At 37.6% G+C, this 41,062-nt stretch carries 41 protein-coding genes; 11 read left to right on the top strand and 30 right to left on the bottom strand.

Annotation, left to right across the window (positions count from 1 at the left end; all coding sequences use genetic code 11):
- Window positions 1–394: 394 nt before the first annotated feature.
- Window positions 395–1,021, bottom strand: coding sequence for a response regulator (locus J0N78_RS23870; RefSeq protein WP_247747516.1), 627 nt, complete (start codon window positions 1,019–1,021; stop codon window positions 395–397).
- 33 nt (window positions 1,022–1,054) lie between these two features.
- Entirely contained in the window at window positions 1,055–2,410 is a 1,356-nt protein-coding gene (locus J0N78_RS23865) for a sensor histidine kinase (RefSeq protein ID WP_209125589.1), read from the bottom strand.
- Between the two features lie 233 nt (window positions 2,411–2,643).
- Between J0N78_RS23865 and J0N78_RS23860 the strand changes: the two genes are divergently transcribed.
- Window positions 2,644–2,793: a hypothetical protein gene (locus tag J0N78_RS23860; RefSeq protein WP_209125588.1), complete on the top strand. Its 150-nt coding sequence runs from the start codon at window positions 2,644–2,646 to the stop codon at window positions 2,791–2,793.
- A gap of 414 nt (window positions 2,794–3,207) precedes the next feature.
- Here J0N78_RS23860 and J0N78_RS23855 read toward each other — a convergent pair whose 3' ends face one another.
- From J0N78_RS23855 to J0N78_RS23845, 3 genes are all read right to left on the bottom strand, one after another.
- Complete coding sequence (locus tag J0N78_RS23855; RefSeq protein WP_209125587.1) at window positions 3,208–3,618, bottom strand: YugN-like family protein; 411 nt, start codon at window positions 3,616–3,618, stop codon at window positions 3,208–3,210.
- Between the two features lie 138 nt (window positions 3,619–3,756).
- Entirely contained in the window at window positions 3,757–5,109 is a 1,353-nt protein-coding gene (locus J0N78_RS23850; RefSeq protein ID WP_209125586.1) for a glucose-6-phosphate isomerase, read from the bottom strand.
- 73 nt (window positions 5,110–5,182) lie between these two features.
- Window positions 5,183–6,346 carry an iron-containing alcohol dehydrogenase gene (locus J0N78_RS23845; protein ID WP_209125585.1) on the bottom strand — a complete coding sequence of 388 codons (1,164 nt, stop codon included), beginning with the start codon at window positions 6,344–6,346 and terminating at the stop codon, window positions 5,183–5,185.
- A gap of 689 nt (window positions 6,347–7,035) precedes the next feature.
- On the opposite strand from J0N78_RS23845, the gene J0N78_RS23840 reads away from it, so the two are divergent.
- Entirely contained in the window at window positions 7,036–7,263 is a 228-nt protein-coding gene (locus J0N78_RS23840) for a DUF378 domain-containing protein (RefSeq protein WP_075387890.1), read from the top strand.
- A gap of 254 nt (window positions 7,264–7,517) precedes the next feature.
- Here J0N78_RS23840 and yugI read toward each other — a convergent pair whose 3' ends face one another.
- The 7 genes from yugI to J0N78_RS23805 all read right to left on the bottom strand — a co-directional run bounded on the left by yugI (window position 7,518) and on the right by J0N78_RS23805 (window position 13,467).
- Window positions 7,518–7,940: a S1 domain-containing post-transcriptional regulator GSP13 gene (gene yugI, locus J0N78_RS23835; protein WP_209125584.1), complete on the bottom strand. Its 423-nt coding sequence runs from the start codon at window positions 7,938–7,940 to the stop codon at window positions 7,518–7,520.
- Window positions 7,941–8,009: 69 nt separating this feature from the next.
- Complete coding sequence (locus tag J0N78_RS23830; RefSeq protein WP_209125583.1) at window positions 8,010–9,218, bottom strand: DEAD/DEAH box helicase; 1,209 nt, start codon at window positions 9,216–9,218, stop codon at window positions 8,010–8,012.
- A gap of 10 nt (window positions 9,219–9,228) precedes the next feature.
- Window positions 9,229–10,020 carry a hydroxyethylthiazole kinase gene (gene thiM, locus J0N78_RS23825; RefSeq protein WP_209125582.1) on the bottom strand — a complete coding sequence of 264 codons (792 nt, stop codon included), beginning with the start codon at window positions 10,018–10,020 and terminating at the stop codon, window positions 9,229–9,231.
- A 422-nt stretch (window positions 10,021–10,442) separates the two neighbouring features.
- On the bottom strand, window positions 10,443–11,621 hold the full coding sequence (locus J0N78_RS23820) for an aminotransferase (protein ID WP_209125581.1): 1,179 nt from the start codon (window positions 11,619–11,621) through the stop codon (window positions 10,443–10,445).
- Entirely contained in the window at window positions 11,621–12,121 is a 501-nt protein-coding gene (locus J0N78_RS23815) for an Lrp/AsnC family transcriptional regulator (RefSeq protein ID WP_209125596.1), read from the bottom strand. The genes J0N78_RS23820 and J0N78_RS23815 overlap by 1 nt, the downstream gene beginning before the upstream one ends.
- Before the next feature lie 302 nt (window positions 12,122–12,423).
- On the bottom strand, window positions 12,424–12,894 hold the full coding sequence (locus J0N78_RS23810; RefSeq protein WP_209125580.1) for an S-ribosylhomocysteine lyase: 471 nt from the start codon (window positions 12,892–12,894) through the stop codon (window positions 12,424–12,426).
- Between the two features lie 132 nt (window positions 12,895–13,026).
- Window positions 13,027–13,467 carry a hypothetical protein gene (locus tag J0N78_RS23805; RefSeq protein WP_209125579.1) on the bottom strand — a complete coding sequence of 147 codons (441 nt, stop codon included), beginning with the start codon at window positions 13,465–13,467 and terminating at the stop codon, window positions 13,027–13,029.
- A 170-nt stretch (window positions 13,468–13,637) separates the two neighbouring features.
- Here J0N78_RS23805 and J0N78_RS23800 point away from each other — a divergent pair, with 170 nt between their 5' ends.
- The 3 genes from J0N78_RS23800 to J0N78_RS23790 all read left to right on the top strand — a co-directional run bounded on the left by J0N78_RS23800 (window position 13,638) and on the right by J0N78_RS23790 (window position 16,641).
- Window positions 13,638–14,831, top strand: a complete 1,194-nt coding sequence (locus J0N78_RS23800) for an MFS transporter (RefSeq protein WP_209125595.1) — start codon at window positions 13,638–13,640, stop codon at window positions 14,829–14,831.
- 354 nt (window positions 14,832–15,185) lie between these two features.
- Window positions 15,186–16,028: a YihY/virulence factor BrkB family protein gene (locus J0N78_RS23795; protein ID WP_247747515.1), complete on the top strand. Its 843-nt coding sequence runs from the start codon at window positions 15,186–15,188 to the stop codon at window positions 16,026–16,028.
- Window positions 16,029–16,368: 340 nt separating this feature from the next.
- Window positions 16,369–16,641: an HU family DNA-binding protein gene (locus tag J0N78_RS23790; protein WP_209125577.1), complete on the top strand. Its 273-nt coding sequence runs from the start codon at window positions 16,369–16,371 to the stop codon at window positions 16,639–16,641.
- Window positions 16,642–17,143: 502 nt separating this feature from the next.
- On the opposite strand, the gene J0N78_RS23785 is transcribed toward J0N78_RS23790, so the two are convergent.
- The 9 genes from J0N78_RS23785 to nagA form a co-directional block, all read right to left on the bottom strand.
- Window positions 17,144–17,776, bottom strand: coding sequence for a hypothetical protein (locus J0N78_RS23785; protein WP_209125576.1), 633 nt, complete (start codon window positions 17,774–17,776; stop codon window positions 17,144–17,146).
- 111 nt (window positions 17,777–17,887) lie between these two features.
- Window positions 17,888–19,210 carry a Na+/H+ antiporter family protein gene (locus J0N78_RS23780; protein ID WP_209125575.1) on the bottom strand — a complete coding sequence of 441 codons (1,323 nt, stop codon included), beginning with the start codon at window positions 19,208–19,210 and terminating at the stop codon, window positions 17,888–17,890.
- A 374-nt stretch (window positions 19,211–19,584) separates the two neighbouring features.
- Window positions 19,585–20,640 (bottom strand): DctP family TRAP transporter solute-binding subunit, encoded by a 1,056-nt coding sequence (locus tag J0N78_RS23775; protein ID WP_209125574.1) that lies wholly within the window; start codon window positions 20,638–20,640, stop codon window positions 19,585–19,587.
- A 59-nt stretch (window positions 20,641–20,699) separates the two neighbouring features.
- Window positions 20,700–21,977, bottom strand: a complete 1,278-nt coding sequence (locus J0N78_RS23770; protein ID WP_209125573.1) for a TRAP transporter large permease — start codon at window positions 21,975–21,977, stop codon at window positions 20,700–20,702.
- Between the two features lie 52 nt (window positions 21,978–22,029).
- On the bottom strand, window positions 22,030–22,551 hold the full coding sequence (locus J0N78_RS23765) for a TRAP transporter small permease (RefSeq protein ID WP_209125572.1): 522 nt from the start codon (window positions 22,549–22,551) through the stop codon (window positions 22,030–22,032).
- A 293-nt stretch (window positions 22,552–22,844) separates the two neighbouring features.
- Window positions 22,845–23,579, bottom strand: coding sequence for an SIS domain-containing protein (locus J0N78_RS23760; RefSeq protein WP_209125571.1), 735 nt, complete (start codon window positions 23,577–23,579; stop codon window positions 22,845–22,847).
- A gap of 15 nt (window positions 23,580–23,594) precedes the next feature.
- Window positions 23,595–24,317 (bottom strand): GntR family transcriptional regulator, encoded by a 723-nt coding sequence (locus J0N78_RS23755; protein ID WP_209125570.1) that lies wholly within the window; start codon window positions 24,315–24,317, stop codon window positions 23,595–23,597.
- 13 nt (window positions 24,318–24,330) lie between these two features.
- Window positions 24,331–25,068 (bottom strand): glucosamine-6-phosphate deaminase, encoded by a 738-nt coding sequence (nagB, locus tag J0N78_RS23750; RefSeq protein WP_209125569.1) that lies wholly within the window; start codon window positions 25,066–25,068, stop codon window positions 24,331–24,333.
- Window positions 25,069–25,071: 3 nt separating this feature from the next.
- Window positions 25,072–26,262 carry an N-acetylglucosamine-6-phosphate deacetylase gene (gene nagA, locus J0N78_RS23745; RefSeq protein WP_209125568.1) on the bottom strand — a complete coding sequence of 397 codons (1,191 nt, stop codon included), beginning with the start codon at window positions 26,260–26,262 and terminating at the stop codon, window positions 25,072–25,074.
- A gap of 237 nt (window positions 26,263–26,499) precedes the next feature.
- On the opposite strand from nagA, the gene nagE reads away from it, so the two are divergent.
- Window positions 26,500–27,891, top strand: a complete 1,392-nt coding sequence (nagE, locus tag J0N78_RS23740; RefSeq protein ID WP_209125567.1) for an N-acetylglucosamine-specific PTS transporter subunit IIBC — start codon at window positions 26,500–26,502, stop codon at window positions 27,889–27,891.
- 476 nt (window positions 27,892–28,367) lie between these two features.
- Here the strand turns inward: nagE and J0N78_RS23735 are convergent, their stop codons facing one another.
- Window positions 28,368–29,876 (bottom strand): leucyl aminopeptidase, encoded by a 1,509-nt coding sequence (locus J0N78_RS23735; protein WP_307795000.1) that lies wholly within the window; start codon window positions 29,874–29,876, stop codon window positions 28,368–28,370.
- A 281-nt stretch (window positions 29,877–30,157) separates the two neighbouring features.
- Window positions 30,158–30,541, bottom strand: coding sequence for a DUF309 domain-containing protein (locus J0N78_RS23730; RefSeq protein ID WP_209125566.1), 384 nt, complete (start codon window positions 30,539–30,541; stop codon window positions 30,158–30,160).
- A gap of 148 nt (window positions 30,542–30,689) precedes the next feature.
- Here J0N78_RS23730 and J0N78_RS23725 point away from each other — a divergent pair, with 148 nt between their 5' ends.
- The gene (locus tag J0N78_RS23725; protein WP_209125565.1) at window positions 30,690–31,163 is read left to right on the top strand and encodes a divergent PAP2 family protein; all 474 of its coding nucleotides are present in this window, start codon (window positions 30,690–30,692) and stop codon (window positions 31,161–31,163) included.
- A gap of 251 nt (window positions 31,164–31,414) precedes the next feature.
- Window positions 31,415–32,227 (top strand): cobalamin-binding protein, encoded by an 813-nt coding sequence (locus tag J0N78_RS23720; RefSeq protein ID WP_209125564.1) that lies wholly within the window; start codon window positions 31,415–31,417, stop codon window positions 32,225–32,227.
- Window positions 32,228–32,450: 223 nt separating this feature from the next.
- Here J0N78_RS23720 and J0N78_RS23715 read toward each other — a convergent pair whose 3' ends face one another.
- The 4 genes from J0N78_RS23715 to J0N78_RS23700 all read right to left on the bottom strand — a co-directional run bounded on the left by J0N78_RS23715 (window position 32,451) and on the right by J0N78_RS23700 (window position 35,553).
- Window positions 32,451–33,137 carry a 3D domain-containing protein gene (locus J0N78_RS23715; protein WP_209125563.1) on the bottom strand — a complete coding sequence of 229 codons (687 nt, stop codon included), beginning with the start codon at window positions 33,135–33,137 and terminating at the stop codon, window positions 32,451–32,453.
- 173 nt (window positions 33,138–33,310) lie between these two features.
- Window positions 33,311–33,628, bottom strand: a complete 318-nt coding sequence (locus J0N78_RS23710; RefSeq protein WP_209125593.1) for a YuiB family protein — start codon at window positions 33,626–33,628, stop codon at window positions 33,311–33,313.
- Window positions 33,629–33,929: 301 nt separating this feature from the next.
- Window positions 33,930–34,085, bottom strand: coding sequence for a YuiA family protein (locus tag J0N78_RS23705; protein WP_209125562.1), 156 nt, complete (start codon window positions 34,083–34,085; stop codon window positions 33,930–33,932).
- Between the two features lie 268 nt (window positions 34,086–34,353).
- Complete coding sequence (locus J0N78_RS23700; protein WP_247747514.1) at window positions 34,354–35,553, bottom strand: NAD(P)/FAD-dependent oxidoreductase; 1,200 nt, start codon at window positions 35,551–35,553, stop codon at window positions 34,354–34,356.
- 423 nt (window positions 35,554–35,976) lie between these two features.
- Here J0N78_RS23700 and J0N78_RS23695 point away from each other — a divergent pair, with 423 nt between their 5' ends.
- Together J0N78_RS23695 and J0N78_RS23690 are read left to right on the top strand one after the other, a co-directional pair.
- Complete coding sequence (locus J0N78_RS23695) at window positions 35,977–36,969, top strand: NAD(P)/FAD-dependent oxidoreductase (protein WP_209125560.1); 993 nt, start codon at window positions 35,977–35,979, stop codon at window positions 36,967–36,969.
- 199 nt (window positions 36,970–37,168) lie between these two features.
- Window positions 37,169–37,828 carry a hypothetical protein gene (locus J0N78_RS23690; RefSeq protein ID WP_209125559.1) on the top strand — a complete coding sequence of 220 codons (660 nt, stop codon included), beginning with the start codon at window positions 37,169–37,171 and terminating at the stop codon, window positions 37,826–37,828.
- An 82-nt stretch (window positions 37,829–37,910) separates the two neighbouring features.
- Here J0N78_RS23690 and J0N78_RS23685 read toward each other — a convergent pair whose 3' ends face one another.
- From J0N78_RS23685 to J0N78_RS23675, 3 genes are all read right to left on the bottom strand, one after another.
- Window positions 37,911–38,297: a hypothetical protein gene (locus J0N78_RS23685; protein WP_209125558.1), complete on the bottom strand. Its 387-nt coding sequence runs from the start codon at window positions 38,295–38,297 to the stop codon at window positions 37,911–37,913.
- A 604-nt stretch (window positions 38,298–38,901) separates the two neighbouring features.
- On the bottom strand, window positions 38,902–39,255 hold the full coding sequence (locus J0N78_RS23680; protein ID WP_209125557.1) for a HesB/IscA family protein: 354 nt from the start codon (window positions 39,253–39,255) through the stop codon (window positions 38,902–38,904).
- 51 nt (window positions 39,256–39,306) lie between these two features.
- Window positions 39,307–39,513: an aspartyl-phosphate phosphatase Spo0E family protein gene (locus tag J0N78_RS23675; RefSeq protein WP_247747513.1), complete on the bottom strand. Its 207-nt coding sequence runs from the start codon at window positions 39,511–39,513 to the stop codon at window positions 39,307–39,309.
- 300 nt (window positions 39,514–39,813) lie between these two features.
- Between J0N78_RS23675 and mqnE the strand changes: the two genes are divergently transcribed.
- A complete protein-coding gene (mqnE, locus tag J0N78_RS23670; protein ID WP_209125591.1) occupies window positions 39,814–40,908 on the top strand; it encodes an aminofutalosine synthase MqnE in 1,095 nt (364 codons plus the stop codon).
- Window positions 40,909–41,062 lie beyond the last annotated feature (154 nt).

Below are 41,062 nucleotides of genomic sequence, written 5' to 3'. Positions count from 1 at the left end.
TTTCGTAATGTAGCTCTGTTTTGGTTTGGTTTTTTTCATTAAACAGCTTAGCCAAAATAATCTACGATATTACGAGTAAGGGGCTAGTTTCGTTCATGATAACTTATCGTAAGGAGGAGAGCGAAGTTCACTAGACGCTGGGCGCTGTAGCTAGACTAGAAAAGCGCAAGCGCCCGTTCAGCGGCGTATGGACTCGAGCACTCCGTATGAGATAAAGGAAACACGTGGAGCAGCAGCGAGCCGATGTTGACTTATCGTAAGGAGGAGAGCGAAGTTCACTAGACGCTGGGCGCTGTAGCTAGACATAAAAAAAGCAGGCGTTAAGCCTGCTTTACCTTCTAGTGAAACTTAGATTTATCCTTGTTCTTTGCCTATTGCGTTAGAATGACTTACATTAATTTGAAAGCCACTGATATAATTTTTTTGGCCTTCCTACTTTTTGATGGCTATCTTTTTGAATGACATTCCCAACCTCAAGAAGATACATGATGTAACGATAAACAGTAGGATAAGCGAGTCCAACCTCCTTAGAGATTTCATCGACTGGAGCAGGTTCGCGCTTGCCGCGAAGGTATTGTGTTATATGAGAAAGAGTCGATTTGCTAATACCTTTCGTGATAAAAATCTCTTCTTGATCTTCTTGAGTATTCGTTAAGTTAGCTAGCTTTAGATGGAGTTGTATTCTTGAAATGATATCTGGGGCCTTTACAGGTTTTAATGCAAAATCAGTAGCACCAGCCTGAATAAATTGATCCGCAACTTCTTGTCTTTCATCAACGGTCAAAACAAGAATCGGAATATATTGGTTTCGTTTCCTAATTTCTTTTACCGTTTTCAAACCATCCATTACTGGCATATGATAATCTACTAATATTAAAGCAGGTTCATATTGCTCAAGTAAAGTAAGTGCTTTCTTACCATTTTCTGCAATAATGGGTGTCCATCCAGCATGTTTGCAAATTTCACTTAACATATACTGAAGTGATGGATTATCATCTGCGATTATTATCTTCACTTTCATCCCCTCACCTTCATATTCATACTAATCCATCTGTTACATTACGTTTGCTTTTATTTCTGGCAATTTAACTTCATTTACTTTGATACAAAAGGTAGTTCCTTCTCCAACTTTACTATCTACAAAAAGTTCTGCACCATGAGTTTCGATAACACTACGAACAAAAGTTAAACCAATTCCGGGATTTAACTTCGTACTATAACCAGCTTCCCAAATTTTTTCAATTTCTCTCTTGGACATACCTTTCCCATTATCTTCAACCGTAATAAACACTTCCCCCTCGTAACAATATGTGCGTAAAACTACTCGTCCGTTTTGCTTTCCTTTTACTGCGTCAACAGCATTATCAATTAAGTTGACAATCGCTCGTGTGAAACGGATTTTATTAATATTTACTTCGATCCGACCATCTGCCTCCATAATAAAATGATAGTCAACGACTTTGTCCATTAACCGATTAGCCTGTGCGTAATCCATTAATTTTTCTAGCGAACACCAATTTCTGCGATGCTCATGTAAGATTTCTGAAACCATGCCACTTGTTGATTCGATGGCTTGCGAGATATAATCTGAATACTCTTTTATTTTAGGATTATTCGTTTTCATTTGAATTAAAGAATTTAATCCTTCAATCGTTGTTAGTGGCGTTTTCAAATCGTGTACTAAATGTAAAGCTTCTCGTCCAGATCGAGATTGAAGAGCCTCCATCTGTGCACGAGTCAACTCCTGGCTAATTATCCACTTTTGTTCTGAAACAACTAAATAAACGGATAATACAATAGAATTTACAACAAAAATAATACAAAGTAGGAGACCATAAAAATTAAGAGCTTGATCAAAGGATAACTCCAATGCAGTATTTTTTAATTCCATCGATGTTGGTCCACGGCCAAAACCGTACTCTGTTAAAAACGGAACTGTATTCAGCCACTGAAATCCAAAGAGAAATTGAGCTAAAATAAACGATTTTGTTACTGGTCTAATTCTTCCTTTTCCCAGTATATGTAATAATACAAGCGCTACTAATAAAGCTATCGGGGAACCACCAAAGTAAACACCAAAAGGGCTAATTATATTAATTATTGAATATGCAGTAGGAACCATAATAATAGGAATAGCTATTTTTAACCAAGGGCGGTTTAAGCGAGTTCCAATTTCATTCCCTAACAAAAATGCACCAATAATATGCGGTAATGCCCTTATCGAATTTAAAAAAACGAGTGCAATCGTTGACAACATCAATGTATTACCTGAACGATGTTCCCGTAAGTCATGAAGAAGACTAGTTAAGCCAACCTCATCATGTCCAATCCATAAAGGAGTAGATATTCCAAAAACTATTAAAAAAATACTAAACCAACAGCTTTTTGATTTTACTATATCATTAATCATTTTCGTTACACCCTTCTTAGTGCAAACCTACACTAAAACATTTATTTCTAAAGAAATTTTTAAAAAATGTAATAATTATTTAGTTTTTTTTCTATTTTAATATAAATAGTAGTTTAAATGTATAGGTATTTTAAGACTTCTTGTTCAATTATCTAACATTCATATTATCTTAGCCTCTTTTCAGCGAATAGATTTACAGAATAAGACAAAATCTAATGATGGAGGTGAAGGTCATGAGTGACTGGAACAAGCAGTCAGCTAGGAATAACCACGATCAGCAACCACATAAAGAGAAAAAAAATAAAGCAATTGCTGATGATATGGTGGAGATGGATGTTTTAGAAGAAGTGATGCAAGATGCCAAAGCAATTGACAAGAAGTAAATCAGTTATATGTATGCAAGGAAAACCACTACTTTTAAAAAAAATAAGTAGTGGTTTTCCTTTTTAAGTGGATTTTTATCAAATTTTTAGCTTTGAACGCCCATATTTAAACTCTAAAGTTAAAGCACTAGATGGTTATCACCGCCTTATTGTTCTAATTTTAAATTTATCAGATCTACCTTTAGGTTTATCGGTCTAACTTTAAATATATCGGTCTAATTCCATTTTTATCGGTCTAACTTTAAATATATCAGTCTAACTCCATTTATATCGGTTCTAACTTTAAATATATCGGTCTAATTCCATTTTTATCGGTCAAACGACAAAATTTGACACAGACTAACAATCTTTACACATTAATCAAACCATTTGATTAATACCTCTATTCGCGTGTTCGCGTCAAATATGCGCAAACTACTGAGGAAAAAACAACAGTGTAGCTTCGAGCTCTTGAACTAGATTTTGGCCGGTTGCAATGAACTTTTGCGGAACCTGGGCATCCTTATCTTCCGGTTCGGCAAATTGATTCATAAACGGGTTATATTCCATGACATTGTCATCCTGTGATTCTTGGAAAGCGTGGCTGAGAAGAAATGGTTTACCTAACTCCACTTTTACACCTTTTTGATCAAGTTCCCCGTCGACCGCCTTAAATGGAACACGTAAATACAAATAATTCTCTACAGTTGCGTCGATCTTATAGTCAAAATACCCGTGATCATAATCCCAATTACCACCAATGACATAGCCAAGCGGCTTCAATTTTTCTTCTAGGTGTTGAAGCTTGAATTGCTTATTTTCAACGGCAGAATTTAGTTCGATCATCCGGCTTCATCCTTTCTTTCACTTCACGTTGTTGTCTTTAGCATTCCCTGTTTCTATTAAAAAATGCCTCGGAACTCCATTGAGTCCACAAGGCATTTTAAAGTAAATAGGCGTAGTAAACACCATTCGGGCTTTTGCTTAGTCTTTTAACCGCTTTTCTAATTCAGCTTTTTCTGCTTCAAATCCAGGTTTGCCAAGTAGTGCAAACATGTTTTTCTTATACGCCTCTACACCTGGTTGGTCAAATGGATTGACACCTAGGATGTAGCCGCTGATCGCGCAAGCTTTTTCGAAAAAGTACACCATGTATCCAAAGTGATATTCATTCATCTCAGGAATATTTAAAATTAAGTTCGGTACGCCTCCATCTGTATGTGCGAGCATCGTTCCTTGGAATGCTTTTTTATTAACAAAGTCGATTGTTTCACCAGCTAGGTAATTTAAGCCGTCAAGGTCATTCGCTGCTTCTTCAATCGTAAGCTCTTCACGTACTTTTTCTACATTAATAATTGTTTCAAATAAGTCACGACGTCCGTCTTGAACGTATTGACCCATGGAGTGTAAATCCGTTGAAAAGTTAACCGATGCTGGGAAAATTCCTTTTTGATCTTTTCCTTCACTTTCACCGTATAGCTGCTTCCACCACTCCGAAACATATTGAAGAGATGGCTCGTAGTTGACCATCAACTCGATCGTTTTTCCTTTATTGTAAAGTACATTACGAATGGCTGCATACTGATACGACTCGTTTTCAGCTAGGTTCGGGTTACTATACGCCTCACGCGCATCTTGCGCTCCTTTCATCATCGCTTCAATATCGATACCTGCTGCCGCTAACGGAAGAAGTCCAACCGCTGTAAGTACAGAGAAACGACCTCCGACATCATCAGGGATAACAAACGTTTCGTAGCCTTCTTCTGTTGCAACTGTTTTTAATGCGCCTTTAGCTTTATCAGTCGTTGCATAAATTCGTTTTGTCGCTTCTTCTTTTCCATATTTCTTTTCTAAGTAATCGCGGAAAATACGGAATGCAATCGCAGGTTCTGTCGTTGTCCCTGATTTCGAAATGACATTAATAGAAACATCTTTCCCTTCAATAACCGTTAATAGATCTTTTACATACGTAGAACTAATATTATTCCCAACAAAAAACACTTGTGGCGTTTCACGCTTGCCTTTATCTAATACGTTATAAAAAGAATGCTGAAGAGCTTCAAGTGCTGCTCGAGCACCTAAATAAGATCCTCCGATACCAATAACTAAAAGCACATCAGAATCTGATTTGATTTTAGCTGCTGATTGCTGAATACGGGAGAACTCTTCTTTATCATAATTCACAGGAAGATCAATCCAGCCAATATAGTCACTTCCTGCTCCAGTGCCGTTATGTAATTGATGATGCGCAGTTTCAACTGCACCACTTAAATAGTCGACTTCATGCTGATTAAAAAATGGTGCTGCCTTTGAATAGTCAAAGCTTATTGTTTTCATTTAAAAATCCTCCTAATCAATTCTCCACTCTTTTTAATAGCTTTTCCACTACATGAAATGAGCATGCTCACTTTTACAGTGCAGCAGTTAAAATTTTAACTGTGTCTTCTTTATTTAATTTCTTAAATTTACCATAATCGCCAAACACTGTAGCAATTTCAGCCATTTCCTCGATACGGCTATTATCAATATCGTAATCCGCCAATCGTGATGGTGCGCCGATTCTCTTCCAGAATTGAGACAAGCGTTCAATACCTTCAAGCGCAATCGCTTCGTCTGTTTTCTCTTCTGGATTAACACCAAATACCCGTGTTGCTAATTGCACGTGACGGTTAAGGTTTTCTGACATGGCATATTTAATCCAATGTGGGAATAAAATTGCAAGTCCACCGCCATGTGGAATATCATACACTGCCGAAACTGCATGCTCCAGATTATGAGTTCCCCAATCTCCATGGGCTCCCATTTGTGTAATTCCATTTAACGCCATCGTACCACAATAAAGAATCGTTTCACGATACTCATAATTTTCTAAGTCCTCAACTAATTTAGGACCTACTTCCAAAACTGTCGTTAAAATCGACTCACAAATACGGTCTTGTAACGGAGTGTTCGGTGCTTGATGGAAATAAGCTTCAAGCACATGGCTCATCATATCAACAATCCCATAAATCGTTTGATCCTTTGGCACAGAAAACGTATGAACTGGATCGAGAATTGAAAATTTCGGGAACGAGAACGGACTCCCCCAGCCCACCTTCTGATTAATTTCCCAATTGGTAATAACAGAACCTGCATTCATTTCAGAACCTGTAGCGGCTAATGTTAAAACAGTACCTAATGGAAGTGCACCTGTTGGGCGAGCTTTTTTTGTAATGACATCCCAAATGTCACCATCAAATTTAGCACCAACGGCAATCGCTTTCGTCGCATCAATCACACTTCCGCCACCTACCGCCAACACAAAGTCAATGTTTTCTTTGCGGCATAAATCAATTCCCTTTTGAACGGTAGTAAGTCTTGGATTCGGCTCAACACCAGGTAATTCAGCAATATATGCATTGATTTTTTCAAGCTCACTTAAGACATTTTCATAAATGCCGTTTCGCTTAATACTCCCACCGCCATAAACAAGGAGGACACGATTTCCGTATCTTTTCACTTCTTTGCTCAGCTGTTCTAACTGTCCTTTACCAAAAATTAGTTTCGTCGGATTAACAAACGTAAATGATTGCATGTAAACACAACGCCCCTTTCCCCATTATTATCGTAGAGTTCGTGTTGAGTTGCAACAATTCTAGCTGCATCTGTATCATTTGATAATAATTAGATATTTACCAACGAATTCCTCTAAAATAAATATTAATTTTTATTAAGAAAAGCGGAAGCGCCCGTTCAGCGGCGTACGGACTGGACTGAACCGCAGGAGATAAAGGAAACACGGTGAGAGTAATCGAGCCGATGTTGACCTTATCGCACGGAGGTGAGGGAAGTCTCGCTAGTCGGTGGGCGCTGTAGCTAGACAATAAGAAAAGCGGAAGGTGTCTGCTTATCGGCGACAAGCGCTGGAGGGCCAGCAATTAGTGTCCTGACTTTTGGACACGTTTGATGGACCGAAGCGACCTCGAGCCGATGACACCTGCAGCTAGACAAGAAAAGCGGAAGCGCCCGTTTACCGGCGTACGGACTGGACTGAACCGCAGGAGATAAAGGAAACACGGTGAGAGTAATCGAGCCGATGTTGACCTTATCGTACGGAGGTGAGGGAAGTACTCGCTAGTCGGTGGGCGCTGTAGCTAGACCTCCGCGAAATTTCTAGTTCCATAAAGGAAAATAGTATAATGCATATTTCTACGTAAATTACCTCATCCTAAAAAGAGAGCACAATCTTTATCAGTGCTAATTCAATTAACGGAGGTGGATGTTATGAGTGGCATTCAGCGTACAGCTTTAGTATTAGCAATCATTGGAGCCATTAACTGGGGCTTAATTGGTTTCTTCCGATTTGACCTAGTGGCTGCAATTTTTGGTGGTCAGGCAGCTGGTTTCTCCCGCTTTATTTATGCACTTGTTGGTTTGGCTGGACTTTATTGTATTTCCATTCTCTTTAAGCCTGATGAAGAGCTGGAAAGAAGTCCTCAGCCTGAGCGTTAATATGTGAAAATAACTACAATCAATTTATTTTAAGAAAAGCGAAAGCGCCCGTTTACCGACGTACGGACTGGCCTCGGCCGCAGGAGATAAAGGAAACACGATGAACAATAGTGAGGCGATGTTGACTTATCGTACGGAGGTGAGGGAAGTCTTGCTAGTCGGTGGGCGCTGAAGCTAGACATCCTCGAAATTTCTTTCTTATTCTTAAAAAAGAAGAGAGACCTGTTCCGATCAGGTCTCTCCTTTCATTCCTATTAACGTTTTGAACGTTTGTTTAAATCTGCTTGAATTTCGTTCGATTGTTTTAACCAATCTTTTAGCTTGTCTTCAAGTGTATTAAATCCTTGAGTTGTGTTTTGCTTTTCTTGCTTTCTCGCGCCTTGAGGACGAGCTGGACGTGCAGGACGCTCTTTTTTTTCTGGACGCTCTGGTGCTGGTTGAGTTGCACGAATAGATAAAGAAATCTTTTTCGTGTTCTCATCGATTGATAAAACCTTTACTTTCACCTCATCTCCAACTGATAAAACTTCATTAATATCCTTAACGAAACCGTGCGCTACTTCAGAAATGTGAACGAGTCCTTGTGTGTTTTCATCTAATGCTACAAAGGCACCAAATGCTTTCACACCAGTCACCTTTCCTTCTACGATGCTTCCTACTTCTAAATTGGCTACCATACTAATACAACTCCTAACTATTTTTTAACCTTCTTAGTCTAACATATCTTTTGCATTAAATCAAAAAAATTACTTTTTAGCTGAGCGTTTTTCTGGTTTTGTACTGATTGGCTTTGCACCATTTTTATATGGAGCTTCCTTTAGTCTACTGTCTGTTAATTTTCCGTACTGATATTGCTTTTCTTGAAGCGTAATTCCAAAGGCTTGTGCCCACTTCTTTAATTTGCTTATTTCATGGCGGGTAATTAATGAGATCACGATTCCTTCTTTTCCCATTCGTCCCGTTCTTCCTGCGCGGTGTAAATACCCTTCCTTTTCTTCTGTAAGTTGTAAGTTTATGACATGCGTTACGTTTTGAATATCGATTCCCCTTGCTGCGACATCGGTTGCAACTAAAATATGAAGATCACCATTGCTAAACTTTTGCATAACATCAGCTCTTTGAAATTTATCTTGTTCACTTGAAAGCGCTCCAGCTTTAACACCGTGATACGTTAATTTTTCAACGGTTTCCTTCACTCGCTCTAAGCTATTGACAAACACCATTCCTCGAGTTATGTGTAAATTACGAATTATTCCTCTTAAATGGTCAATTTGCTGTCTTCGGTCACCAACAATGAACAGATGGTCAATCTTATGTTTTACTATTCCCTCATTTACAGAAAGGAAAACTGGATCTTTTACCTTTTCTGATAAGCGTTTGATAAGTTCGGGTGTAGCTGTTGCTGAAGCATAAATAAACTGGCAATTTCCGGGCATTTTCCGTTCCAGTTGAACGTAATCTTCATTGCTTTTTTTATCTAAAATTTGCCGATCAGCTTCATCAAATACGATCGCTTCAACTTGGTGGAGCTTTAATTTCGATTCTGCTAATTCTAAAATTCGCCTCGGAGTTCCGACCACAAGCTGTGGCTTTACTTTTTTTAATTTTTCTAGCTGACGTTTAATGTTTCCGCTGCCGATAAATGCTTCTACTTCAAAAGCTGTATCTTTTGTTAAATCCTTAACCTCTTGAAAAATTTGCATCGCTAACTCTTGTGTCGGTGCAATAATTAGCACTTGTAGCTCTTGTTTGGTTTCATCAAGCCTTTCTAGCAATGGAAGGACAAAGGCTAGTGTTTTTCCACTTCCTGTTTGCGAATGAAGCACGACATTTTTCCCTGCTAAAATGTCTGGAATGCCTTGTTCCTGAATTTTGGTTGGTGCATCTATTCCTTTATTCGTTAATACATTGACATAGGTTTCAGATATACCTAAGTTTGAGAATTGGTTACTCATTATTATCCCTCTATTCTATAATTGCAAGCTTCTTGTATTGTTCATATTGTTTGACAGACATTTGATGTAATACATTTAAAAATGCTTCTTGATATGTACCAATTCCTTTTTGACTCGCATTTTCATAAGCTATTTCTCCAGCAATTCCGTAAAAAGCCAATCCTTCAGTAAGAGCTTGAACTGGTTGCTCATTATTCGAAGCTAAAAATGCACCTAACACTGCACCTAGTAAACAGCCTGTCCCTACAACTTTTGTCATCCATGGATGGCCGTTTGAAATTTCATATGTTTGTTTGCCATCTGTTACGACATCTGTTTCACCGGTTATGACAGCGATTGTATTGAATGCTTGACTCGCTTTTTTAGCTAACGTATCTTTGGGTAGTGTCGTTGAACCATCTACCCCTTTTATCATACCACTTTCACCTAGGAGCGCTGCAATTTCTCCACCATTCCCTCGTAGAACATTGACGATTACTTCATTTAAAATTCGTTTTGTTGTCTCGGTTCGGTATGTCGTTGCGCCAGCTCCAACAGGGTCGAGGATAACAGGAACACCTGCTTCATTAGCAGCTTTTCCTGCTAGGATCATTGCTTCCACTTGTTCTTGATTTAACGTCCCAATATTTAAAAGCAGGGCACCTGCGATACTCGCAAGGTCGGCTACTTCTTCTTTTGCATACGCCATCACCGGAGATGCACCTAACGCGAGTAGACCGTTTGCGGTAAAATTGGTAACAACTACATTCGTCATACAATGGATAAGCGGTTGCTCTATTTTTATTTTTTCAAATACATACATGATTAACACCTCAAATTATTTTTAGTAAGCTTGTATAAACTTTATCAAGTAAGGGAATAACTGATTACTACCATATAGTATTCCCCCTTTTAAGACAAGGCGTAACTGCCTTGTCTTTTTTTTGTGAGCTGCATTATTCCATTTTGTCGATATATTTGGAGTTAGAAGTGATATATCTGGAATTAGACCCGATATATTTGGAATTAAACCCGATATATCGAATTCAAACCTATACCGCCAGAAAATCCGAGTACTTTTAACTCACATAAAAAGTTACAAAACTCTAAACAGAGTCAATATTTGAATAAATAGCGCAAAAAAGGCTGTCCCCCAAAGCTTCTGGTTCACTCTAGCCTTAGTGTAGATAACCAATACTTTACTTTTGGGACAGCTTTTTTAATTGAAATGATGTTTAACTTGTTTTAACTATGTTTTTCTAAAAAATTTCCAATCCGCCGAATGGATTCTTCTAGATTTTCCATCGATGTAGCATATGAACAACGTATATGTCCTTCTCCGCCTTCACCAAAAACGTTACCAGGTACAACTGCGACTCTTTCTTCAAGAAGGAGTTTTTCAGCGAATTCCTCTGAGTTATACCCTGTATTTTTTATAGACGGAAACGCATAAAATGCTCCACCTGGTGTATGGCAAGGTAAACCAATTTCTGCAAATGACTTGACGACGAAATTACGGCGTTGATTGTAGCTTTGCACCATTTTCTTCACATCGACTAAGCCATTTTGTAACGCTTCAAGCGCACCGTATTGAGCAGGTGTCGATGCACACATCATCGTGTACTGATGAATTTTTAACATTGCTGCCGTGATGTCTTCAGGTGCAAGTGTAAACCCTAAGCGCCAGCCTGTCATTGCAAAGGCTTTAGAAAATCCAGAGATGACAACAGTACGATCACGCATATCTGGTAAGCGTGCAATCGAATAATGATTCGTATCATAGGAAAGCTCTGCATAAATTTCGTCAGATAACACAAGTAGGTCGTGCTTTTTAATGACATGCGAAATAAGCTCGAGCTCTTCTTTTGTCATGACGGCTCCTGTTGGGTTATTCGGGAAGCAGAGCATGACCATCTTTGTTTTCGGTGTAATCGCTGCTTCTAATTGTGTCGGAGTTACTTTAAAAGAATCTTCTTTTTTCGTTCCTACAGACACCGGTATTCCGCCAGCGAGTGATACAATTGGTGCATACGACACAAACGTTGGCTCGACGATAATGACTTCTTCACCAGGGTCAACAAGTGCACGAATCGCAATATCAATCGCTTCACTTGCCCCAACGGTTACGAGCACTTCACTTGTCGGACTATAATGCAGTGCAAATTGTTGGCTCATATATTTCGCTATTTCCTCTCTTAATTCTAAGAGACCTGCATTTGCTGTATAAGCAGTAAATCCTCTTTCCATCGAAGAAAAAGCAGCTTCTCGCACATTCCAAGGCGTGACAAAATCAGGCTCTCCGACACCAAGAGAAATAATATTATCCATCGTCGACGCTAAGTCAAAAAAGCGCCGAATTCCTGAAGGTTGAATGGATTGAACAGCTTTGGATAAACGACGGTTCACTCTCGTAGTATTTGTCATTATGGAGTCACCACGATTCTTCGATCTTCTTCACCGTCTTCAAACACAACACCATCATGCTTATATTTTTTTAGCTGGAAATGTGTTGTAGTTGAAATAACAGAATCAAGTGTTGATAATTTATCAGATACGAAACGGGCAATTTGTGACATACTTTTCCCTTCAATGACGACCGATAAATCATATGCTCCGGACATTAAGTATAAAGCCTTCACTTCTGGAAAACGATAAATTCTCTTTGCAACATCATCAAAACCGACCCCTCGTTGCGGAGTTACTTTTACATCAATCATTGCCGTCACATTTTCTTGATCATGGACTTTGCTCCAGTCAATAACTGCAGAGTAACTTAAGATGACTTTTTCTTTTTCTAGCTTTTGTAAAATCGCTTTCGTTTGTTCCTCGTTTAATTCAGTCATTTTCGCTAATGTTTTTAAGCTGATGCGGCCATTTTCTTCAATGATTTGAAGAACTTCAATTTCTTTACTGTTCACTCTAATGCTCCCCTTCCTATCTCCCTTATGTTTGTATTTTTTATTTCGTTAATAATATCATATTCACGCGTGAATATGGCCTTACTTTTTTTAAAAATTCTGAGTGAAATCTTTGATTTTATATCTGAAAAAATATAGTATGTACCCTTACTTTATTAGTATGACCGTAGACTAGAACAGGAAGTCTTAAAACTACATAAAAAAGCAGTGGATATTTGATCAGCTCCACTGCTTGGTAATATAACGATTGGCAAGCTGAAAAAAAGACCATTCAACCGCAATCACTTCCTCATACTTTTCGTCAACTATTAAAATACTTCTTTTAAAAAGTCCTTTTCATGAGACAACCAATGCTTCATCAGTTTTTTAGCTCCTTCGAGGTCATGGAGCTTCGCTTGACCACATTGTTTTTCATTAGCGGCCGGTACTTCCTTTAGTTCGATTGAATAATTCATTGTTTTTTCAAGAACATCAATCATATCTTCAATGGTTGGTTCACCACTTACGATTAAATAAAAACCGGTTTGACAGCCCATAGGTGAAAGGTCAATGATATCAAAATGATCTTGATCTTCAGCAAAGCGGCGAATATTTAAAGCCAATAAGTGCTCTAAAGTATGGATCGCTTCGGGTCTCATTGCTTGCTTATTCGGCTGACAAAAACGCACATCAAATTTATTCACGACTCCATCCGTTCCAATTTTATGTGTTCCACAGTGACGAACAAAGGGAGCTTTTACAATCGTATGATCTAGTTCAAAGCTTTCTACTGTTGGCATAGATGATCACTCCTAATAATAAATATCATTTTCCAACAAGTATACGTGATGTCCTAACCATCTGTCTAATATATTCTGAAAATTCCTTTGAATTTTATTTTCGTTGAATATATTGAAGATAGAAATATGGATTTACTTTTCCTCGCTATTAGCTTTATTCGGTTGATAACCGTTTAATTCAACCCGCTTGATCCCATGCTCTAATGTAAATGCATATAAATCTTCTGCATACGTATTTGGTGAAAACTTAGATAGCTTCCAGCGCATGCCCTTTTTTGGTTTAATTAACACAATCGGAACGTTTCGTAATTTAACGAAATACATTTCTTTAATTTCAGTTACCGCTGTTTCTTTTTTTATAAGTGGTAATCCAAATAATCGAATTTGATAAGACAAGGTATTCCCATTTATATGAAATTCATAGGAAAGAAACATCGCACATACAAAAATAACTAAGGCTATATACGGCAAAAATATAATTCGCTCGCTAAACATATATAAATTAAAAATTGTTAAAACAATCAAAACAGCCCAGATCGTTTTCCCTTCTTTACTTTGATATTTTTTTCCCAACAACATTCCCCTCCAACAATCAATTTCCATTAATATAGTACCATTTTTAAATAAACCTAGCACTTTTTCCTTTCATAATTTCGGTATTTCCTTTATAATATTTAGTGTAACGAAATATTTCTATCAAGAAGGTGTCCTACGTGACGATCGAAAAAAAGAATATTGTCATTATGTGGTTTGCAAACTTTCTAGTTGCAGCTAGTGCTACGATGGTCCTGCCGTTTTTGTCATTATACATTAAAACGTTAGGAGATTACTCAGACGCTTACGTTCAGCAATGGGCAGGTTACGTCTTCGGTGTAACATTTCTCGTTGCCTTTTTTGTTTCTCCTTTATGGGGAAGGTTTGGCGACAAATATGGTCGGAAAAAGATTTTAGTGATTACGGCAGCAGGAATAGGTTCTAGTGTCCTATTAATGGGATTCGCTTCGTCTGTAATGGAGTTATTCATTCTGCGAGCTTTTATGGGGCTTGTTACAGGTTTTATCCCTACTTCTGCTGCTTTAATTTCTGCACAATGTAAAAAAGAGGTGGCTGGTAGAACACTCGGCACACTTCAAACAGGAACGGTTAGCGGTGCCTTATGTGGGCCTTTACTTGGAGGTCTACTAGCGGATACCGTCGGGTTTCAATATACATTTACGATTACTGGAACGGTTATTATATTTGCTTCTATTCTTGTCGCATTTGGAATAAAAGAAATTGTGTTTAAGGAAGCAAATGAAGAAAAAACAGTGTATACGCGCAAAGAAGTGTTCTTGCATATTTTTAAAAGCCCAATTCTAATATCAGTTATGATGATTTCTCTTATTTTTCAAGTGGCCAACTTTAGTATTCAACCACTATTAGCTCTTTACGTAAACGAGTTAACAACTACTGAAAACCTAGCCTTCCTCGCTGGTTTTGCCTTTTCTGTTACAGGTTTAGGAAACCTGGTAGCAACAAGAAAATGGGGGGCGTTAGGTGACCGAATTGGACACGGAAAAGTATTAGTGATCTTACTGCTTTTATCGTCCTTGTTTTTTATTCCGCAGGCTCTTGTTACAGAGCTGTGGCAATTAATTATCTTACGTTTTTTATTCGGACTTCAAATTGGCGGTCTACTTCCTTGTATGACAGCTTATATAAGGCAGCTTGCTCCACTTTCTGTTCAAGGAGAAGTGCTAGGCTACAATATTAGTTTCCGATTTTTAGGCAATGTAATTGGACCTGTCATGGGCGGTATAGTTGCAGCAAAATTCGGTATTGACATGGTCTTTTATATTTCTGGCTTCCTTCTAACCATGAGCGGTCTCTTTTTATGGTTAGCCGTAGTTCGTGAAGGAAAGAAAACTGAAAGTGAAAAGGCACATTTGTCAGCATAAGGATAAGGAATGTGGAGACAATTTTATACAGGAGTATTTTTATTATTATTAATAGATACTAAAATCGCTTGGGCTAATTTTTAAATTATACCCAGGCGATTTTTTTTTAAAAGTTATGATTATGAAAATACTAGGATGATGCTATCATGACAAATACATCCTTTTTCTGGAAAACAATAGACTTGTTTGCCCAGTTATTACACCTCTCCGAAGTAATGTTTAAGCAGCAATTTTTTAGGGGATTTATAGTAATGCAGGGATTACAGCTTTGGTCGTTGAATTTCCTCATAGAGCAACTCGTTATACGGTTATTAGCATACTTTTTAGTTGAAATTCCAAAAAAGGATGATCGCTTTGCAATCAAATCGCACTCCACCGATTTTATTTTTTGTAGAATTATATGAGCAAATAAAAAAGGATCCTATCCAGGATCGGGCCGCACAGCTTGCCTTTTTCTTTTTACTTTCGATATTTCCATTTTTAATTTTTATTTTGGCACTTCTCCCTTATTTATCCCTTGATGTATCGCAGATCTATGCATTTGTTGAAGACTATGTACCATACGAGCTTGCCGATCTATTTATTACGACAGTATTAGAACTCGTTCAAGAGCCTAAAGGTAGCTTACTTTCATTCGGGTTTATTGCGACGATCTGGTCTGCTTCTAATGGAATGAATGCTTTAATACGTGCTCTTAATAAAGCTCATAACATTGATGAAACCCGGTCGTTTATTACTTTGCGTCTATTATCAATCCTGCTTATGTTCGGATTAGTAATTGTTTTTTTTGTCACACTTCTCTTACCTGTGTTCGGAAAACTGATCTTAGAAGCCGTTGATGCCATTTTTCATATTCCTACTTCGTCTTTTATATTATGGAACCGCCTCCGCTGGGTAATTGGCATCGCCATTATGACGATTGTTTTAATGTTATTATATATAATTGGACCTAATCGAAGACTTACCTTTAAAGATGTCGTTTACGGTGCCCTGTTTGCCACGATTTCATGGCAATTGATTTCACTCGGCTTCTCTGTCTATGTGACGAACTTCGCAAATTTCTCTGCCACCTACGGAAGTTTAGGAGGTGTTATCGTTCTTATGTTTTGGTTTTTCTTAAGTGGCTTGATCCTTATTATCGGTGGCGAGATTAATGCGACTTTGCAAATTCTTCGGCTGAATGAAAAGAAAGACTAAAGATGAAGGAACACAATGAACGTTAGTGAATTGATGTTGACTTATCGTACGGCGGTGAGGAAATTCAGGCTAAAGTCTGTATGTATATTAGAGTGGACATTAGAAATAGACTCAGAAACGAATTTAACATTGATTTTAATAATCGCTTTAAAACATTTGTATTAATGGGAGGATTCTTCCTGTTCTACGTAAAATAGAGTCAACCCTGGCACGAACTGTACCAATTTAACCGAAAAAAGTAGTAATTTTTAAGAAAACTCTTATTTCGATGTATATTTATTAAAAAAACGGTAACGATGATAGCAACTAAGTAAAATTAGTAGATTTGGGAGGGTAAATTATGAATAAAACTGAATTAATTAATGCTGTTGCTGAACACTCTGAGTTAACGAAAAAAGATGTCTCAACTTGCGTAAATTCACTTTTTGAAGTTATTTCTGATACACTAGCAAAAGGTGAAAGTGTTCAAATTATCGGTTTTGGGAACTTTGAAGTGAGAGAGCGTGCCGCAAGAAAAGGCAGAAACCCACAAACGGGTGAGGAAATCGAAATCGCAGCTAGTAAAACTCCTGCATTTAAAGCAGGTAAGCAGTTAAAAGAAGCCGTTAAATAATCTAGATTACAAACGAACTTATTTGAAACTTTACTGCGACGCGATTTTGAATAGCTGGAGCAAGACTTGTGTGAGTAAAATGATTGAAATACATTTTTTTAGGAAAGCTCGGGCTATGTTTATGTCATTTTAAAAAAAGCCTTAGCTTTTCGCATGCTATTCAGTATTAAGACAGGAAAAAAGACCGCAATAATATATTGTACGGTCTTTTTCCTGTTTTTTATTTTTTACCTATATCACTAAACCAATTGTGGCCATGCTTCTTTTCGTTAGGCTGTTTTCGTAAACTTTGTTACTTTTGGACCGTTTTTTGAAAATAAAATAGCCTTTTCAAGACAAATTCATTTGTCTGATCGGCTATTTTATTTTCAAAACCTTCACGCTATGCGTGAAGAGCCAAGCATCCGCTTGGCTTACGGTCCAAAAGCTAAAAGCAACAATCTTTGAGAAAGAGCCTTTCGTTATCAATGAATTTTGAACTCATTTTTCATGTGTATTACCTTTAAGAAGTGATTTCACCATCTTCAATATGAAAAGAATCCAATAAATATCCGTTCGTATCCTTTACAAATTTAAATGATACTGATAGTACGTCATTTGCTGGATATCCGTATCTGGCATATTGTTCTGCAGATCCACCATACATTTCTATATTATAGAACTCGATATTAATATTTTCACCTTTGACAATGACTATTTCGTCATGTACTTCAAATTGAAGTTCTTCTTCCGTAATTAACCGTAGACCAGGATTAAGGATTGTTTTTCGAACGGTGTCATAATAAGCATTCGTCTCATTGATTGATGAATTATATACATTTGATTCCTTTATGTACGTTTGAAAAGGCTGTTTGTATACAAGAATGTTATCGTTCTCATCAAAAATTCTTTCAACCATTTGCAATAGACCATCCTCTGTCACTTTTCCATCTAGCAATCTCTCAATTTCTTCCAACGTATGATACTGCTCATTATAAAACATGTCTCCATACGAGCTATGGTTTTGAAAAAGTTCGGAGGATGTAGTAATTATTTCATTAAGCTGAAAGAGAACTACTTTTTCATCTACTGATGAACAACCACTTATAACGGGAAAAATTAATAGAGCAAAGACCCACTTCATTCCATATACCATACGCATTCTCCTAACTATAGAATACTTATATTATATAGACGTTTCTTCTCGCTATAAGGTTTCAATAATCTTCAATTTTCTATTACTTTTTTCACAAAAAATATTATCTCGTTATAGTACCATAGCGGCAATCCAACCAAGGACGAGTAATGGAATATTAAAATGGATGAAAGTTGGAACGCACGTATCCCAAATATGATCATGCTGTCCGTCTGCATTTAATCCTGCTGTCGGTCCAAGTGTACTATCTGATGCAGGCGCACCCGCATCTCCTAACGCTCCAGCTGTGCCAATTAAAGCAATTATTGCAAGTGGACTAAATCCAACTGCTTCACCAAGCGGTACAAAAATAGCAGCAATAATCGGAATAGTTGAGAATGAAGAACCAATCCCCATTGTAATAAACAGACCAACAAGAAGCATTAATAATGCGGCTAATCCTTGATTTTGACCAATGACCCCTGCCACTTGTTCAACAAGCTGGTCAACATGCCCTGTTTCCCTAATAACGGCTGCAAATCCTGATGCCGAAAGCATGACAAATCCTATAAAAGCCATCATTTTCATACCACTCGTGACCATTTCATCTGATTCTTTCCAATTTACTGTACCACTTAAATAAATAACAACCAATCCTGCAAGTGCAGAAACGATCATGGAATTAGTGATCAGTTGGACAATTAATGTAACGATAATCGCAAGGATTGAGAATATAATAGACCGATTAGTAGCCGTCCCTTTAGCCACACCCTCTCCATTCGTAAATCCTTTCGTTTCATAGTTACGTTGTTTACGATATGATACGAACACAGCAACGAGTAAACCAAGAAGAAGCCCAGCGACAGGTAACATCAGTGCAACCGGTATATCGGCCCGGTTAATCACAAGGCCACTTTCAGCCATATTCGTTTCGACAATATCATGATAAATGGCACCAAAACCATATGGTAATAAAATATATGGAGTTGTTAAACCGAACGTAATAATCGTAGCAATGGCCCGACGATCAACGCCTAGCTCATTTAATATTTTTAAAATCGGTGGAATTAAAATAGGAATAAATGCAATATGAATCGGTACTACATTTTGAGAAAAACAAGAAATGATTAATATAATAAGAAAAATTAATGCTTTCGATAAAGCTCTCTTGCGACTTTCTCCTTCTTTTCCTACGATGGCTAAAGCTAATTTTACAATAACATCCGGTAAACCCGTACGACTGATCGCAATGGCAAAACCGCCTAGTAAAGCATAGCTTAGTGCTACATTCGCACTCCCACCTAGTCCATTTGTAAATACATCTATTGTTTCGGTTAGACCAAGACCTCCGATTACGCCTCCAGCTAATGCACCAATTACTAGTGCAATCACTACGTGAACTCGTGCTAAACTTAGCGCTAACATAATAAGTACTGCGATGATGACTGCATTCACGAAAAAATCCTCCTTAACACTTTTCACTTTAGTATATTAAATAACTAACATACTAAAGGCTATCATTCTCCTAAAATGAAGTCAATATTTATATTTTCCTAGAATAATATTTTCGTTTTAGGGAAGTCATTAATTAGTAGAGTTGAAAAAATATTTATTTTTTGTGGAGGTAGTGAAGCAAAGGAAAATATACACCCTTTTGTGACGAATGGTCTCCTATTGCTTCCACTCTGGCGCCTTGCCAGTTCTTTTGTGACCGACTTCTCCTAATTTTTTCATCTCGTGGGCACCTAACGTTAAAAAAACTGACTCTATGTCAGCCCTCCAACGTTTGTTGGAAATCAACATAAGAGTCAGTCTCTTCAATCTTTCGTTTACTGTGCTTCTTCAATTTCTACTTGTAGCATTTCTAAAATCATCTTGCCATCTTCGCCGACGACTTCATTAACAAAGTACTCACGAACCGGGATCGCTAGCTCTCTGAAAGCGTCTCTTTCAGCTTCTGATAGCTCGATGACTTCTGTCGGATAAGTTTCGTTATCGACAATCGAGTCAAGAAGCTCTTCATTTAGCTTTTTCTGTAGTTCAAAACCAACAGGACGCATTTCTTCAACCGTCTCATCAATCATAGCACGAATATCTTCTGGTAAACCATTATAGAAATCTGGATTTACTGTTGTCATCGCAACATAAATATTATGTCTTGAGATTGTCATATTACTTTGAACTTCATGGAATGAAGCATCTTCAATAAAGAAAATTGGATTTTCTTGACCTTCGACAACACCATTGTCTAAAGAAGTATGAAGTTCACCCCAGCTCATTGCTGTTGGGTTAGCACCGTATGCTTCATATGAATGCATAATTAACGGTGATTCTTGCGTTCTCATTTTAAAACCATTGAAATCTTCTGGTGTTCGTAGTTCTTTATTACCTGTCCACTGCATCGCACCTTCTGTCCAAAATGCTAGAGGTTTAATGTCATGCTCTTCATATTTTTCAGCTAAATTAACATTTAACGCTTCACTTGTATCTAAAATCTGTTGGTTTAATTCCATATCATCTGTAAATAAAAATTGTAGTGCAAAAAGCTGACCTTCATCAACCATCGTTCCCGTAAAACCTGGAGACACAATTGCAAACTCAACAATTCCACTTTGAAGCTGTTCTACTTGGTTTACTTCACTCCCAAGTCCGCCAAATTCATAGACCTCAATGTTGATTTGCCCATCTGATTTTTCATGAAGACGGTCTGCAAACTCTTTTGCATACTCGTATTGGACTTGACCTTCCATCTCTTCAGTCACAAATTTCCAGTTGTACGTTTCTTCCGCATCACTATCTGCTTCTTCACTACCACAAGCTGCAAGAATGACACTCATCATGATGGCTAACGTAAGTAACATCAACTTTTTTTCTTTAAAAAACATCAAATACCCCCTGTTTTTTTATATGAAACTCTCTTTTCATCGTGTTTTGAACAACCTCTTTACATGAAGTAACGGTAGAAAAGAGAAATTTCTTCAAATAATATTAGTAGAATCCCAGCTATAACAAGCATTACAATATAAGGTGGTGTACCTCGGATGACATCTAAATATGACTTGTTAAAGACTGCACTTGCGGTAAAAATATCAACGCCGAACGGTGGTGTTGCCGACCCTAATGCAGCTTGGAATGTGATGACAATCCCTAAATGAATGGGATCGACACCCGCTTGCATTGCAATTGGGTAGAAAATTGGTGTTAAAATTAAAATAACGACGATCGGGTCGACAAACATACAGCCAATAAAGAAGAAGATCGAAACAATGAATAAAACCGTAAGTGCCGATGGATCGCCGCCCATCACACTGTTTGCTACCAGTTGTGGTATACGCGCATATGAAATCACATATGAAAATGCTTGACCACCAGCAACTAGAATAAACACAGCCGATGTTACAAGACCTGTCGATAATGCGATTTTTGGAATTTCTTTGAATTTGACTGTTTTAAAAATAAGTACTTCTAAAATTAATGCATATAAAACCGAGATTCCTGCTGCTTCTGTCGGACTAAATACTCCTGAGTAAATCCCACCAATGATGATGACAGGAAATCCTAAAGGAAGTAATGCTTTTCGCGTAAAGGTAATTCGTTCTTTCCACGATGCTTTTTCAACTAGCGGAATCTTCTTCACTCTTGCGTAAATATAGCAATACACCGCAAACATCGTGAAGACCAATATAGCTGGGCCAATTCCGGCCATAAATAATTCACTAACAGACACGCTTGATGCTGCAAGTGCATAAATAATCATGGCAATACTCGGTGGTACTAATAAGGCAAGATCACTTGCGTTAATAATAAGCGCAATCGCGCTAGAATCCTTATATCCGACCGAGCGTAATCGTTCGCGCATAGGCTTACCGATAGCGACAACGGTTGCCTGTGTTGAACCTGATATCGAGCCAAATAATGTGCAAGCTGCAGCGGTTGTAATGGCATAACCGCCCCTTAGATGTCCAATAAAAGAGCCTACAAAATCTAATAGCCGTTTCGATGTTTTTCCCGTAGACATGATGTCTGCTGCAAAGATAAACAGCGGAACCGCTAATAGAACGTAAGGAGATATTCCTTGTATCATCTGTTGAATGAGAAATATCGGATCAATGTTCGGAATAAATAACATGACAACGAAAAGGGGTGCAGCAATTAAAGGAATTAACATCGGAAAACCTAGTAATAAAAATATAACCATTAACGTCATTAAAGTTGCTACCATAGTTGTCCCTCTCTATTCTTTTTTTTCATAGATTATGAGGATCTAAGAAGACTCAATTTTCAGAGTAATCCTTTTTCTCAGTTGCTAAATACACCTCTTTTTCTTTAATGTTAATCCACATATTTCGAATAAATTGTAAACTTCCTAAAATGAGCCCCACCGGAATAAAAATAAGTAAGATCCATACTGGAATTTGTAAGGCAATCGTTACTCTTCCTTTTTCAAAGACTGAAACCATATAGCCAAACGCGTAATATGCAAGGACAAGCAAAATGATAGCTGTCACGGCTGGAATAACTATAGCTAGTGCTTTTCTAATCTTTGGCGGGGCAACATCGAAAAATGCAGACATACTAATATGTCGTCCTTTTCTTGCCGCATAACTGATCCCCATAAATGTCGCAAGGATCACCGCAAACTCACTAATCTCCCCTGCAAAAGCCCAACTTTTCCCTGTAATTGTTCGGCTAACTACATTACCGACAACCATTAAAGAAATGAGAATAACCGAATAACTTAAAATCAGTTCTTCAACTTTCATTATTCCGCGGTCAACCTTTTGAATAATGTTCAAATCGTTTATCCTCCTCGTTATGTAATCTAAGTTGTCTGAAAACAAGACTTATTTTAATGATACTGGGATTATATTTCCAACTCAACCAGCTTAAATGGGCGTTTGTCTCCTTCAGTAAGGAAATTTTAAGTTCATATACACTGACCGAGGCTATCTATACTTATCCTCTTGTGTCCTTACATATCTGGCTATATCCTCCAAATTTCCTTTTTAAATCCAATTGAAAATCGCATTGGAAGCCAATGCGATCTTAGTTGTTGCTATATTTGCCTTATTTTTTAAGCACCCATATTTTACTGCAAGCGCTTAATTCGTTCTTTATATTTTTCAATAAGTCTTTGGTTATGTTCATCCGAACCATCGATATTACCACTTTTAAAAATCGGGGGCTCTACCCCATTTTTGCTCAACTCATGAATGATTTCAGCTATCATACTATTGATAATCGCTGCTCCAATAATCGTTGAGCTTGGACCAAACGGCACCCCTATTTGATCGTCTTCAATTAGTGCATCCCCTATGTTGGCATGGTTATTAATAGCGAGATCGACGACATGGCATAAGTGTTTGCCGCTCTCATGGCGTGATGGCTGGCTTGGTACATAGTTTAGTGAGCTAATTCCAACGACATAAGCACCCTTCATTTTTCCATATAATGCAACGTCGATCGGCACGGGATTTCGACCTGAAGTAGAGACAACAATTAAGCAATCGGTTTCTCTAATGTCTTCATCGCCGATAAACGCTTCTGCAAAGTGCTGCTTGCGTTCCAATGTTGATGAACGGACTGCCCCGTGATGCAGCATTAAATCTTCTACCAAGATAGGGTTAACAGGTACAAGGCCGCCCGCTCTGTAAAAAACTTCTTCCCCTAGTATATGGGAATGTCCGCATCCAAAGACGTGAATAATCCCGCCCTGCTGAATACTTTCTGCGAATTTTTTCGCTGCTTGTTTCACTTGTGCTTTCTCATCGACTTCAATTGTTAAAAGTAATTCCTTTATTTTCTTAAAATAAGTATCGAACATTTTACACCTACTTGTTTACCGTTTCATATTGATGATGAATTTGTATCGATCGGCACGGTATGAGGATTGGACCACTTCTAATGGTGTCCCGTCTGATAAATAGGTCTTCCGCCTAATTAAGAGGATCGGTGCGCCTTTTTTTACTTTTAAATAGTTCGCTTCTGTTAAGCTAGAAATCGATGATTCGATTTCTTGTGTTGCTTCACCGATGGTTAATTTTAATTTTTCCTCAATATATTGATATAGCGATTGACTGATAATTTCTTCGGTTAAACCTTTGACAAGATTTGCTGAAATATGATTCGTCTCAAGAGCCATCGGGACACCGTCGGCTAAACGAATTCGCTTAATCTCATAAACAGGAGAATGCTCATTGATCTGTAACTCCTTAGCAATTTGTACAGTTGCAGGGATCATTTCAAAGTGAAGCAGCTCACTCGTTGGGATCATTCCTCTTGCTTTCATATCCTCTGTAAAGCTAGTTAAGCCTTGTAACGCTTGTTCAATCTTTTTTTCTGAAACAAACGTTCCACTTCCTTTCTTCCGATACAAATAGCCATCATTCACAAGCTTGTTAATTGCCTGCCTTACGGTCATGCGACTAATTTCGTATTTTTCAGCATATTCCCGTTCAGAAGGAATGACATCACCTGGCTTTAATTCTCCTTTTTCAATTAGAGATTTGATTTGCTCCTCCAATTGATAGTAAATCGGAAGTGGAGAGTTTTTATTGATCATACAGTTACTCCTTTCAACTGTGCACCATTACCTTGGTTAACGCCTTTTTATCAGCTATTATTGTAACACAAGGGTGATTTTTAAGCACCGAAGCAGGAAACTGTTCATTCACATCTTCTCTCATTAACTTTTGCAGTGCTTCTGCTTTATTGTCTCCGGAAACTAGAAGGAGAATCTCTTTACTTTTCATGATCGTACCAATTCCCATCGTTATCGCTTGAGTTGGTACATCTGCCATCGTTACAAAATAACGAGAATTGGCTTCTCGAGTAGAATTCGTTAATTTCACAATGTGTGTTTTTGTCTGAAATGGAGTTCCTGGTTCATTGAAGCCAATGTGACCATTACTGCCAATCCCGAGAATTTGCAAATCCACTCCTCCAGCATTGGTGATTAAAGCTTCATAGTTCTGACATTCTTCTTCTAAATTTTTAGCGACACCACTTGGTAAATGAACATTCTCTTTTTTTATATCAATATCATTAAATAATTGATGACACATGTAATAATAGTAACTGTTTGGATGATCTTGAGCTAATCCGATATACTCATCTAAATTAAAGGATTGGATCCCTTCGTAGGAAGTACCGTTTTTTTGATGATCTTCAATTATTAATTCATAGGTTCGTTCCGGTGTCCCACCAGTAGCCAGTCCTAAATTCATTTTCGGGTGTTTCTTCACTTTTTCAATAAGGTAATTCGCAGCCTTATGGCTCATATCTTCATAATTTTCCGCAATAATTAAGTTCATATGCTATCCCCTCTCTCCAGTGTATGCCAATTTTCCTTTACAAAAAGTCATCACTACATTTTGCGCGTCATCAAGGACGACAAGGTCTGCGTCTTTTCCTTTTTTTATACTTCCTATCCGATCAAAGGCATTTAACTGTTTCGCAGGATTTTCTGCTGCCATCTTAATTGTTTCTTCTAATGTACAGCCTGTAAAATTCATCATATTCTTAATTGCTTCGTTCATTTTTAAAACACTTCCAGCAAGGGTTCCGTCCTGTAATAAAGCTTTCCCTTCTTGAACAAAAACTTCCTGACCCCCTAATTCATACGTCCCAGCTGGTAATTGCTTCGCCCTCATGGAGTCCGTAATTATAATGATCTTCTCAGGTGTTTTCCCTTTGTATACTGCTTTAACAGCCTCTGGGTGAATATGAATTCCGTCAACAATCATTTCAACCATTAATTTATCTCTTGCTAAGGCAGTACCTACTACACCAGGCTCTCGGTGATGAAAGCCTCTCATTCCATTGAAGAGATGAGTAACATGGGTTACTCCGGCGTCTATCGCCTGATCGATAATATCGTAAGTTGCATCAGAATGACCGATCGAAGCAATGACATTTGTAGCCTTTAAATGCCGTACAAACGCCAGCCCGTTTTCCTCTTCTGGAGCTAAGGTTACAACCTTAATTAAACCGTCAGCAGCAGTCTGCCATGATTTAAATTGTTCTAGGTTTGGCGCTTCAATGTATTCCGCAGGCTGAGCCCCTGCTCTTTTTTTCGATATAAATGGACCTTCAAGATGAACCCCAAGCACTTCTGCCAATCCTTCTTGATTTTCACTTTTCGTATATTGAGCCACATTCGTTAATGCGCACTCGATTTGCTCAGGTGCTTGAGTAATCGTTGTCGCCAGAAAGCTCGTAGTACCTTCTTTTGGTAAGTGCATTGCTATGTTTTTTATCGCTTCTGCTGTATTATCCATGGTATCTGAACCTTTTACTCCGTGTATGTGGAGATCAATCAATCCAGGGATGACATTATAATGCTCTGGAAAAGAATATACGGTCATTCCTTCTCCTTCTTTATAGTGAGTCATGTCACCGACTTCAGTAATCTTGCCATCTTCTACTTTTATAAAACCATTTCGGTATGTTTGGTTTTCTGCTAAAACTTTAACTTCCTTAATGACGAACCTACTTTGTTTATCCATAGCTTTTAGCTCCTTACTTGTATGTTCGCTTTTATTTTAACAATTAATTATATAGTTGTCTATACCAATAAAGGTCTATATTCTTTCATTTAATCTCTTTAACCTTTAAATTATTAGTGAAATTAGGTTTTTACAGCTTAAAGTATTTATCAAAATCGGTATAGACAACTATATATTTATGTGCTAGAGTAATTCTACAGAAAGCGTTAACAATAACTTAAAGGAGTGAAAATACTCATGTTAAATTTTTTACAACAAATTGGTAAATCCTTAATGTTACCTATCGCTGTGCTTCCTGCAGCTGCCCTATTATTACGACTTGGACAAGAAGATATGCTTAACATCCCATTTATCGCTAGTGCAGGTGATGCTATTTTTGCTAACTTAGCTTTATTATTTGCGATTGGAGTCGCTATTGGCTTCTCTCATGACAATAATGGAACAGCTGGATTAGCTGGAGCGATTGGTTATTTAGTGCTCGTAAATGGAACACAGGCTATTAATGAAAACATTAATATGGCTATCTTAGGTGGAATTATTTCTGGTATTATTGCTGGTCTTCTTTACAATCGCTTTCACAATATTAAATTGCCCGACTGGTTAGGTTTCTTTGCAGGTCGCCGCTTTGTACCAATTATTACAGCAGCAACGATGGTCGCTCTGGCCGGTTTATTCGGTTTTGTTTGGCCGCCAATTCAAGATGCAATTAACAGCCTTGGTCAATGGATTATCGATGCTGGTGCTCTTGGGGCTGGGGTTTATGGGTTTTTAAATCGTATTCTTATTCCTATTGGTCTACATCATGTGCTTAATAGTTTAGTTTGGTTTGTATTTGGAGAATTTAACGGGGTAACTGGTGATTTACATCGATTTTTTGCTGGTGATCCATCGGCTGGAGTCTTTATGACAGGGTTCTTCCCGATTATGATGTTTGGTCTTCCTGCCGCTGCGATTGCAATGATCTTAGCCGCAAGGAAAAATAAAAGAAAAGAAGTTTCAGGAATGCTAATCGGTATTGCCTTTACTGCTTTCTTAACAGGGATTACAGAACCGATTGAGTTTTCATTTATGTTTTTATCGCCACTACTTTATTTCATTCACGCACTACTAACAGCAAGCGCCATGTCTCTGACCTATCTTCTTGAAGTGCGACATGGATTCGGCTTTTCAGCTGGTGCAATTGATTTCTTTTTAAACTTTGGTATTGCCGAAAAACCGTTGTTTTTATTTTTCATTGGATTGATTTATGGAGCCATTTATTTTGTATTATTCTACTTTTTAATTAAAAAATTGAATTTAAAAACACCAGGCCGTGAAGATGAAGATGATCTAATTAACGATAGCACTAGTGACGTTTCTAGTGAAGCAACTGGAGACAAATATGAAACAATGGCAAGTCATTTCTTAACCGATTTAGGTGGAAAGGAAAATATTTCCACTCTTGATAATTGCGCGACGAGACTCCGCTTGCACGTGAAGGACATGACTAAAGTAAATGAGTCAGCCTTAAAGCAACACGGAGCAAAAGGAACGATGAAATTAGGAAATACAAATTTACAAATTATTGTAGGTACAGACGTCGAATTTGTCGCCAATGTAATGAAAACAAAGCTAGACAATAAGAAATAACGATTAGTGACGTATACGAATTTTCTTACAAAAAGTAAATACTTTTAACAAAAGACGTCCCAGATGAAACTGAATCCTTGGGACGTTTTTCTATAATTTTTGTTGTTGAGTAAAATAAGGAAATTTTAAGCTGTATTAAAGTGATTTTATAAAAGTTACCTACTATTTCTAAATTATTTTTGTAACTTTTGTGTGTTTTTATCCTTGATTCGTTAGCAGTAACAGGGATGAAACTTAACTTCAAATTATTTTTTCTAGTTTGTGTACTTTTCTTCCAACTTTCAATGATTTATTTTCAAGGTCGTGGCTTTTATTTTCAACTTCACGTATTTTATTTTTAACTTTGGACCATTTATCGATTTCTCGACACCACCAGACATTTTTCGACCTACTCATCCACTCGATGTTCCTGAACTAATTAAAGTACCTGATTCGCCAACGACTGAGTCAGGTACTTTATTATTGTTACTTTACACTTATTCGTTTGGATCAAATTGCTCAGCGAGTGCTGCTAATGTACGCGCCATCGCTCCAGTACCTCCTTTTGGTCCTGTTTCTGTACCTTTTGAGCTCCATGCTGTTCCTGCAATATCGAGATGTATCCACGGTGTATTACCAGCAAACTCACCGACAAACAATCCGGCAGTAATACTACCAGCTGGACGCCCTGGAGAATTGTTCAAATCTGCAACATCACTCGTTTTCAACATTTTTCGATACGGCTCAAAACTCGGAAGTCTCCATACCCACTCTCCTGATTCGTAAGCCGAATACAGCAATTTCTCCATAAACTCTTCATTATTCGTTATAGCCCCAGTCGTATATTCACCTAAAGCAATAATCACTGCTCCTGTAAGCGTTGCTACATCAACTAAGTAGCTCGCACCGAGATGTTTCGCATATGTAACGCCATCCGCTAAAATTAATCGACCTTCTGCATCCGTATTTCTGACTTCAATCGTTTTCCCACTCATCGTTGTAATAACATCACCTGGCTTCATCGCTTGTCCATTCAGTAAATTTTCTGAAGATGGAATGACGGCAAGCACATTCGTTTCTGGCTTCATTTGACCGATAATATCCATCGCACCGAGAACAGCTGCTGCACCGCCCATATCCATTTTCATTTCATGCATATTTTCTCTCGGTTTAATGCTGATCCCACCCGAATCAAATGTAAGTCCTTTCCCTACAAAAGCGAGCACATCCTTCCACTCTTTCTTTCCTTGATACTTTATGACAATCATTTTTGGGGGTTGCTCACTTCCTTGGGCAACAGCGAGAAGCGCTCCCATACCGAGCTTTTCCATATCTTCTCGTTCTAAAATCTCGATTTCCATTCCATGTCGATCTGCAATGTCCTTTGCAGACTCTGCTAAATCTGTCGGTGTCATTAAATTTCCTGGTGTATTGACGAGTGTTCGGGCAAGGTTCGTCCCATTTCCATACACCTTTCCGGCTTGAAGTTCTTCTAACAGAGGTTGTTCTAGTGCAGTTGTGAAGACGGTTACACTTTCTAAGCGCTTCTCGACTCGATTGTCTTTTTCTTTGTAATCTGCCACTTTATAGCTCGTAAGCTCAATGGCTTCAGAGAGCAGAAAGCTGCAATGTGCCTCGTCCTTTTCTTCTTTTACAAACGAATCTAAAAGCACAGCTACATGTTGAAGTTGATCCCTTTGAATCGTTTTACCTAGTTGCGCAAACGCACTACGTAATTGTTCATCCTGTCCGTCTGTTTCCTTACCAACACCGACTATATATACTTTTTTTGCTTTCAGCTTTTCTAACGTATGGAATGAAAAGATATTATTTAATTTTCCGGTAAAATGCTTTTCTTTTAACAGCTTTTTTAACATACCATTTAATGCGACGTCTAGCTCCTTTAAGCCTTCTGACCATTTTTTATCATCTTCAAATAATCCAACAAAAAGTCCATCTGCTTCTTCATTATTCCATTCATTAAATGCTTGAATTTTATACATCATCATTAGTCCTCCTAGTTATAATACGTTTATCCCGTTTAACTGGCGCTAAGACTCCCACTTCAAGGCTTTGAAGATACAAAGAAGACAAAGTGGGAGACGATGGAACACAGACTAAGGTCGCCACGTCCTGTGGCAACGTCTGTGTGACCCACATCGTGTGGGCCTCAGTAACAACCCGATTGGTTCAACTAACATTCAGTAGGGGAAAAATGCCCCCACTGAATGAAGTTTCACTTTATTATAACTAACTTCATTATTTATTTCGAGTATCGAATTTATTTTTATTCTTGCAAATACAGAGCGAGCTGTGGAAGTTTCGGTAATTCATTTACTTTTTCAAACGGGACGCGTTCGATGTCCTGTGGTATAATGGACAAGCATATTTTAATAAATTGATTAATTTCTTCTAGGTCAACACCCCAGTAAAATGGTCGGTACGGTTGGATATATCGGAGTCCCGCAGCCATCATTAGTCTGGCTCCTTTCACATTTCCATACTCGTAATGATAAATGGCAACAGTCATTTGTAACATACCCTTGAGGAAATCATTACTTTTATCTGTCATCCAAATTTCTTCTAATAAGTCGTGACATGTATAATAGTCACCTTCATTGAATTTAACAAAAAATTCATAGTATTCTAGTGGATATAACGGTTGATCCATTCATTTCACCTCTTTACATGTTACAAATTACAAATATACGGATTAGAAAGTATGTCAGCTCACTGAAAACATAAACTAAGTATTATCATATTGCAAATATAAAGTCATACACTAGTTTCTTTTATATAGAAAGGACGAAAGTAGAACTATGGACCTATTTCATAATTTCCCTTTATGGGCGGCACTCATAGCGATCGGTTTCGCTCAATTTATTAAAGTACCACTAGCTTTTATTCCTACACGAAAAGTTGATTGGACTTTACTTACGAGTACTGGAGGAATGCCTAGCTCTCACTCAGCGGCTGTTACTGCACTCGCCACAGCAATAGCTCTTGAAGAAGGCTTTAATTCACCTCTATTTGCGATTTCTACTGTATTTGGGATTATCGTGATGTTTGATGCAACTGGAATTAGAAGACACGCAGGCTATCATGCAACAGTCCTCAATCAGCTTGTTGCTGACTTTAATAAATTAGTTGATGAAGTAAAATCTTGGCCGAAAATGCAAGAAGAAGAAAAAAGAAAAGAATTAAAGGAACTGTTAGGACATCAACCAATAGAAGTGTTTTTTGGTGGACTATTAGGAATTGTTTTAACACTTTTCCTTCACGCAATGTTATAGTAAATGTAAAGCAGGTGACTCATTAGTGTTTGCGCTCCGTCTAATTAAGGAGCCTGACTCTTTTCTTTTGAGTCACCTTCTTTTTTATCTGTGCTTAAGTATAGCTTAAGTCACTTATGTTATGCCCAGATCACCAGCATTATGCCTAGTACACTTTTGTAAAGCTTAGATCATTAGTTGAATTAAATTATTCATCAATGAATAATGAATAACTTAGCTTTAAATATAATCATATGTAGGGGGAGAAACCGGTGAAAATTATTTCAATATGTCCTAGCAATACTGAACTACTTGGATATTTAGGTCTTGAAGAGCAACTTATAGCGATTGATGACTATTCAGATTGGCCCAAATCCATTCAAACATTGCCACGTCTTGGCCCTGATCTAAATATTGACATGGATAAGTTAGCTTCACTTAAGCCAGATCTCGTGTTGGCATCATTGAGCGTTCCTGGCATGGAGAAGAATATCGAGCGTTTAAAAGAACGAAACCTTCCACACATCGTGCTTAACCCAAATTCTCTTGAAGAGATTTGTGAAGACCTTTTAAAGATTGGTGAAATAACCGAAAACCAAGAGACAGCAAAAAACATTGTAGAACGTATTCACTCTCTTATTCATGAGTACGAAACGATCAGTAAAGGAATTATCGATAAACCACGCTTATATTGGGAATGGTGGCCGAAGCCTGTGTTTACTCCTGGTGGTACAAATTGGCTTACTGAAATTAGCCGTTTAGCAGGTGGTACAAACGTTTTTGAAGATATGGACCGAGCAAGCGTCCAAACTGATTGGGAAGATGTCATGCAGAGAAAGCCTGATCACATTTGCTTAGTTTGGGTAGGGGTAGACCATGATAAAGTGAATCCTGAAATCGTTAAGAAGCGCCCTGGTTGGGACAGATTTGCTCCTGTTATAGATAATAAAATTCATGTACTGGATGAGCCACTATTTTGTCGACCGTCACCGCGATTATTCGTTGGATTACAAAAGGTTGCCGCATTGTTACATCCAGAAAAATATCCACCATTTAATGGAAAAGACCCATTACTAGATGTATAATTAAAAATAATGGCATAATCATACAGTAAAAATAAATATCTGAACACCACTATCTGTAAGCAACAAAAGAGACTGACTCCACAATGCCAGCCTCCTTTTCATTACATAGGAATATACTTTACTATTCTAAAGGTGCCTGATACCGCTGTTGGTAAAGGTCAGTCTCTTTCCTTTTTTAATATAATCATTGTTTACTTTGAAATTATACTTTTTTTACTCACAGTTAGAATGACATTTGTCTTCGAAATACTTGAACTGCTTCATTTTCATTTAAATCAATGAGCTCCTGCTCCGACAATTGTCCATTTCCTTCTTTTACAAGATAAACTTCAACTTCCCTTTTTCCCCAATGCTCAAAGACTTCTTCTACCGTTTCATAGTACAAATCGATCTTATTTCCTTTAATGGCTGAACCTGTATCGGCCACTACACCATATCCATACCCTGGAATATACAAAATACTCCCGATCGGGAAAGTACTGGGGTCTGCTGCAATTGTTGAATACAAATCTCTTCGCACCTGAACTCCAGAATATGTAATACCATAACTTGGATGTCCCGGATTTTTCCCAGTAGACTCATGACCTGCAGTATAACCTGTTGCAACCACCTTTTTTGAAGGGTATCTCTGCCAATCAATTGCATCATCTAAAGATACATGATCGGTATCAATAACAGGCACTGATTTTGCTGCATATCCATGCTGTATTTTCGGTAATTTTTTTTTCAATAAATGAGTATCCTTCATTGCACTTTCACTCACAATAGGCCGCTCTAATAACTTAAGCTTGGCCCAATTTGTAAATTCTTCGGTACCCACACCCGAGAGTGTTTGATACGTTGAGAAAAATGCTAAACCAAACATAATCGTCATGGCTAATCTGCGAAATGTATTTTTCGCAATTTCCATTTTCTTCACTCCTCTCATTGACTAAGCATCTCCATTTCCGAAAAAAATTATTCAAAAAAGAGGAAGAAAGGGATTATCTTTTGCATTTTTCAGACTTTTTAAATGTAACTCCTTTTTTGGAGACAAAATAAAAAGACCTACCTAATGAAAGGCAGATCCGGTTATTCTAAAGGTTAAAACATTCGATATCCTTTGGCGCGAAGCAACTTAATAATAATGCCTGATAAAATAGCTCCTAGCAAACCGCTTGCCAAAATAATAAAGTCAGCTGGCTTTAGCGAAATTAAATCAGCGCCCAGAGCTTGGAATGATACAATCGGAGCTGTAAAATAATCCCAAAATTCAACATTATCTACAATTAAGATGACGACAATCGGATAGATAATAGCCATTACCCAAGTCGAACGTAAAATCATATTTAATAAAAAACCGATCCCAAAAAATAAAATTAAAAATAATAGTATTGATATGATTAACACGGGCAAACCCATAAGAAAATCCACTACTTGCACCCCCAAATAAAAAAGCACTTTCACTTTCACTTGAACCTATACATAATGCTACAAAGGTTAGTTTACTTAATCTACGTACAGGCGTCAATATAGAATACTTGAACGACTCGTGAACATTACACGAAAAGCAGAAGCGACTGGTCAGCGGAGTATGTACTGGAGTCTTCCGTTTCAGATAAATGAAACTCGGGTGTTCGTTAGTGAGTCGGTGTTGGCTCATCGTACGGAGGTGAAGGAAGTCTCGCTTGTCGGTGGGTGCACCAAAGAAAAAAGCGTAGTATTAGGATACTACGCTCTTTTCAACTTTCTTTTTCAATTCTCCTTGCCCTGAACAGAGCTCACACGTTTCAGTTCCACCTAAAAATAATTCAAAGTAACCTAATCCGTTACAGTATGGGCATTGACCATCCTTGAGAACAATTTTTCTTTTTTTCATTTTTGACACCCTTTCAATATTTCAGAAGTTTCAGACAATTTTATCAGTTTTTTGATAAAAAGAAAACTTCCAAATTAGTTTATTTTTAGCCGTGTAAGCGCAATCAAGTTGTTTTATCTTTAAATTTCATTGTTAATTGCATATTTTTTGTGTCAGTCACCTTTAGTGTGCTAAAGATGACTGACACCAATGGACACGTTATCAATGCCCGTTATTAAAGCAATTAAGGCTGACTCCTATTGAATAGAGTCAGCCTTTGAAAAGCTTTTTATAGTGGGTTTTTCCCTTTTTTCAGTACAAGTGGCGTACCACCAAGCATAAATAAGTAACGGTTATCAATCATTTTCTTCATAAAGTTTGCAGATGAACCGTAAAGCTTACGATCAAATACAACACCAATCGCTTCTTTACCACCTAATGATGCAACTGTTCCTTTAATATCTGGCTTAAAGCCTTTTGTTGGCTCATTATGAATTAATGCTTTTATGTTAGATGCACATACTGCAGCTTGTTGCATTGCAATTTGTGCAGTTGGAGGATATGGACGATTAATCTCTTCATTAATGATTAATGAACAATCTCCAATGATAAAGATATTATCATGGCCAGGTGCACGTAGATCTGGTTCCACTTTTACACGGCCGCGCATATTTTCAAACCCTGCTTTTTCAATGATTGAGTTACCGCGAACCCCAGTTGCCCAAACAACTGTTTCAGCTTTCACTTCGCTTCCATCCGCTAAAATAACACCATACTCAGTCACTTCTTTAATTGGGCAGCTGATCTTAAATTCAACCCCACGGCTTTCTAATAAATTCATCGCATATTCAACTAACTCAGGATCAAAGCCAGGTAATGCTGTCGGTGCAGCTTCAATCACATACATTTTCACCTTTTCCCGTGGTACATCATATCTTTTACATAGTTCAGGTACACGCTCTGATAATTCACCGATAAATTCAATACCTGTGAAGCCAGCTCCTGCAACGACAAATGTTAATAATTCATCACGTTTTTCATCTTCATTGTTGTAGATTGAAAACATGTACTCAATATGATCTCTTACTTGACGTGCTCCGTTCACTGTCCATTTACTAAATGCATGCTCAAATACTCCTGGAACACCGAAAGTTTCTGGCTCAGAACCTAATGCAACAACTAAATAGTCAAAATCAAGTTCACCGTTCTCAAGAATTACTTTTTTCTCATCCCTTTTAATGTCTACCACTACGTCTTTTACAAAATGAATTTTGCTTAAATTAAGAACCTCGCTAATTTTCATACGTGTTTTTTCAGGATCTAATGTACCAGCAGCTGGTTCATGTAACCAAGTTGTTTGGTAATGGTAATCATGTTTGTTAACCAATGTAATATCTGCTTCATTATAGCCTAATTCTTTTGTTAGGCGTGAAGCCGTAATCATTCCCCCGTAACCGGCCCCTAAAATAACAATTTTTGGCTTGTTCAACTTCATCACTTCCATTTTCTTTTTAGTTAAATACTGTTAATCTCTGAAGTAAATTACTAGTTTGTGATTTACTTCACGTAGCATGTTAAAAAATTTTACATAAAGGATAAGAGATAATTTCGCAAACTAGTCACAATTCACATTTATAATCATATTGGTTTTTAACTTATTTTTCAACCACCTTTTTAATAATTTCTTCTGAAAGCCGTACGTTTATTCTTGCTTTTATTTGGAATGTAAGGTTTTATAAACAAGCCATTGAATCATTTTTAGCGGACAAAATAATATAAATAATATATAGAAGGTATTAATGTTAAAAATTCAGTATTTTCACATTATTTCTTTAAATTACTTTCTATACCATCTATAATGAAAAAGGTTACATTTTAGGTTTTTATGAAAATTTGGTGGAGGTGCTTTGTCATGACAAAAGAACGCAAAGTGTACGACATTACGATTGTCGGCGGTGGTCCAGTCGGTTTGTTTACTGCGTTTTATGGTGGAATGAGGCAGGCAAAGGTAAAAATAATCGAAAGTATGCCACAGCTAGGCGGACAACTTTCTGCATTATATCCTGAAAAATACATATATGATGTAGCAGGCTTCCCTAAAATTCGTGCTCAAGAATTAATTGATAACTTAAAAGAACAAATGAGTAAATTCAACCCAACCATTGTCCTTGAACAATCCGTAGAAAAACTTGAAAAACATGAAAATAATATCTTTAAAATAAAAACGAATAAAGAAGAGCATTATTCAAAAGCTATTATTATTACGGCGGGTGCTGGAGCATTTCAACCACGTCGATTAGACATAAATGGAGCCGAACAATACGAAGGGAAAAACCTGCACTATTTCGTTAATGATTTAAGTATTTTCTCCGGCCAAAACGTTCTCGTTTGCGGTGGCGGCGACTCAGCTGTTGACTGGGCTTTAATGCTAGAGCCTATTGCTAATAATGTAAAACTTGTCCATCGCCGCGACAAATTCAGAGCTCATGAGCATAGTGTAGAGCTTTTACACCAATCTAAAGTGGATATCCAAACACCTTTTGCAATTAAAGACCTCATTGGTGATGGTGAAAAAATTACGAAAGTGGTCCTTGAAGAAGTAAGAGGTGATAAAGAGGCTACTGTCGATGTCGATGCCGTCATTGTTAACTACGGATTTATTTCATCACTTGGCCCAATTAAAGAATGGGGTCTTGACATACAAAAGAACTCCATTATTGTTAATTCAAAAATGGAAACGAATATTAAAGGTATTTACGCTGCAGGTGATATCGCTACTTATGAAGGTAAAGTAAAACTAATCGCAGTCGGGTTTGGTGAAGCACCAACAGCAGTAAACAATGCGAAATCTTACATGGACCCTGGCGCAAGGCTACAACCTGGACATAGTTCAAGTATGTTTTAATTGCATATCTTATAAAAGGTTGAATATGTGTTCAGCCTTTTTTGTTTGTTTTAAAGTATTTTAATAAAACTTTTTACAATTTAGAAAAACAACAGAAAAAATGTTTTTTTATCTATAGTTAATGCCCACACCAAATCACCAATTCAATTTAACACAATATGATAGTTAAGAGTACTAAAATGAGATCGAGGTGTTAAAATTGAATTCATTTTATTTCGAAAAAAGCCCCAAACATAAAAATCATTGTAAAAAGACGCCACATGTAAAAAACAAAGATAAATCTTTATTTACAGACTTTGATAAAGATCAAAATACAAGCCGTACGATTCCACCTACAGGCTGCCCTGCTCCAACTAACCCAATTGCAAAAGTAGAGATTTGTACCGATGAGAAAAAGGATAAAGTGTTACTGCATGCTACAGTCGAATGGTTCGTCCCTGACCTCCCACCAATTAGCGCCAGTATTTCCGATATGCATTCATGCGGTACTGGGCTTTTTGGAGTGCCCGTCACTTTCCGCATTTGGAGAATTTGCGAAGATGAAACTCCACAAATTATTTTTGAAACAACAGATACATCCTCTCCAACTACTGCTTCATTAACGATTTGTAATAATGGAGAGTGGGAGGAAGCATCTTGTTCTCCTGATTTTAATATGACCACGATTTCATTGACACCTGGTTTCAGCACGACGACGACTCACTTCCATTGGGTCGATCAAAATCCATGCTGCGGACTTAACCGGTACTATTTAACTGTTGATGCTGGTCCAATCCCGAAAGAAATCTGTGATCCTCATATACCGATTACTGTCGATTCTCGTGTGTTCACTGCAGCGAAGTTTAATGACTTTTGTTGACTATAAAGAGGGATAGGTGTGAAGAAAACCTATTCCTTTTTTTGCTTTGATCAATCACAAGGTAACAGCTTTTTAAGGACTTCTAATCTACATACGGACCAAGTTGATGGCAAGCTATATCTCTATAGACTTGGGGGTATGGTGGAAGATACTGTGTTTCTTGTACATATGTTACTCTAACCGTAGCACAACATTTTTTTTCATCAATATGCGTTAGAGTAATTGTTTCTATTATTTGATTCTCTGGATAGATTGGGTCATTCTCACCGATTTTTAATATTGCTCCATTTATAACCAAGCTTGAAAATTGAACTGGAGTTTGCTTCCTAAACTGATCGCAAAAACATCCACATGTCTTTTTCTTTTTCTTCTTAAGCTTTGGTTTATGTGGAATGTGGTGTGGACGAACAGGCATAGTTGGTTTATTACAACCACAAGTGTTATGTGATAGTGCTCTAAAATAACTCACGTGAACTCCTCCTATCGTGACGATTGCCCTAACCAGATTTAGTACTACTTTACTTTATGCGATTGAACTTTTTTCGTATAGATATATGACTAGTTAACACATAAGAAAAGCGGAAGCGGCCGTTCAGCGGCGTATGGACTGGAGCTCTCCCGTATGAGATATAGGAAACACGGAGAAGCGCTAGCGATCCGATGTTGACTTATCGTAAGGAGGAGAGCGAAGTCCACTAGACGCTGGCCGCTGCAGCTAGACAATAAGAAAAGCGGAAGGTGTCTGCTTATCGGCGACAAGCGCTGGAGGGCCAGCAATTAGTGTCCTGATTTTTGGACACGTTTGTTGGACCGAAGCGACCTCGAGCCGATGACACCTGCAGCTAGACAAGAAAAGCGGAAGCGCCCGTTCAGCGGCGTATGGACTGGAGCTCTCCCGTATGAGATATAGGAAACACGGAGAAGCACTAGCGATCCGATGTTGACTTATCGTAAGGAGGAGAGCGAAGTCCACTAGACGCTGGCCGCTGCAGCTAGACATCCTCGAAAGAAAAACCTACCTAACAGAGGATTCGTTAGGTAGGTTTTAGACCTCTACTTTTAAATTCTTGTTATTAACACTCTTCCGGTTTCCCAGCATTTTCGGCCGTTCTAAACGAAGAGCCACAACCACATGATGCGATAGCATTTGGATTTTCAATCGTAAATCCGCCGCCCATCATATTTTGTTTATAATCAATCACTACCCCTTTTAAAACAGGAGCACTTTCGTTATCTACAAGCACTTCTAAGCCTTCAAAATCTAACTTCATATCATCCTCTTGCTCTTCTTTGTCAAAGCCCATGCCGTATGACAGACCGCTACATCCGCCACCTTTAACACCGATGCGAAGCTTAAATCCTTGCTCTTCTTCTTCATTCAGCATTTCTTTAATACGAGCAACCGCTGACTCAGTTATTGTTATCATTGATTTTCCCTCCTCTACTACATCTTATTTTACTACCTATACATATTGTTCTCAAGGAAGGACGTTTTCTTTTATTTTCGTTTGAAAAACAATTCGTTTTTTCTGTTTGGTTAAAAATTCATTATGCTTTTCGTCTATTTTTTGACTGTATTCAAGTACAAGTGGGTGGTTAAAACCATATAATAGTGCTGTCGATACCATTTTTTCTCTTAACATTTCAATTTTTAAAAGGCTCTCTTCACAACAAAGTCTCTCCAAACCACTCACCCCTTACCGTTGCCCATGATAAATGTTTTTTCTCTTATTTAATTGGACAACCTTTAATTTTTATTTTACCAAATGGGCCTATAATTTTCAAAAAAAAATTCGTATGATAATATGACCTTTTTTATTAAAAATTAAGAATTTTCTTTTTATTATCTTTGTTATTATAGGTTTACCCCTTTTAACAGGTATTAAACCTTCATTCTACTATTTACAATTCTTCTCACTTCCTTTTTCTTGTTTTTATCTGATAATATAATAGGAGAATATAAAGAAATGAAAAGAGGTAATTTGATGTCTACACTTACTCTCGATAAACGGATACAAGATATTGCAAATAAAGTACGAAGTGGTGAACGTCTAACGATTGAAGACGGACTCTATTTATACGATACACCTGATTTACTTTCGGTTGCTCAACTTGCCAATGAAGTGAATCAAAAAAAGAATGGTAATAACGTTTATTTTATTGAAAATATGTATATTAACCCTACCAACGTTTGCGAAGCAAGCTGTAGCTTCTGTGGCTTTAAACGTAAGCCAGGTGAAGAAGGGGCATATACAATGGACGAAGAAGCTTTATTAAAGTATGTAAGCGATCGCTGGAACGATAATATTCGGGAGTTTCACATTGTAGGCGGTCACAATCATGAAGTCCCGTTTGATTATTATTTAAATACAATTCGTACGTTAAAAAAGCATTACCCTCAAGCTACCATTAAAGCATACACGGGTGCTGAAATTGAGTTTTTCTCTAGAATTGCTGGAATTTCAATGAAAGAAGTACTTGAAGAATTAATTAAAGCTGGATTAGATACGTTACCAGGTGGTGGAGCTGAAATTTTAACTGAACGTTACCGCGAAAAGATGAGCCCTGATAAAGCATCTACAGATCAATGGTTAGAAGCTCACGAAATCGCTCACGGTCTCGGCTTAAAAACACATGCGACCATGCTTTACGGTTCAATTGAATCATTTGAAGAACGTTTAATTCATATGGATCGCCTGCGTCAGCTTCAAGACCGAACAAACGGCTATATGGTCTTTATTCCACTCGCAATGCAACCGCGATCCATTAATGCAGGCTTAAAGCGTAGAACTTCAGCTTTCGATGATATGAGAACTGTTGCCATAAGCCGACTCATGCTAGATAACTTCGATCATATAAAAGCGTACTGGATTAATATTGGTGTTCAACTAACACAAATGGCACTGACATTTGGTTCTGATGACATTCATGGTACTTTAATTGAAGAACGTATCTCTCATTCAGTTGGAGCGTTAACTTCTGCGGGAATTACTCGAGATGAACTGATCCACCTTATTAAAACGGCAGGAAGAACTCCTGTTGAAAGAGATACATTCTATAACATCATTAAAGAATATTAATCAAACGTTTAATTAAAAGCCCAAATCTGTACTGCACCCCAAAAGTTAGAGTGAAATCTAACTTTTGGGGTGTTTTTAATGGCTAAATATAGTGAACAATTTAAGTTAATGCTAGTTAAAGAATATCAAGCAGGAAAACTAGGATATGACCTTT

Source organism: Alkalihalobacillus sp. BA299 (assembly GCF_017745675.1).
Lineage (GTDB): Bacteria > Bacillota > Bacilli > Bacillales > Bacillaceae_F > Alkalihalobacterium.
Note: the sequence above shows the minus strand (reverse complement) of the source record. Positions and strands in the feature narration are given on the sequence as shown.

Coding starts and splice junctions, on each gene's coding strand:
- J0N78_RS23870 (WP_247747516.1), bottom strand. CDS start 1,021: ATGAAAGTGAAGATAATAATCGCAGATGATAATCCATCACTTCAGTAT.
- J0N78_RS23865 (WP_209125589.1), bottom strand. CDS start 2,410: ATGATTAATGATATAGTAAAATCAAAAAGCTGTTGGTTTAGTATTTTT.
- J0N78_RS23860 (WP_209125588.1), top strand. CDS start 2,644: ATGAGTGACTGGAACAAGCAGTCAGCTAGGAATAACCACGATCAGCAA.
- J0N78_RS23855 (WP_209125587.1), bottom strand. CDS start 3,618: ATGATCGAACTAAATTCTGCCGTTGAAAATAAGCAATTCAAGCTTCAA.
- J0N78_RS23850 (WP_209125586.1), bottom strand. CDS start 5,109: ATGAAAACAATAAGCTTTGACTATTCAAAGGCAGCACCATTTTTTAAT.
- J0N78_RS23845 (WP_209125585.1), bottom strand. CDS start 6,346: ATGCAATCATTTACGTTTGTTAATCCGACGAAACTAATTTTTGGTAAA.
- J0N78_RS23840 (WP_075387890.1), top strand. CDS start 7,036: ATGAGTGGCATTCAGCGTACAGCTTTAGTATTAGCAATCATTGGAGCC.
- yugI (WP_209125584.1), bottom strand. CDS start 7,940: ATGGTAGCCAATTTAGAAGTAGGAAGCATCGTAGAAGGAAAGGTGACT.
- J0N78_RS23830 (WP_209125583.1), bottom strand. CDS start 9,218: ATGAGTAACCAATTCTCAAACTTAGGTATATCTGAAACCTATGTCAAT.
- thiM (WP_209125582.1), bottom strand. CDS start 10,020: ATGTATGTATTTGAAAAAATAAAAATAGAGCAACCGCTTATCCATTGT.
- J0N78_RS23820 (WP_209125581.1), bottom strand. CDS start 11,621: ATGACAAATACTACGAGAGTGAACCGTCGTTTATCCAAAGCTGTTCAA.
- J0N78_RS23810 (WP_209125580.1), bottom strand. CDS start 12,894: ATGCCAACAGTAGAAAGCTTTGAACTAGATCATACGATTGTAAAAGCT.
- J0N78_RS23800 (WP_209125595.1), top strand. CDS start 13,638: ATGTGGTTTGCAAACTTTCTAGTTGCAGCTAGTGCTACGATGGTCCTG.
- J0N78_RS23790 (WP_209125577.1), top strand. CDS start 16,369: ATGAATAAAACTGAATTAATTAATGCTGTTGCTGAACACTCTGAGTTA.
- J0N78_RS23785 (WP_209125576.1), bottom strand. CDS start 17,776: ATGGTATATGGAATGAAGTGGGTCTTTGCTCTATTAATTTTTCCCGTT.
- J0N78_RS23775 (WP_209125574.1), bottom strand. CDS start 20,640: ATGTTTTTTAAAGAAAAAAAGTTGATGTTACTTACGTTAGCCATCATG.
- J0N78_RS23770 (WP_209125573.1), bottom strand. CDS start 21,977: ATGGTAGCAACTTTAATGACGTTAATGGTTATATTTTTATTACTAGGT.
- J0N78_RS23760 (WP_209125571.1), bottom strand. CDS start 23,579: ATGTTCGATACTTATTTTAAGAAAATAAAGGAATTACTTTTAACAATT.
- J0N78_RS23755 (WP_209125570.1), bottom strand. CDS start 24,317: ATGATCAATAAAAACTCTCCACTTCCGATTTACTATCAATTGGAGGAG.
- nagB (WP_209125569.1), bottom strand. CDS start 25,068: ATGAACTTAATTATTGCGGAAAATTATGAAGATATGAGCCATAAGGCT.
- nagA (WP_209125568.1), bottom strand. CDS start 26,262: ATGGATAAACAAAGTAGGTTCGTCATTAAGGAAGTTAAAGTTTTAGCA.
- nagE (WP_209125567.1), top strand. CDS start 26,500: ATGTTAAATTTTTTACAACAAATTGGTAAATCCTTAATGTTACCTATC.
- J0N78_RS23735 (WP_307795000.1), bottom strand. CDS start 29,876: ATGATGTATAAAATTCAAGCATTTAATGAATGGAATAATGAAGAAGCA.
- J0N78_RS23730 (WP_209125566.1), bottom strand. CDS start 30,541: ATGGATCAACCGTTATATCCACTAGAATACTATGAATTTTTTGTTAAA.
- J0N78_RS23725 (WP_209125565.1), top strand. CDS start 30,690: ATGGACCTATTTCATAATTTCCCTTTATGGGCGGCACTCATAGCGATC.
- J0N78_RS23715 (WP_209125563.1), bottom strand. CDS start 33,137: ATGGAAATTGCGAAAAATACATTTCGCAGATTAGCCATGACGATTATG.
- J0N78_RS23710 (WP_209125593.1), bottom strand. CDS start 33,628: ATGGGTTTGCCCGTGTTAATCATATCAATACTATTATTTTTAATTTTA.
- J0N78_RS23705 (WP_209125562.1), bottom strand. CDS start 34,085: ATGAAAAAAAGAAAAATTGTTCTCAAGGATGGTCAATGCCCATACTGT.
- J0N78_RS23695 (WP_209125560.1), top strand. CDS start 35,977: ATGACAAAAGAACGCAAAGTGTACGACATTACGATTGTCGGCGGTGGT.
- J0N78_RS23680 (WP_209125557.1), bottom strand. CDS start 39,255: ATGATAACAATAACTGAGTCAGCGGTTGCTCGTATTAAAGAAATGCTG.
- mqnE (WP_209125591.1), top strand. CDS start 39,814: ATGTCTACACTTACTCTCGATAAACGGATACAAGATATTGCAAATAAA.